Annotated in this window: 61 protein-coding genes (2 of these 61 running past the window's edge); 33 read left to right on the forward strand and 28 right to left on the reverse strand. The window is 63.9% G+C overall.

What is annotated here, in order from left to right; translation table 11 throughout:
* The 7 genes from FJ417_RS10130 to sufA all read left to right on the forward strand — a co-directional run.
* A protein-coding gene (locus tag FJ417_RS10130) for a cysteine desulfurase family protein (RefSeq protein WP_140783288.1) crosses the window boundary here: on the forward strand, window positions 1-752 show its 3' portion. The gene continues 409 nt to the left of window position 1, outside the view; the window shows 752 of its 1,161 coding nt (coding positions 410-1,161); the start codon falls outside the window, past its left edge; its stop codon occupies window positions 750-752.
* A gap of 239 nt (window positions 753-991) precedes the next feature.
* Window positions 992-2,515, forward strand: a complete 1,524-nt coding sequence (sufB, locus tag FJ417_RS10135) for a Fe-S cluster assembly protein SufB (RefSeq protein WP_140783289.1) — start codon at window positions 992-994, stop codon at window positions 2,513-2,515.
* 26 nt (window positions 2,516-2,541) lie between these two features.
* The gene (sufC, locus tag FJ417_RS10140) at window positions 2,542-3,297 is read left to right on the forward strand and encodes a Fe-S cluster assembly ATPase SufC (RefSeq protein ID WP_140783290.1); all 756 of its coding nucleotides are present in this window, start codon (window positions 2,542-2,544) and stop codon (window positions 3,295-3,297) included.
* A gap of 22 nt (window positions 3,298-3,319) precedes the next feature.
* Window positions 3,320-4,591 carry a Fe-S cluster assembly protein SufD gene (gene sufD, locus FJ417_RS10145; RefSeq protein ID WP_140783291.1) on the forward strand — a complete coding sequence of 424 codons (1,272 nt, stop codon included), beginning with the start codon at window positions 3,320-3,322 and terminating at the stop codon, window positions 4,589-4,591.
* Window positions 4,592-4,676: 85 nt separating this feature from the next.
* The gene (locus tag FJ417_RS10150; protein WP_140783292.1) at window positions 4,677-5,918 is read left to right on the forward strand and encodes a cysteine desulfurase; all 1,242 of its coding nucleotides are present in this window, start codon (window positions 4,677-4,679) and stop codon (window positions 5,916-5,918) included.
* A 5-nt stretch (window positions 5,919-5,923) separates the two neighbouring features.
* Entirely contained in the window at window positions 5,924-6,316 is a 393-nt protein-coding gene (locus FJ417_RS10155; RefSeq protein ID WP_140647788.1) for an SUF system Fe-S cluster assembly protein, read from the forward strand.
* An 88-nt stretch (window positions 6,317-6,404) separates the two neighbouring features.
* Window positions 6,405-6,785: a Fe-S cluster assembly scaffold SufA gene (sufA, locus tag FJ417_RS10160; RefSeq protein WP_140783293.1), complete on the forward strand. Its 381-nt coding sequence runs from the start codon at window positions 6,405-6,407 to the stop codon at window positions 6,783-6,785.
* A gap of 22 nt (window positions 6,786-6,807) precedes the next feature.
* Here the strand turns inward: sufA and FJ417_RS10165 are convergent, their stop codons facing one another.
* Together FJ417_RS10165 and FJ417_RS10170 are read right to left on the reverse strand one after the other, a co-directional pair.
* Complete coding sequence (locus FJ417_RS10165; protein ID WP_140647786.1) at window positions 6,808-7,266, reverse strand: RidA family protein; 459 nt, start codon at window positions 7,264-7,266, stop codon at window positions 6,808-6,810.
* A gap of 15 nt (window positions 7,267-7,281) precedes the next feature.
* The gene (locus tag FJ417_RS10170) at window positions 7,282-7,779 is read right to left on the reverse strand and encodes a GFA family protein (protein ID WP_140783294.1); all 498 of its coding nucleotides are present in this window, start codon (window positions 7,777-7,779) and stop codon (window positions 7,282-7,284) included.
* 89 nt (window positions 7,780-7,868) lie between these two features.
* Between FJ417_RS10170 and FJ417_RS10175 the strand changes: the two genes are divergently transcribed.
* On the forward strand, window positions 7,869-8,192 hold the full coding sequence (locus FJ417_RS10175; protein ID WP_140783295.1) for a TfoX/Sxy family protein: 324 nt from the start codon (window positions 7,869-7,871) through the stop codon (window positions 8,190-8,192).
* 255 nt (window positions 8,193-8,447) lie between these two features.
* On the opposite strand, the gene FJ417_RS10185 is transcribed toward FJ417_RS10175, so the two are convergent.
* Window positions 8,448-9,365, reverse strand: a complete 918-nt coding sequence (locus tag FJ417_RS10185; RefSeq protein ID WP_140783296.1) for a pseudouridine-5'-phosphate glycosidase — start codon at window positions 9,363-9,365, stop codon at window positions 8,448-8,450.
* Between the two features lie 39 nt (window positions 9,366-9,404).
* Window positions 9,405-10,343, reverse strand: coding sequence for a carbohydrate kinase family protein (locus FJ417_RS10190; protein WP_140783297.1), 939 nt, complete (start codon window positions 10,341-10,343; stop codon window positions 9,405-9,407).
* Between the two features lie 281 nt (window positions 10,344-10,624).
* On the opposite strand from FJ417_RS10190, the gene recA reads away from it, so the two are divergent.
* Window positions 10,625-11,722 (forward strand): recombinase RecA, encoded by a 1,098-nt coding sequence (recA, locus tag FJ417_RS10195; protein WP_095765184.1) that lies wholly within the window; start codon window positions 10,625-10,627, stop codon window positions 11,720-11,722.
* Between the two features lie 340 nt (window positions 11,723-12,062).
* Window positions 12,063-14,732, forward strand: coding sequence for an alanine--tRNA ligase (alaS, locus tag FJ417_RS10200; RefSeq protein ID WP_140783298.1), 2,670 nt, complete (start codon window positions 12,063-12,065; stop codon window positions 14,730-14,732).
* Window positions 14,733-14,972: 240 nt separating this feature from the next.
* Here the strand turns inward: alaS and FJ417_RS10205 are convergent, their stop codons facing one another.
* A complete protein-coding gene (locus tag FJ417_RS10205; RefSeq protein WP_140783299.1) occupies window positions 14,973-15,599 on the reverse strand; it encodes a glutathione S-transferase family protein in 627 nt (208 codons plus the stop codon).
* 80 nt (window positions 15,600-15,679) lie between these two features.
* Complete coding sequence (locus tag FJ417_RS10210; protein WP_140783300.1) at window positions 15,680-16,891, reverse strand: NADP-dependent isocitrate dehydrogenase; 1,212 nt, start codon at window positions 16,889-16,891, stop codon at window positions 15,680-15,682.
* A 208-nt stretch (window positions 16,892-17,099) separates the two neighbouring features.
* Here FJ417_RS10210 and FJ417_RS10215 point away from each other — a divergent pair, with 208 nt between their 5' ends.
* The 3 genes from FJ417_RS10215 (at window position 17,100) to murI (ending at window position 19,611) form a co-directional block, all read left to right on the forward strand.
* A complete protein-coding gene (locus tag FJ417_RS10215; protein ID WP_140783301.1) occupies window positions 17,100-17,948 on the forward strand; it encodes an RNA methyltransferase in 849 nt (282 codons plus the stop codon).
* Window positions 17,949-18,086: 138 nt separating this feature from the next.
* A complete protein-coding gene (locus FJ417_RS10220; RefSeq protein ID WP_140783302.1) occupies window positions 18,087-18,638 on the forward strand; it encodes a hypothetical protein in 552 nt (183 codons plus the stop codon).
* Between the two features lie 172 nt (window positions 18,639-18,810).
* Window positions 18,811-19,611: a glutamate racemase gene (gene murI, locus FJ417_RS10225; protein ID WP_140783303.1), complete on the forward strand. Its 801-nt coding sequence runs from the start codon at window positions 18,811-18,813 to the stop codon at window positions 19,609-19,611.
* A gap of 152 nt (window positions 19,612-19,763) precedes the next feature.
* On the opposite strand, the gene FJ417_RS10230 is transcribed toward murI, so the two are convergent.
* On the reverse strand, window positions 19,764-21,146 hold the full coding sequence (locus tag FJ417_RS10230) for an RNB domain-containing ribonuclease (RefSeq protein WP_140783304.1): 1,383 nt from the start codon (window positions 21,144-21,146) through the stop codon (window positions 19,764-19,766).
* A 178-nt stretch (window positions 21,147-21,324) separates the two neighbouring features.
* Here FJ417_RS10230 and FJ417_RS10235 point away from each other — a divergent pair, with 178 nt between their 5' ends.
* Window positions 21,325-21,507, forward strand: a complete 183-nt coding sequence (locus tag FJ417_RS10235; RefSeq protein WP_140647513.1) for a DUF3008 family protein — start codon at window positions 21,325-21,327, stop codon at window positions 21,505-21,507.
* Window positions 21,508-21,575: 68 nt separating this feature from the next.
* Here FJ417_RS10235 and FJ417_RS10240 read toward each other — a convergent pair whose 3' ends face one another.
* Window positions 21,576-21,776, reverse strand: coding sequence for a hypothetical protein (locus FJ417_RS10240; protein ID WP_140647512.1), 201 nt, complete (start codon window positions 21,774-21,776; stop codon window positions 21,576-21,578).
* 366 nt (window positions 21,777-22,142) lie between these two features.
* On the opposite strand from FJ417_RS10240, the gene rpsD reads away from it, so the two are divergent.
* The 3 genes from rpsD (at window position 22,143) to FJ417_RS10255 (ending at window position 24,573) form a co-directional block, all read left to right on the forward strand.
* On the forward strand, window positions 22,143-22,760 hold the full coding sequence (rpsD, locus tag FJ417_RS10245) for a 30S ribosomal protein S4 (RefSeq protein WP_140627561.1): 618 nt from the start codon (window positions 22,143-22,145) through the stop codon (window positions 22,758-22,760).
* A gap of 111 nt (window positions 22,761-22,871) precedes the next feature.
* Window positions 22,872-23,756, forward strand: coding sequence for a tRNA 2-thiocytidine(32) synthetase TtcA (gene ttcA / locus FJ417_RS10250; RefSeq protein ID WP_181181733.1), 885 nt, complete (start codon window positions 22,872-22,874; stop codon window positions 23,754-23,756).
* Window positions 23,746-24,573, forward strand: a complete 828-nt coding sequence (locus FJ417_RS10255; protein ID WP_140783305.1) for an inositol monophosphatase family protein — start codon at window positions 23,746-23,748, stop codon at window positions 24,571-24,573. Before ttcA ends, FJ417_RS10255 begins: the two co-directional genes overlap by 11 nt.
* Window positions 24,574-24,721: 148 nt before the next feature.
* Here FJ417_RS10255 and FJ417_RS10265 read toward each other — a convergent pair whose 3' ends face one another.
* The 6 genes from FJ417_RS10265 to FJ417_RS10290 all read right to left on the reverse strand — a co-directional run bounded on the left by FJ417_RS10265 (window position 24,722) and on the right by FJ417_RS10290 (window position 31,314).
* Window positions 24,722-25,990, reverse strand: coding sequence for a multidrug effflux MFS transporter (locus tag FJ417_RS10265; RefSeq protein WP_140650837.1), 1,269 nt, complete (start codon window positions 25,988-25,990; stop codon window positions 24,722-24,724).
* A gap of 159 nt (window positions 25,991-26,149) precedes the next feature.
* Complete coding sequence (gene grxD, locus FJ417_RS10270; protein WP_059185116.1) at window positions 26,150-26,485, reverse strand: Grx4 family monothiol glutaredoxin; 336 nt, start codon at window positions 26,483-26,485, stop codon at window positions 26,150-26,152.
* Window positions 26,486-26,636: 151 nt separating this feature from the next.
* Window positions 26,637-26,870, reverse strand: coding sequence for a BolA family transcriptional regulator (locus tag FJ417_RS10275; protein ID WP_140647507.1), 234 nt, complete (start codon window positions 26,868-26,870; stop codon window positions 26,637-26,639).
* 101 nt (window positions 26,871-26,971) lie between these two features.
* Entirely contained in the window at window positions 26,972-27,499 is a 528-nt protein-coding gene (locus FJ417_RS10280; protein ID WP_140783306.1) for a hypothetical protein, read from the reverse strand.
* Between the two features lie 24 nt (window positions 27,500-27,523).
* Window positions 27,524-29,755 (reverse strand): phosphoribosylformylglycinamidine synthase subunit PurL, encoded by a 2,232-nt coding sequence (gene purL / locus FJ417_RS10285; RefSeq protein ID WP_140783307.1) that lies wholly within the window; start codon window positions 29,753-29,755, stop codon window positions 27,524-27,526.
* A gap of 149 nt (window positions 29,756-29,904) precedes the next feature.
* Window positions 29,905-31,314 carry a PLP-dependent aminotransferase family protein gene (locus FJ417_RS10290; RefSeq protein ID WP_140783308.1) on the reverse strand — a complete coding sequence of 470 codons (1,410 nt, stop codon included), beginning with the start codon at window positions 31,312-31,314 and terminating at the stop codon, window positions 29,905-29,907.
* On the opposite strand from FJ417_RS10290, the gene FJ417_RS10295 reads away from it, so the two are divergent.
* The gene (locus FJ417_RS10295; RefSeq protein ID WP_348639926.1) at window positions 31,313-31,654 is read left to right on the forward strand and encodes a DUF1127 domain-containing protein; all 342 of its coding nucleotides are present in this window, start codon (window positions 31,313-31,315) and stop codon (window positions 31,652-31,654) included. The two genes, FJ417_RS10290 and FJ417_RS10295, sit on opposite strands and share 2 nt — an antisense overlap.
* Window positions 31,655-31,657: 3 nt before the next feature.
* On the opposite strand, the gene FJ417_RS10300 is transcribed toward FJ417_RS10295, so the two are convergent.
* From FJ417_RS10300 to purC, 5 genes are all read right to left on the reverse strand, one after another.
* Window positions 31,658-32,323: a Pr6Pr family membrane protein gene (locus FJ417_RS10300; RefSeq protein WP_140783309.1), complete on the reverse strand. Its 666-nt coding sequence runs from the start codon at window positions 32,321-32,323 to the stop codon at window positions 31,658-31,660.
* 7 nt (window positions 32,324-32,330) lie between these two features.
* Window positions 32,331-32,741, reverse strand: coding sequence for a hypothetical protein (locus tag FJ417_RS10305; protein ID WP_140783310.1), 411 nt, complete (start codon window positions 32,739-32,741; stop codon window positions 32,331-32,333).
* A gap of 40 nt (window positions 32,742-32,781) precedes the next feature.
* On the reverse strand, window positions 32,782-33,450 hold the full coding sequence (gene purQ, locus FJ417_RS10310; protein WP_140783311.1) for a phosphoribosylformylglycinamidine synthase subunit PurQ: 669 nt from the start codon (window positions 33,448-33,450) through the stop codon (window positions 32,782-32,784).
* Window position 33,451: 1 nt separating this feature from the next.
* Window positions 33,452-33,691 carry a phosphoribosylformylglycinamidine synthase subunit PurS gene (gene purS / locus FJ417_RS10315; RefSeq protein WP_140647500.1) on the reverse strand — a complete coding sequence of 80 codons (240 nt, stop codon included), beginning with the start codon at window positions 33,689-33,691 and terminating at the stop codon, window positions 33,452-33,454.
* Between the two features lie 67 nt (window positions 33,692-33,758).
* Window positions 33,759-34,553, reverse strand: coding sequence for a phosphoribosylaminoimidazolesuccinocarboxamide synthase (gene purC, locus FJ417_RS10320; RefSeq protein WP_040995384.1), 795 nt, complete (start codon window positions 34,551-34,553; stop codon window positions 33,759-33,761).
* A gap of 274 nt (window positions 34,554-34,827) precedes the next feature.
* On the opposite strand from purC, the gene FJ417_RS10325 reads away from it, so the two are divergent.
* On the forward strand, window positions 34,828-35,148 hold the full coding sequence (locus tag FJ417_RS10325; protein ID WP_140647499.1) for a DUF1476 domain-containing protein: 321 nt from the start codon (window positions 34,828-34,830) through the stop codon (window positions 35,146-35,148).
* Between the two features lie 2 nt (window positions 35,149-35,150).
* Here FJ417_RS10325 and FJ417_RS10330 read toward each other — a convergent pair whose 3' ends face one another.
* Window positions 35,151-35,378 (reverse strand): hypothetical protein, encoded by a 228-nt coding sequence (locus tag FJ417_RS10330; RefSeq protein ID WP_140783312.1) that lies wholly within the window; start codon window positions 35,376-35,378, stop codon window positions 35,151-35,153.
* Between FJ417_RS10330 and FJ417_RS10335 the strand changes: the two genes are divergently transcribed.
* Entirely contained in the window at window positions 35,368-36,141 is a 774-nt protein-coding gene (locus tag FJ417_RS10335; protein WP_140783313.1) for an HpcH/HpaI aldolase/citrate lyase family protein, read from the forward strand. The genes FJ417_RS10330 and FJ417_RS10335 overlap by 11 nt on opposite strands.
* A 7-nt stretch (window positions 36,142-36,148) precedes the next feature.
* Here the strand turns inward: FJ417_RS10335 and FJ417_RS10340 are convergent, their stop codons facing one another.
* On the reverse strand, window positions 36,149-36,706 hold the full coding sequence (locus FJ417_RS10340) for an alpha/beta hydrolase (RefSeq protein WP_140647497.1): 558 nt from the start codon (window positions 36,704-36,706) through the stop codon (window positions 36,149-36,151).
* Between the two features lie 193 nt (window positions 36,707-36,899).
* On the opposite strand from FJ417_RS10340, the gene FJ417_RS10345 reads away from it, so the two are divergent.
* Window positions 36,900-37,712 (forward strand): VOC family protein, encoded by an 813-nt coding sequence (locus FJ417_RS10345; protein ID WP_140783314.1) that lies wholly within the window; start codon window positions 36,900-36,902, stop codon window positions 37,710-37,712.
* Between the two features lie 199 nt (window positions 37,713-37,911).
* Here the strand turns inward: FJ417_RS10345 and purB are convergent, their stop codons facing one another.
* Both purB and FJ417_RS10355 read right to left on the reverse strand, forming a co-directional pair.
* Entirely contained in the window at window positions 37,912-39,219 is a 1,308-nt protein-coding gene (gene purB, locus FJ417_RS10350) for an adenylosuccinate lyase (RefSeq protein WP_140783315.1), read from the reverse strand.
* A 62-nt stretch (window positions 39,220-39,281) separates the two neighbouring features.
* Complete coding sequence (locus tag FJ417_RS10355) at window positions 39,282-39,695, reverse strand: hypothetical protein (protein WP_140783316.1); 414 nt, start codon at window positions 39,693-39,695, stop codon at window positions 39,282-39,284.
* Window positions 39,696-40,003: 308 nt separating this feature from the next.
* Here FJ417_RS10355 and FJ417_RS10360 point away from each other — a divergent pair, with 308 nt between their 5' ends.
* On the forward strand, window positions 40,004-40,261 hold the full coding sequence (locus FJ417_RS10360) for a DUF2171 domain-containing protein (RefSeq protein ID WP_140783317.1): 258 nt from the start codon (window positions 40,004-40,006) through the stop codon (window positions 40,259-40,261).
* Window positions 40,262-40,268: 7 nt separating this feature from the next.
* Here FJ417_RS10360 and FJ417_RS10365 read toward each other — a convergent pair whose 3' ends face one another.
* Entirely contained in the window at window positions 40,269-41,285 is a 1,017-nt protein-coding gene (locus tag FJ417_RS10365) for a P1 family peptidase (protein ID WP_140783318.1), read from the reverse strand.
* Window positions 41,285-42,370, reverse strand: a complete 1,086-nt coding sequence (locus FJ417_RS10370; RefSeq protein ID WP_140783319.1) for an ABC transporter substrate-binding protein — start codon at window positions 42,368-42,370, stop codon at window positions 41,285-41,287. Before FJ417_RS10370 ends, FJ417_RS10365 begins: the two co-directional genes overlap by 1 nt.
* A 192-nt stretch (window positions 42,371-42,562) precedes the next feature.
* Between FJ417_RS10370 and FJ417_RS10375 the strand changes: the two genes are divergently transcribed.
* From FJ417_RS10375 to FJ417_RS10405, 7 genes are all read left to right on the forward strand, one after another.
* Complete coding sequence (locus FJ417_RS10375; RefSeq protein WP_140659849.1) at window positions 42,563-43,057, forward strand: flavin reductase; 495 nt, start codon at window positions 42,563-42,565, stop codon at window positions 43,055-43,057.
* A 29-nt stretch (window positions 43,058-43,086) separates the two neighbouring features.
* Window positions 43,087-44,010: a MoxR family ATPase gene (locus FJ417_RS10380; protein ID WP_041008673.1), complete on the forward strand. Its 924-nt coding sequence runs from the start codon at window positions 43,087-43,089 to the stop codon at window positions 44,008-44,010.
* A gap of 5 nt (window positions 44,011-44,015) precedes the next feature.
* Window positions 44,016-45,266, forward strand: coding sequence for a VWA domain-containing protein (locus FJ417_RS10385; RefSeq protein ID WP_140783320.1), 1,251 nt, complete (start codon window positions 44,016-44,018; stop codon window positions 45,264-45,266).
* 83 nt (window positions 45,267-45,349) lie between these two features.
* Window positions 45,350-45,688 (forward strand): XdhC family protein, encoded by a 339-nt coding sequence (locus tag FJ417_RS10390; protein ID WP_140783321.1) that lies wholly within the window; start codon window positions 45,350-45,352, stop codon window positions 45,686-45,688.
* A 5-nt stretch (window positions 45,689-45,693) separates the two neighbouring features.
* Window positions 45,694-46,398 (forward strand): XdhC family protein, encoded by a 705-nt coding sequence (locus FJ417_RS10395; RefSeq protein WP_140783322.1) that lies wholly within the window; start codon window positions 45,694-45,696, stop codon window positions 46,396-46,398.
* The gene (locus FJ417_RS10400; protein WP_140783323.1) at window positions 46,395-48,011 is read left to right on the forward strand and encodes a molybdopterin-binding/glycosyltransferase family 2 protein; all 1,617 of its coding nucleotides are present in this window, start codon (window positions 46,395-46,397) and stop codon (window positions 48,009-48,011) included. Before FJ417_RS10395 ends, FJ417_RS10400 begins: the two co-directional genes overlap by 4 nt.
* 33 nt (window positions 48,012-48,044) lie before the next feature.
* Entirely contained in the window at window positions 48,045-48,932 is an 888-nt protein-coding gene (locus FJ417_RS10405; RefSeq protein ID WP_140783340.1) for an alpha/beta fold hydrolase, read from the forward strand.
* Between the two features lie 14 nt (window positions 48,933-48,946).
* On the opposite strand, the gene FJ417_RS10410 is transcribed toward FJ417_RS10405, so the two are convergent.
* Window positions 48,947-49,996, reverse strand: a complete 1,050-nt coding sequence (locus FJ417_RS10410) for a DUF1176 domain-containing protein (protein WP_140783324.1) — start codon at window positions 49,994-49,996, stop codon at window positions 48,947-48,949.
* A 141-nt stretch (window positions 49,997-50,137) separates the two neighbouring features.
* On the opposite strand from FJ417_RS10410, the gene FJ417_RS10415 reads away from it, so the two are divergent.
* On the forward strand, window positions 50,138-50,644 hold the full coding sequence (locus FJ417_RS10415; protein WP_140783325.1) for a DUF1993 family protein: 507 nt from the start codon (window positions 50,138-50,140) through the stop codon (window positions 50,642-50,644).
* A 55-nt stretch (window positions 50,645-50,699) separates the two neighbouring features.
* Here FJ417_RS10415 and FJ417_RS10420 read toward each other — a convergent pair whose 3' ends face one another.
* Window positions 50,700-50,864 (reverse strand): DUF1127 domain-containing protein, encoded by a 165-nt coding sequence (locus FJ417_RS10420; protein ID WP_140783326.1) that lies wholly within the window; start codon window positions 50,862-50,864, stop codon window positions 50,700-50,702.
* 393 nt (window positions 50,865-51,257) lie between these two features.
* Here FJ417_RS10420 and FJ417_RS10425 point away from each other — a divergent pair, with 393 nt between their 5' ends.
* From FJ417_RS10425 to FJ417_RS10435, 3 genes are all read left to right on the forward strand, one after another.
* Window positions 51,258-51,716 carry a hypothetical protein gene (locus FJ417_RS10425; protein ID WP_140647523.1) on the forward strand — a complete coding sequence of 153 codons (459 nt, stop codon included), beginning with the start codon at window positions 51,258-51,260 and terminating at the stop codon, window positions 51,714-51,716.
* A gap of 116 nt (window positions 51,717-51,832) precedes the next feature.
* Complete coding sequence (locus FJ417_RS10430; RefSeq protein WP_140783327.1) at window positions 51,833-52,900, forward strand: aldo/keto reductase; 1,068 nt, start codon at window positions 51,833-51,835, stop codon at window positions 52,898-52,900.
* Window positions 52,901-52,934: 34 nt separating this feature from the next.
* On the forward strand, window positions 52,935-54,203 hold the full coding sequence (locus FJ417_RS10435) for a cysteine desulfurase-like protein (protein ID WP_140783328.1): 1,269 nt from the start codon (window positions 52,935-52,937) through the stop codon (window positions 54,201-54,203).
* A 6-nt stretch (window positions 54,204-54,209) separates the two neighbouring features.
* Here FJ417_RS10435 and FJ417_RS10440 read toward each other — a convergent pair whose 3' ends face one another.
* Window positions 54,210-54,442, reverse strand: the final stretch of a protein-coding gene (locus FJ417_RS10440) for a histone deacetylase family protein (protein ID WP_140783329.1). 796 nt of this gene lie beyond the right edge of the window; the window shows 233 of its 1,029 coding nt (coding positions 797-1,029); its start codon lies beyond the right edge, outside the window; its stop codon occupies window positions 54,210-54,212.

A 54,442-nucleotide genomic window follows, 5' to 3' on the forward strand; every position in this document is an offset into this window, starting at 1 on the left:
CCGCGCATGACAAGGCCGCCGGGCTGCCGCTGGTGGCGATCCACGCCGCCAACAACGAGACCGGCGTCGTCCAGCCGGTCGGGCGCATCGGCGAAACCGTCAAGGCCGCCGGCGGCGTGCTGGTTATCGACGCCGTGCAGGCAGGCGGGCGGATTCCGCTCGATATGTCAGCCCCTTATGCCGACTACCTGATCCTGTCGTCGCACAAGATCGGTGGGCCCAAGGGCGTCGGCGCGATCGTTGCCGCGTCCGATTTGATGATGCCGCGGCCGCTGGTCAATGGCGGCGGCCAGGAGAAGGGCCATCGCGCCGGCACGGAAAACGTCGCCGGGATCGTCGGTTTCGGCGCAGTCGCGCGGGTTGCCCTTGCAGGCCTGGACGATGTCGATGCCGTTTCGCGGCGCCGCGATGAGATTGAAGCCATCGTGACCGAACTGGCGCCGGACGCGGAAATCTTCGGAAATGGCGCTCCCAGGCTTGCCAACACGACATTCTTCGCTATTCCCGGCGTCAAGGCCGAGACGGCGCAGATCGCTTTCGATCTTGCCGGCGTCGCGCTGTCGGCGGGTTCGGCCTGCTCGTCGGGAAAAGTCGGGCCAAGCCATGTGCTGAAGGCGATGGGCCATGGCGACAGCCTGGGCGCGTTGCGGGTCTCGATCGGTCGGGCGACCGGCGCCGAGGATATCGAGGCCTTCCGGACAGCACTGGCCGGCATCGTCGCCCGCCGCGCGGGCAAGGAAGAAGCCGCCTGAGAATGGCGGAGCATCGGAACGAGAAACGCCTTGCGGCCTCGGATTTCCGCTGCCCGAACAAGAATTCAGGCTTTAGGGCCTGGTAGAGCCGTGCGTTTTGTCCTGGCCGGGTGAATTTCCGGCCGATACGCACTATATGGAACTTACTCCGCTGCGAGTCCCTCCCTGGGACGCGATTTCGGCGGTGCCATAGTTTGAAAACTGCCGGGCCTTGACCCCGGCGTGGATGGAGAACGCTTATGCCTGCTGTGCAGGAGACGATCGATCGGGTTCGAAAGATCGACGTCGACCAGTATAAATACGGATTCCAGACAGAGATCGAGATGGACAAGGCCCCCAAGGGCCTGAGCGAAGACATCATTCGCTTCATCTCGGCCAAGAAGGACGAGCCGGACTGGATGCTCGAATGGCGTCTGGGAGCCTATCGTCGCTGGCTGACGCTGGAAGAGCCAACCTGGGCGCGCGTCCACTATCCGAAGATCAACTTCCAGGACATCCACTACTACGCCGCGCCGAAGAGCACGCCGGGACCGAAGTCGCTGAGCGAAGTCGACCCTGAACTCCTCAAGGTCTACGAGAAGCTCGGCATCCCGCTCAAGGAGCAGGAGATCCTGGCCGGCGTGCAGAAGACCGCAGCTGTCGACGCGGAAGAAGACGAGGTTGGCGACAACGTCTACAAGTCCGGCCGCGTCGCGGTCGACGCCGTGTTCGATTCCGTTTCCGTTGTCACCACCTTCAAGAAGGAGCTGGCGCAGGCCGGCGTCATCTTCTGCTCGATCTCGGAAGCGATCCGCGAGCATCCGGAACTGGTGAAGAAATATCTGGGCTCGGTCGTGCCGACCTCGGACAATTTCTACGCGACGCTGAATTCGGCCGTATTCACCGACGGCTCGTTCGTCTTCGTGCCCAAGGGCGTTCGCTGCCCGATGGAGTTGTCGACCTATTTCCGCATCAACGAGAAGAACACAGGCCAGTTCGAGCGTACGCTGATCATCGCCGAGGAGGGGGCTTACGTCTCCTATCTCGAAGGCTGCACGGCGCCGCAGCGCGACGAGAACCAGCTGCACGCGGCGGTGGTCGAGCTGATCGCGCTCGACGATGCCGAGATCAAGTATTCGACTGTGCAGAACTGGTACCCCGGCGACGCCGAGGGCAAGGGCGGCATCTACAATTTCGTCACCAAGCGCGGCGACTGCCGCGGCGATCGCTCGAAGATCTCGTGGACGCAAGTCGAGACCGGTTCGGCGATCACCTGGAAATATCCGAGCTGCATCCTGCGCGGCGACGATTCCTCCGGCGAGTTCTATTCGATCGCGGTGTCGAACGGTTATCAGCAGGTCGATAGCGGCACCAAGATGATCCATCTCGGCAAGAACACGTCGAGCCGCATCATCTCCAAGGGCATCGCCGCCGGCTTCTCGCAAAACACCTATCGCGGCCAGGTCTCGGCGCATCGCAAGGCGGCCAATGCGCGCAATTTCACCAATTGCGATTCGCTCCTGATCGGCGACCAGTGCGGCGCGCACACCGTGCCTTACATGGAAGCCAAGAATTCGACGGCGCAGTTCGAGCACGAGGCGACGACGTCGAAAATCTCCGAGGACCAGAAGTTCTATGTCATGCAGCGCGGTATCCCCGAGGAAGAGGCGATCGCACTGATCGTCAACGGCTTCGTCAAGGACGTCATCCAGCAGCTGCCGATGGAGTTTGCCGTCGAGGCGCAGAAGCTGATCGGCATCAGCCTTGAGGGTTCGGTCGGCTGACCGCAAAAGACATTCAGGAAGAAATTATGCTTGAGATCAAGAATTTGCATGCCCGCATCGTCGACGACGGCACCGAGATCATCCGCGGCCTGAATCTCTCGGTAAAAGCCGGCGAGGTCGCCGCCATCATGGGTCCGAACGGCTCGGGCAAGTCGACGCTGTCCTACATCCTCGCCGGCCGCGAGGATTATGAGGTCACCGAAGGCGACATCCTCTATAACGGCCAGTCGATCCTCGAAATGGATCCGGCCGAGCGCGCCACGGCCGGCATCTTCCTCGCCTTCCAGTATCCGATGGAGATACCGGGCGTCGCGACCATGGAATTCCTGAAGGTGGCGATGAACGAGCAGCGCAAGGCGCGCGGCGAGGAGCCGCTGAAAATCCCCGAATTTTTAAAGCGCGTAAAAGATGCCGCAGCCTCGCTCAACATGGATATGGCGATGCTGAAGCGGCCGCTCAATGTCGGCTTCTCCGGCGGCGAGAAGAAGCGCGCCGAGATCCTGCAGATGAAGCTGCTCGAGCCGAAGCTTTGCGTGCTCGACGAGACCGATTCCGGCCTCGACATCGATGCGCTGAAGATCGTCTCGGACGGCGTCAACGCGCTGCGTTCGCCGGACCGGGCCATCGTCGTCATCACCCACTACCAGCGCCTGCTCGAGCACATCGTGCCGGACTCCGTGCACGTGCTCTACAAGGGCCAGGTCATCAAGTCGGGCGACAAGTCGCTGGCGCTCGATCTCGAGGCCAACGGCTATGCCGGCGTGATCGGCGAAGCGGCGTGAGATGGCAGTCGAGGCAAGAGCCATGAACATGCATGCACAGCCCCAAAGGACATTGGCCGAGACGGCGCTGATCGATGCCTTCGGCGAGCGGCTGTCGCTGCTGCCCGGCGACGGCGCGGTGATGGTCAAGCGCGACGACGCGATCGAGGCGATCAAGCACGGCCTGCCGACGCGCCGCGTCGAATCCTGGCATTATACGGACCTGCGCCGGCTGCTCACTTCGGTGCCGGCGTTCGAGACCGACGCCGTCGTCAAGGCGCTGGCGCCGATCCTTGAAGGCTCGGCGGTGCTGCCGGTGCTGAACGGCGTCTCGCAATCGAAGCTGCAGGAGATCGAAGGCGTCGCGGTGCAGCGCCTGTCGGAGAAACTGACCGACGGCAGCGTGGCTCCGGGACTGGACCCCTACGGCAGCGACGACGCCATCGGTGCGCTCAACACCGCTTTCGTCGCCGACGGCTTATTCGTCGATATCGCCGACGGTGTGGAACTGGAGAAGCCGGTCGAATTGCAGAACCTGCAGGCCGGCGGCCAGTCGCATGTGCGGCTCTTGGCGCGTGTCGGCGCCGGCGCCAAGGCGATTGTCGTCGAGCGCCAGACGGGCGAGGGCGACGAGGCGCTCGTCTCTTCGGTCAGCCAGCTCGTGGTCGGCGACGGCGCGGAAGTGACCTGGTTGATCGTGCAGGAGCAGCCCGATACGGCCACGCATCTCGCCCAGTTCAAGGCGCATATCGGCAAGGATGCCAAGCTGACGCTGTTCGTGATGAACGCCGGCGGCAAGCTCGTTCGCCAGGAGATCGTGGTCAGGACGACGGGCGAAGGCGCGGACTTCAAATTGCGCGGCATCAACCTTCTGGCCGGCGACACCCATACCGACACCACCATGGTGCTCGACCACGCCGTGCCGCACACGACCTCGACGGAAGTGATCCGCAATGTCGTGACCGGCAAGGCGCGCGGCGTCTTCCAGGGCCGCATCAATGTGCATCAATACGCGCAGAAGACCAACGCCAAGATGGCCTGCAACACGCTGCTTCTGTCGGACGACGGCGAGTTCTCGACCAAGCCGGAGCTGGAGATCTTCGCCGACGACGTCGTCTGCGGCCATGGCGCGACGGTCACCGAGATCGACCACAACCACCTGTTCTACCTGATGGCTCGCGGCATCGACGAGAAGTCGGCGCGGGGCCTTCTGGTGAAGGCATTCGTGGCCGAAGTGATCGAGGAACTGGACGACGAGGCGCTGGTCGAAGCGCTGGAAGCGCGGCTCGACGGCTGGTTTTTGACGCACGGGTAGCGCCTACCTTCTCCCCTTGTGGGAGAAGGTGGCCGAGCGAAGCTCGGTCGGAAGGATCGCGGCTTCGGCCGACAAGGACTTCGAAATGGACCAGAAGATCGAAACCACCCCATATGACGTCGAGGCGATCCGCCGCGATTTCCCGATCCTGTCGCGCCAGGTCTACGGCAAGCCGCTGGTCTATCTCGACAATGGCGCCTCGGCGCAGAAGCCGCAGGTGGTGCTCGACACCATCCAGCACGCCTATTCCCAGGAATACGCCAACGTCCATCGCGGTCTGCATTTCCTCTCCAATGCCGCGACCGATGCCTATGAGAATGCGCGCAAGTCGGTGCAGCGGTTTCTCAATGCGCCGAGCACCGACAACATCGTCTTCACCTCCAACACCACCTCGGCGATCAACACGGTCGCCTATGGCTGGGGCATGCCCCGGATTGGCGAGGGTGACGAGATCGTGCTTTCGATCATGGAGCACCACTCCAACATCGTGCCGTGGCATTTCATCCGCGAGCGGCAGGGCGCCAAGCTGATCTGGGTGCCGGTCGACGATCTCGGCGCCTTCCATATCGAGGAATTCGAAAGACGGCTGACCGACCGTACCAAGCTCGTCGCCATCACCCAGATGTCGAATGCGCTGGGCACGGTGACGCCGATCAAGGAGATCGTGCGCGTCGCGCATGCGCGTGGAATTCCGGTCCTCGTCGACGGCAGCCAGAGCGCCGTCCACATGCCGATCGACGTGCAGGATCTCGACTGCGATTTCTTCGTCTTCACCGGACACAAGGTCTACGGCCCTTCCGGAATCGGCGTGCTCTACGGCAAGAAGGACAGGCTGGAAGAGATGCGCCCCTTCATGGGCGGCGGCGAGATGATCGAGGAAGTGACGGAGGACATCGTCACCTATAACGAGCCGCCGCATCGCTTCGAGGCCGGCACCCCACCGATCGTGCAGGCGATCGGTCTGGGCGCGGCGCTCGATTACATGGAGAAGGTTGGCCGCGAGCGCATCGCCGCGCACGAGGCGGACCTCAAGACTTACGCGCATGAGCGGCTGCGCGCGATCAACTCGCTGCGCATCTTCGGCGACGCGCCTGGCAAAGGCGCCATCATCTCGTTCGAATTGCAGGGCATCCATGCGCATGACGTGTCGATGGTGATCGACCGGCAAGGCGTCGCCGTCCGTGCCGGCACGCATTGCGCCCAGCCGCTGTTGAAACGCTTCGGCGTAACCTCCACATGCAGGGCATCGTTCGGCATGTATAATACCAGGGCCGAAGTGGACGCCTTGGCCGAGGCGCTGGAAAAGGCGCGAAAGTTCTTCGGGTGACGATGATGGACGACGTGAGCACCACCGCAGAAAAAGCGCCGGAAACGGCCGCGAACGGCATCGTTTCGGCCTCGGCGATCCCCGCCGATGAGCTGGCGCGGCTGACCGACGACATCGTCTCGGCGCTGAAGACGGTCTACGACCCAGAAATCCCGGCCGACATCTATGAGCTCGGCCTGGTCTACAAGATCGACATCGAGGACGATCGTTCGGTCAAGATCGACATGACACTGACCGCTCCGGGCTGCCCGGTGGCCGGCGAGATGCCTGGCTGGGTCGAGAACGCCGTCGGCGCCGTCGAAGGCGTCTCCGGCGTCGAGGTCAACATGACGTTCGACCCGCCATGGACGCCCGACCGCATGTCGGAAGAGGCGCAGGTCGCGGTCGGGTGGTATTGAGCTTGACTTGCACGCTAGGTGAAACTTCACCATCTTAAGGGCAGACTCATTCCGCGGGCCTTGAACCCGCGCGAACGTGGAGAATGATATGGGACGCTTCGCCGTCATCACGATGACCGAAAAGGCCGCCGACCGGGTGCGCGAGATCGCCGCCACGCGCGAAGGTGCGCATGGCATCCGGCTCGGCATCAAGAAGGGCGGCTGCGCCGGCATGGAATACACGGTCGACCTGGTCACCGAGCCGAACCCCAAGGACGACCATATCGAACGCGACGGCGCGCATGTCTATGTCGCGCCGGAAGCGGCGTTGTTCCTGTTTGGCACCGAGATGGATTTCGAGCTGACGACGCTGCGCACCGGCTTCACCTTCAGGAATCCGAACCAGAGCTCGGCCTGCGGCTGCGGCGAATCCGTCGAGCTGAAGCCTGCCGACCTCAAGGCGCTTGCCGAGGCACGCGCCTCGGCCTGACCAAGCCCGTCGGCGGTTCCGCTCAGTCCGGCAGCGCCGCAATGACGACGAGCTCGACAACAAGATCCGGCTGCGCCAGGGCGGCGACGCCGATCACTTCCGATGGCGGCGGGTTGTTGTAGCTGCAGTGCTTCGGGCAATGTTCGGCGAAGAATTCGTCCAGCACGTCCAGACGAAAGTTGGGTGAGCTGAGAACGCCGCCGGACGGGAAAGGTCCTTTGACGTAGAACGTCACCTTGACCAGATGGTCGAGCGAGCTGCCAAGCTCCTCCAGATCCGACTTGATGTTCGCGAGGATCTCGCGCCATTGCGTTGCCGCGTCGCCAACGGCGCCCCCCTGGTGTTTCGACGGATCGTAATCGTCGATGGTGGCGGTGTTGCCGGACAGAAAAACATATCCCTTCGCGTCCGAGACGACCGTGCCCTTGCCCCAAGGCATCAAACGATCGCCTTTGAATTTCTTGTGCGTCGTGAGGTTCATTTCGGCCTCCTGTCGCTAATCCACCCACATCCCCGTCCGTTTGTGCCAGTCGGCGATCGATTCCTCGGGATAGACGTCGAACACCTTGTCATTTTTCCCGATCACCGGCTCGACCCAGTTCGCCTTGTATTTCAGCATCAGATGCACCTTTTCCGGCGGCGTCGGCAGGTCGCTGTCGATCGCCGAGGCGAAGGGATGCACGAGGTCCGGCCAGGTCGGGTCGTAAAGCCACAGCGCCGCGCCGCATTTCTTGCAGAAATTGCGTTCGCCGGTCGAGACCTCGCAATGCGGATGCTCGTCGTCCTCGATCTCGGCGCGGTAGACACCGAGATTGCGCTTGCCCCTGATATCAAGCGTCTCGCAGTCGGCGCCGAGATTGATGGCGAAACCGCCGCCGCCCTGCTGCTTGCGGCAGATCGAGCAGTAGCAGAGCATGAACGGCACCGGCGTGTGGCTTTCCACCTCGAAGCGGACGGCGCCGCAGCGGCAGGAGCCTTTGAGCAGGACGGGCATGGCGGGATCTCCGTTTTCCGATCTCAACCTGTCAGCATGCTTTTGGTTGCGGCGATGACAAGGCCCATGCCGGATGAGATGATCGCGGCATGGACAACGCGCGCCTTGAAGAATTGTTCGAAAGCCTGGGACCGATCAGCATCAGAAAACTGTTCGGGGGCAAGGGCATCTATTGCGACGGCGTCATCGTCGCGGTCGTCGTGCGCGGCGAATTGCTGCTCAAGGCCGACGAGGAGAGCATCCCCGACTTCGAAGCCGCTGGCTGCAAGCAATGGACCTATACAGGCTCGCGGCACGGCAAGGAGGTGGCGATGCCATACTGGAGCATTCCCGACGAGGCTTTCGACGACCCCGACGAAATGGCGGTATGGGCGCGGCGCGCTTACGAGGCGGGACGAAGGGCGGGGAGATAATTTTCGAGGGCGTTGTGGCGGCCTTTTGGAGATGCCGAGGGACAGCAACCCTCTCTGTCCTGCCGGACATCTCCCCCGCAAGGGGCGAGATTGACCCTCGCCACGACTTTCGCCAATCGCCGACGTTGCAAGAAGAATGCCGGCGGCCAAGCTGCTAATCTCGCCCCTTGCGGGGGAGATGGCAGGCCAGAGGGGGTGTGACGGAACGCGGCGTTCGCATTTGGCTATCGCTGCCGGTAGTTGAGCGTTCCGCGCCTACAACGCCTTGGCAATCTCCGCCGCCAGCCGCGCGTTGTTCTCGACCAGCGCGATGTTGGTCTTCAGGCTGCGGCCGCCGGTGAGCTCCAGGATCTTCGACAAAAGGAACGGCGTCACCGCCTTGCCGGTGACGTTCTGGGCTTCGGCGGCCTTCTGCGCGGCTTCGATATAGCCAGCCATTTCGTCGGCGGGGATCTCGTCGTTCCGCGGCACCGGATTGGCGATGAGGATGCCGCCGCCGAGGCCCAGCGCCTGCCGCGTGCGATAGAAATGCGCAATGTCCTGCGGCGCATTGAGCGTCAGCGGCGCGCGGAAGGGCGACTGCCTCGACCAGAAGGCGGGCATCGTCTCGCAGCCATGGCCGATCACCGGCACGCCGCGCGTCTCCAGCACTTCCAGCGTCTTTTCGATGTCGAGGATCGCCTTGGCGCCGGCAGAGACAACGACAACCGGCGTGCGCGCCAGCTCGTCGAGATCGGCCGAGATATCGAAGCTCTTTTCCGCGCCTTTGTGGACGCCGCCAATGCCGCCGGTGGCGAAGACCTTTATGCCGGCCATATGCGCGGCGATCATAGTGGCCGCAACGGTGGTGCCGCCGGTGCGCTTTTGAGCGACGGCGAAGCCGATATCGGCGCGCGACAGCTTCATGGCGTCACCGGTCATGGCAAGCGATTCGCGCTCGCCGTCGGACAGGCCGATCTTGATGCGGCCGTCGACCACGGCGATCGTCGCCGGCAGCGCGCCGCCATCGATGATGATCTGTTCGACCTTGGCGGCCATCGCGCCATTGTCGGGGTAGGGCATGCCGTGGGTGATGATGGTGCTTTCCAGCGCCACCACCGGCCGGCCGGCGGCAAGCGCCTCCGCCACGGGCGGGTGGATGTCGACGAAGGGGTGGGCGGTGTCGGGTGTCACGGCTGTCTCCGATCAGGAGGAAGTGGGTGTCTGGTGGCCCTATGCCACCTCCCGCGCCTCCGGCACAAGGCCAAGCACCTGCGTGAAGTTGCCCGCCGTGAAAGACGGCACGGCCTCCGGGCTCTCGATGGCAAGCATCGCCGCGGCAAGGCCTTCGCGCAGCGCGGCACGCAGCGGCAGGCCGCGCAGCAAGGCGGCGACCGTTGCGCCGGTCAAGGCGTCGCCGGCTCCGGTCACGTCGGCAACCTTGCGCGGCGCGGGTGGATCGATCTCGAAGATGCCGGTGTCGTCGAAGCCCAGAACCGGGGCGCTGCCGGACGTGACCACGCCGGCATTCAGGCCGGCCCGCCTGAGCGCGTCGACAAGGGTTTCGCCGGATAGCTCGGCGCCGGCCAGCGCGGCGGCTTCGCGGCGGTTCATGAAAAGCAGCGACAGGTCGTCGAGCAGCGGCGCCAGGCGGACGACCTTGGCCGGCGAGACGGCGATGGCGAAGACCGGCCGGCCACCGGCAAGCGCTACCAAGCGCTCCAGCGCCGCCGTCGGCAGGTTGGCGTCGCACAGGATGGCGTCGGCCGCGGCGATCGCCTCGCGCACCTTGGAACGCCTCATCTGCTTGGGGAAGGCAAGATCGTAGAGCGTCATGTCGGCCAGCCCGACGATCAGCTCACCTTCGGCGTCGATCAACGCCGTGTAGCTCGGCGTCGTGCGGTCGAGGAACACCACCGAGAGGTCCGCTATTCCGGCGTTGTCGATCGCCAAGGCGACGGTGTCGGCCGCAGCGTCGCCGCCGCGCACCGATATCAGCGAGGCCGACACGCCGCGCTTCACCACGCTGCGCAGCGCGTTGAAAACCACGCCGCCGACGTCCTCGCGCATGATGCCGGGATTCGAAGCGGCGGGCACATAGGCGCCCGAGACCTGGCCGCGCCGGTCGATATGGGCTCCGCCCAGCGCCAGGATTGTTGGGGATGTCGGCATGCGGATATGGTAACCTTGGTTGATAGTTGGCTGCGCACACTAAGTTTCTGCGCGTCACACCGCAATCGGCGCCGCGATTCGGGACATGCGGATATCAAATCTCTTCTGGACCAGTGGTTCTGTTTCGCTCCAGCCCTGGTGGGACAAAGAAAGAACATATCCAGATATTGATTGTTTTTCAGCTGCTTGCCGCCCCTTGCCAAATGAGAACAAAAAAGGTACAAAACAAGCAGGGATCACGGATTGTCCGGCCTTCATTGACGACCAAGGGGTGATGTATCATGGCTCAGAATTCTTTGCGGCTTGTAGAGGATAAGGCAGTGGACAAATCAAAGGCTCTGGACGCGGCGCTGTCGCAAATCGAGCGCGCTTTCGGCAAGGGCTCGATCATGCGGCTCGGCGCCAACGAGCAGGTGGTCGAGATCGAAACCGTGCCGACCGGCTCGCTCGGCCTCGACATCGCGCTCGGCGTCGGCGGCCTGCCGCGCGGCCGCATCATCGAGATTTACGGGCCGGAAAGCTCGGGCAAGACGACGCTGGCGCTGCACACGGTGGCGGAAGCCCAGAAGAAGGGCGGTATCTGCGCCTTCGTCGATGCCGAGCACGCGCTCGATCCGGTTTATGCCCGCAAGCTTGGCGTCGACCTCGAGAACCTTTTGATCTCGCAGCCCGACACCGGCGAGCAGGCGCTGGAAATCTGCGACACGCTGGTGCGTTCGGGCGCCATCGACGTGCTGGTCGTCGACTCGGTGGCGGCACTGACGCCGCGCGCTGAAATCGAAGGCGAGATGGGCGATTCGCTGCCCGGTCTTCAGGCTCGCCTGATGAGCCAGGCGCTGCGCAAGCTGACCGCCTCGATCTCGCGCTCCAACACAATGGTCATCTTCATCAACCAGATCCGCATGAAGATCGGCGTCATGTTCGGCTCGCCCGAGACGACCACCGGCGGCAACGCGCTGAAATTCTACGCCTCGGTGCGCCTCGACATCCGCCGCATCGGCTCGGTCAAGGACCGCGACGAGGTCGTCGGCAACCAGACCCGCGTCAAGGTGGTGAAGAACAAGCTGGCCCCGCCCTTCAAGGTGGTCGAGTTCGACATCATGTATGGCGAGGGCGTGTCGAAGACCGGCGAGCTGATCGATCTCGGCGTCAAGGCTGGCGTCATCGAGAAGTCAGGCGCCTGGTTCTCCTACAATTCGCAGCGCCTCGGCCAAGGTCGCGAGAACGCAAAACTGTTCCTGCGCGACAATCCCGATACGGCGCGTGAGGTCGAACTTGCATTGCGCCAGAATGCCGGGCTGATCGCCGAGAAATTTCTCGAGAATGGCGGCTCCGAAGGCGGCGACGACGGTTTCGAGGACGAAGCCGGCGCCTTGTAGGGCCGGTTCGTTCCAGGAAGATCGCGCAGCAGTTTCCTGTTCGGGATTGGGCGGAAGCTATTCGTCGGCTTAGCCGGAGTTCGGCCACAATCCTTGTTTATCGTCTTATGCTTATGTAATCGAGTTCTTGAGTATTGCGTACCCGAACCGCCGGCCTTCGCGCCGGCGGTTTTGCATTTTGCGGGCGGCGCCGGGCCGTCGCTCGCCGGCGGATTGACCTAACTCCGTGTTTCTGGACAGGCTCAAGAGCTACGGCTAAAAGGCCCATCTATCTTCTGGAAACACCAAAGCCCATCAGCCGCCGGCGACGCCGGCGGTTCTCGCGAAAAGGCAGTACGCAATGAGTGGCGTGAACGATATCCGGTCGACATTTCTCGACTACTTCCGCAAGGAGGGCCACGAGATCGTCGCCTCCAGCCCGTTGGTGCCGCGCAACGATCCGACGCTGATGTTCACAAACGCAGGCATGGTGCAGTTCAAGAACGTCTTCACCGGCCTGGAGAAACGTCCCTATTCGCGAGCGTCCACCGCGCAGAAGAGCGTGCGTGCAGGCGGCAAGCACAACGACCTCGACAATGTCGGCTATACCGCGCGCCATCTCACCTTCTTCGAGATGCTCGGCAATTTCTCGTTCGGCGACTATTTCAAGGAGCGCGCGATCGAGCTTGCCTGGAACCTGATCACCAAGGGTTTCGGCCTGAAGAAGGACAAGCTGCTCGTCACGGTCTATCACACCGACGACGAGGCGGCTGGTTACTGGAAGAAGATCGCCGGCTTCTCCGACGACCGCATAATCCGCATCCCGACCTCGGACAATTTCTGGGCGATGGGCGACACCGGCCCGTGCGGTCCGTGCTCGGAAATCTTCATCGATCGCGGCGAGCATATCTGGGGCGGCCCGCCCGGCAGCCCGGAAGAGGACGGCGACCGGTTCCTGGAATTCTGGAACCTGGTGTTCATGCAGTATGAGCAGGTGACGAAGGAAGAGCGCATCGACCTGCCGCGTCCCTCGATCGACACCGGCATGGGCCTGGAGCGCATGGCCTCCATCCTGCAGGGCGTCGAAAGTGTCTTCGAGACCGACCTGTTCAGGCATTTGATCGACGCGGCGTCCTCGGCGCTAGGCCAGGGGCCGAACCAGGAGAACGTCGGGTCGTATCGCGTCATCGCGGATCATCTGCGCTCGTCCTCGTTCCTGGTGGCAGATGGTGTGCTGCCGTCGAATGAGGGGCGCGGCTATGTGCTGCGCCGCATCATGCGCCGTGCCATGCGCCATGCGCAGCTGCTTGGCGCGAAGGAGCCGCTGATGTGGCAGCTGGTGCCGGCGCTGGTGCGCGAGATGGGCCAGGCCTATCCCGAGCTCGTGCGCGGAGAGGCGCTGATCACCGAAACGCTGAAGCTCGAGGAAACACGCTTCCGCAAGACGCTGGTGCGCGGCCTCGGCCTGCTTTCGGACGCTACGGAGACGCTGCATGCCGGCGACATGCTGGATGGCGAGACGGCCTTCAAGCTCTACGACACCTATGGCTTCCCGCTCGATCTGACGCAGGATGCGCTGCGCCAGCGCAGCATCTCGGTCGATATCGCCGGCTTCACCGATGCGATGGAGCGGCAGAAGGCCGAGGCGCGCGCGCATTGGACGGGCTCGGGCGAGGCCGCGACCGAGACGGTCTGGTTCTCGGTGCGCGAAAAGACCGGCGCCACCGAATTCCTCGGCTATGAGACCGAGCAGGCGGAAGGCATCGTCCAGGCCCTGGTCAGGGACGGCAAGACCATCGACAGCGCGAGCCAGGGCGATGCGGTCGCCTTGGTCGTCAACCAGACGCCGTTCTACGGCGAATCCGGCGGCCAGATGGGCGACACCGGCGTGATTTCCGGCGAGGGTTTTTCAATCGAGGTCTCGGACACGCAGAAGAAGGCCGATGGTTTGTTCGTGCATCTCGGCAAGGTGGCCAAAGGCACGGTCAAGACGGGTGATGCCGTCGAGTTGAAGGTCGATCATGCCCGCCGCTCGAGGCTGCGCGCCAACCATTCCGCAACGCATCTCATCCATGAGGCGCTGCGCGAGGTGCTGGGCACCCATGTCGCGCAGAAGGGCTCGCTGGTGGCGCCCGACCGGCTGCGCTTCGACATCTCGCACAACAAGCCGATCTCGGCCGATGAGCTCGAGGAGGTCGAGCGCATGGCCAACGAGATCGTCGTGCAGAACAGTCCGGTGACGACGCGTCTGATGTCGGTCGACGACGCGATTGCCGAAGGCGCCATGGCGCTGTTCGGCGAGAAATACGGCGATGAGGTGCGCGTCGTGTCGATGGGCACCGGCCTGCATGGCGCCAAGGCAAACCGGCCTTATTCGGTCGAGCTTTGCGGCGGCACGCATGTGAGGTCGACCGGCGATATCGGCCTGGTGCGCATACTGTCGGACAGCGCGGTGGCGGCCGGCGTGCGCCGCATCGAAGCGCTGACCGGCGAGGCGGCGCGCAGACATCTGGACGAACAGGACAGGCGGCTGAAAGCCGCGGCGGCGACCTTGAAGATCTCGCCGGCCGACGTGCCGTTGCGCGTCGAGGCGCTGCTCGAAGAACGCAAAAAGCTCGAAAAGGAGCTTACCGAGGCGCGCAAGAAACTGGCGCTGGGCGGCGGCTCGGCCGTTGCCGATGCTCCGGCCGCGAACGAGACCGTCGCAGGTGTCGGATTCCTCGGCAAGGCGGTCACCGGCGTGGCGCCGAAGGACCTGAAGCCGCTGGCGGATGCCGGCAAGAAGACGCTCGGCTCCGGCATAGTCGTCTTTGTCGGCGCGGGCGAGGACAACAAGGCAAGCGTGGTCGTCGGCGTCACCGACGACCTGACCGCTCGCTTCAGCGCCGTCGATCTCGTGCGCGTCGCGTCCGCCGCGCTTGGCGGTCAAGGCGGCGGCGGCCGTCCCGACATGGCGCAGGCCGGCGGCCCCGATGCGTCGAAGGCCAATGATGCCATTGCGGCGGTGAAGGCGGCGCTGGAAGCGGCGTGACGGTCGGGGCGATCGGCTGTAGCTCAGGCCGGCTCCCAACTCTCCGAGGGCTGCGCTGCCCCTCATCTGGCTGCCGCCATCTTCTCCCCGTTGAACGGGGAGAAGAGCGCTGTTATCGCGGCTTTCGCCAATAGTCTGCGTTGCAGAAAAGGCGCCGGCGTTGCAATCGCTTCTTTCTCCCCGTTTTACGGGGAGAAATGCCCGGCAGGGCAATGAGGGGCGGCGCCGAGGCTGAGCGAGTTACGCGACCTTTTCCGTCCGCGTAAAGCTCGGCCGTCCGGCTATTCGGGAATACCAATCCGGTATATCCGCAAAGCGCGCGAGCAGATCGCGTCCTTCCGCGACCTTGAGGAAATAGGCGACGATCGGGGCCGCATGCAGGTCCACCAACGTCAACTGGTCCCCGAGCAACCACGGGCCCTTAGCCTTCAGCGAGGTCAGAACTTTGAGCACCGTCTCAGCCTGGCTCAGCCCGCTGGCAATCAGCGCCTCATCCGGCGCTGCCTTCTCCAGCCGCTCGACGGCGACGTCCCAGACCATCGCGCGATAACCATAGGCGTCGAGCAGGCCGATGATCTGGCCCATCCTGGCGCGGCCGCGCACGTCGGCCGGCTGCAGCGCGGGACCATCGAAGGCTTCATCGACATAGCGCGCGATTGCGCCGGTCTCGAATAGGTGAAAACCGTCATGCTCGAAGGCCGGGATGCGGCCGAAGGGATGATGCTCCAGATACCAGGCCGGAATGCCCTCGGCGGCGAAGATGTCGAGTGGCACCAGCTCGTAGCCGATGCCTTTCTCCTCCAGCGCCATCCGCGCGATGCGCACATAGACGCTGTAGTCGGCGCCGTAGAGAGTTGGCTTGGCCATTGATCAGCTCTCAATTTGCCCGTCGCAGTGTCCAAAAAAGAAGGCTCCTAGCGGAGCCTTCTGTGTGCCGTAAGGTTGGGCTACCCCATCGCCTTCTGCAAATTCTCGTCGATCTTGTCGAGGAAGCCGGTGGTCGAGAGCCAAGGCTGGTCGGGGCCGATCAGCAGCGACAGGTCCTTGGTCATGAAGCCAGACTCGACGGTCTGGATGCAGACCTTTTCCAGCGTCTCGGCGAAGCGCTTCAGCGCGGTGTTGTCGTCGAGCTTGGCGCGGTGCGCCAGGCCGCGCGTCCAGGCGAAGATCGAGGCGATCGAATTGGTCGAGGTTTCCTCGCCCTTCTGGTGCTGGCGGTAGTGGCGCGTCACGGTGCCGTGCGCGGCTTCCGCTTCCACCGTCTTGCCGTCCGGCGTCATCAGCACGGAGGTCATCAGGCCGAGCGAGCCGAAGCCTTGCGCCACGGTGTCGGATTGCACGTCGCCGTCATAGTTCTTGCAGGCCCAGACATAGCCGCCCGACCATTTCAGGCTGGAGGCGACCATGTCGTCAATCAGGCGGTGCTCGTACCAGAGTTTCCGCGCCTTGAATTCGGCCTCGAACTCCTTCTCGTAGACTTCCTGGAAGATGTCCTTGAAGCGGCCGTCATAGGCCTTGAGGATGGTGTTCTTGGTCGACAGATACACCGGGAAGTTGCGCAGCAGGCCATAGTTCAGCGAGGCGCGGGCGAACTCGCGGATCGACTCGTCGAGATTGTACATGGCCATGGCCACGCCGGCGCCCGGCGCGTCATAGACGTCATGCTCGATCACCTGACCGTCTTCGCCGACGAACTTGATCGTCAGCTTGCCCTTGTCGGGGAAGCGGAAGTCGGTGGCGCGGTACTGGTCGCCGAAGGCATGACGGCCGACGACGATCGGCTTGGTCCAGCCCGGCACCAGGCGCGGCACGTTCTTCATGATGATCGGCTCGCGGAAGATGGTGCCGCCGAGGATGTTGCGGATGGTGCCGTTGGGCGACTTCCACATCTTCTTCAGCTTGAATTCCTCGACGCGCGCTTCGTCGGGAGTGATCGTCGCGCATTTCACGCCGACGCCGTATTTCTTGATGGCGTTGGCCGAGTCGATCGTCACCTGGTCGTTGGTGGCGTCGCGGTTTTCGATGCCGAGGTCGTAATATTCAAGCTTCAGGTCGAGATAGGGGTGGATCAGCTTGTCCTTGATGAACTGCCAGATGATGCGGGTCATCTCGTCGCCGTCGAGTTCGACGACCGGGTTCGCCACCTTGATCTTCGCCATGGAAAGAATGCCTCGTTGCTGGGGGATCTGAACGGCCTTGCCCGCATGGTTTCGGCCGGGGATGCGGAGCGTATATCAAAGGCTTTTTCAGCGCGCAAACCGCGATCCGTGCCGGAGCGGACGGGTGCCGCTGTTGTGAATGCTTCATTTTCCGGTCTGGATGTGGCAGGGGACGCCGAAACGCCGCAAACCCCGGTTACCCACAGCCATGCCAGCCATCGAAAATACAGCCAAGACCGCTTCCGCCGGACCGGCCATCATCCTGGTCGAGCCGCAGCTCGGCGAGAATATCGGCATGGTCGCCCGCGCAATGGCGAATTTCGGCCTATCCGAGCTCAGGCTGGTCAACCCGCGTGACGGCTGGCCGAGCGAGAAGGCGCGCGCGGCCGCCAGCCGGGCCGACCACGTCATCGACGCCACCAGGGTTTTCGACGATCTGGCCTCGGCGGTCGCCGACCTGAACTTCGTCTTCGCCACGACGGCGCGCGAGCGCGACGGCTTCAAGCCGGTGCGCGGTCCCGTGGAAGCGGGCAGGGCGCTGAGAGCACGTGTCGAGGTGGGCGAGCGTACCGGCATCCTGTTCGGCCGCGAGCGCTTCGGCCTCTATAATGACGAGGTCGGGCTCGCCGACGAGATCGTCACCTTCCCGGTCGATCCCGGCTTTTCCTCGCTCAACATCGCCCAGGCGGTGCTGCTGATGTCCTATGAATGGATGAAGTCCGGCCTCGCCGACGAGACCCGGACCAACTTCTCCGGACCGGAGCTTGTGCCGGCGACCAAGGAGCAATTGCACAGCCTGTTCGCCTATCTGGAAAACGCGCTGGAAGCGCGAGGCTACTTCCGCCCGGAAGAAAAGAAACCGAAGATGGTCGACAATCTGCGCGCCGTATTGACCCGCGCGGGCTTTGCCGAGCCGGAACTGAAGGTGCTGCGCGGCATCATCTCGTCGCTCGACCGGTTCTCGCCGGCCATGCCGCGCGGCGACGGCTCGCCCGGGGACGATCCGAGACGATTGCCGGTCGGTGCGTGCAGTCGCGCCAAAGACGAAGAAAGTTAAAATCGGTAAGCTGTGAGCATTTGAAGTAACCGAATTTTATTCGGTTATACGCCATCCTGGCCGCAATAGTGGGGGTGGCACATGTTTTCGTCCAATATTGGTCGACTGCGCTTTTTCCTTTACTCTCTCGGCCTCGCCGTGGCCGAGACCGTGGTGATCCTTATCTGCATTGTCAGTACGATAGGCTTCGAAGGGCTGATCAATTCGGGGCCTGGTCCGGCGCGGCAGGGCATGGCGGGCGCCGTCCTCATCGCCTCTCTCGTCTTTGTCGCGCTGCGCGGCAACATCGCCTCGCGCCGCACCCGCGATGCCAACGGGCGCCGATGGATCCTGTGGGCCTACATCGCCCTTTCCGCCGTCTACGCTCTTTTACAGGCAGGCGTGCTGCTGGTCGTCAAATTCGGCGATCCCGCGAGCATTCCAGGCGGGCTGAACCTGCTTGGACTTTCGGTGTTCGGCCTCTGGTGCACGATCCTGTGGGCGAAGCCGGTCGCGGGCAGCAATATCGATGAATTGACCGATGTTTTCGATTTCGACGGTCCGCTGCCGGCACCGGCGCGTGCCGGACGCACCGTAACAGCCAGCGTGCCGGCCGCCCCACGTGCCGCCGCCTCCGCCGCGCGCGTCCCGCCGGCACCGCAGCCTTTCGGCAGGCCGCGCCCCGCCGGCTTCGGCAAGCGCGGGATTTGAGTAAGTCTTAGAAATAGAGCATGGTGCCGAAAACCGCTTCACACTTTTCGGCACCATGCCCTGGCGCCTGCGCAAAAGCTGCTCGCATTCGCCTCTTCAAGACCACGATCATTCGCGATAGAAGCGCCGTCGGTCCAATCATGGGCCTGACGCTTCTCATGGCCGGATGACAATGAGCGATCGATCAAGCCAACGCCCGATCCTGATGTTCGATTCCGGCGTTGGCGGGCTGACCGTGCTGCGCGAGGCGCGCGTGCTGATGCCCGATCGCCGATTCGTCTATGTCGCCGACGACGCGGCTTTTCCCTACGGCGCCTGGGAGGAACCGGCGCTCAAGGATCACATACTTACGCTGTTCGGCAAGTTGCTCGATCGGCTTCAGCCGGCGATTTCGGTCATTGCCTGCAACACCGCCTCGACCCTGGTGATCGATGCGCTGCGCGACAAATTCCCCGGCCATCCTTTCGTGGGCACCGTTCCGGCAATCAAGCCGGCCGCCGAACGCACCCGCTCCGGCCTGGTATCGGTGCTGGCGACGCCCGGCACGGTGAAGCGCCAATACACGCGCGATCTGATCAGCAAATGGGCGCAGAAATGCCATGTGCGCCTGGTCGGCAGCGACCGGCTGGCCGGGCTCGCCGAGATTTACATGCGCCAAGGTTTCGTCGACGAGGAGGCCGTGCGCGCCGAAATCGCGCCCTGCTTCATCGAGCGCGACGGCAACCGCACCGACATCGTCGTGCTCGCCTGCACGCATTATCCGTTTCTCGTCAACCGCATGCGCAAGACCGCGCCCTGGCCGGTCGACTGGATCGATCCGGCCGAGGCGATCGCGCGGCGCGCCATGTCGCTCATCGAACCGGTCGGAGAGACATCGGGCGAGAGCGAGCCCGATCTCGCCGTCTTCACTTCCGGCAAGGTGGATTTTGCCACCAGGCGACTCATCCAGGGCTTTGGACTGACCGCGCGCTAAGGCGTGTCGATATTCAGGTGAGGCCGGCCCGCAAATGCCAGGTTCCTGCGCTTCCGGTGCTCACGTACCTTAAGTACGCTCCGCTCCGGTTCTCGGAACCCGCCATTTTCGACTCGGCCTGACCTGAATCTCAACGCGCCTTCACCCAGCCGCTAAACAGGCTCGAAGACGATGCTGCGCTGATCCGGGTCGGCCGAAACCAGCTTTAGCGTCAGGCCGTCGCCCTGCCTGAGCCCGGAGGCCTTCACGTTGGCGACGACGGGCATGTCGGCAAGCTGCGCGCGCACGCCATGATCGACGAAGTCGGTGACGACGGCCTTGAACGTCTCGCCCTCGCGTCCCTTGAGCATGACCGCCTCGGCAAGGTCGATGGCGGCATGGTTGATCCGCGAAGCGCGGGCATCCGCACGCCCCATCACCTTCGGCAATCTGGCGAACGCGTCGGTGACGGCCTGCGGCACGGGCTGGCCGTTGGCGATCGCCAGCGTGCAGCGCACGACATAGCGGTCGGCCAGCCGCCTGAGCGGCGCGGTGGCATGCGCATAGGTCGCGGCCATCGCCTCATGCCAGGGGACGACACCCTCGTGATAGGGTTGGTAGGACGCACCGTTGCCTGCGCGGCGGATTTCCAGCATCAGCGCGGCCTGTTTCGGATCGGCCGGATCGAGCGTGCGCTGATAGTCGCGCAGGCTGGTGGAGGCGGGCCAGGAAAGCCCAAGCGCCTGTGCCGCGTTGCGCAGTCTTTGCACCTTGGAGGCGTCCGGCCCCGACATCACCCGGAACAACCCGGTCTTGTGCGCCAGCATGGCGTCGGCAATCGCCATATTGGCGGCCAGCGAAAGTGCTGCATTGTCCTGCTCGGATTGCAGCAGCGGCCTGAAAGAAAGCCGGAACGTGCCGTCGGCAAGCTTTTCCACCTCCTGCTCGGGCGGATCGACGCGCGAGGCGCCGCGCCGCTCTTCGTTTGCCGCCATGCGCCGTGCCAGTTCCGCGAAGCCGGCTGGAACGTCCGAGGCCCGCACGCTGTCATAGGCGAGCTTCGCGCGGCTTTGGATAATGGCCCGTTCCGCGCCGTCCAATTTCACCGCGCCGTCGCCGGCGACCCGGACCGTGAAGATGACCGAAGGGCGCGGTCCATCGGGCAGCAGGCTCGCCGCAGCCTCGGCGAGCACCGGCGGGTACAGCCCGGCCTTGCCGTCCGGCAAATAGAGCGTTTCGCCCCGGTTCCAGGCTTCGATATCAATCGCGTCGCCGTCCTCGACGAACCAGGCGACGTCGGCAATGGCATAATGCAAGAGAAGATCGCCGCCGCTGGCCTCGATCGAGAACGCCTGGTCGAGATCGGTGGAACTTGCCGGATCGAGTGTTACGAAGGGCATTGCCGTCCGGTCGGCATGCTGCCCGGGCACACGCTTTGCCGCTGCCTTCGCCGCGGCAACCACAGCAGGCGGAAATCCATCCTGCACATGGAATTCGGTGCGGATTTTGGCGAGGCCGGTGGAGAGCGCTTGTGAGGGATCGGTCAGCGATTTCATGCAGCCGTCCTACACTGGCGTTCCCGACACGGGAAGGCTTGCCAGCGAAACCGCCAAGGCCGCCCGCCCGCCCGACGGCCGACCCCAAGCAGACCGACGGGCCGAGCCGCTGCCGCTGGAACTGCCGCTTCAGCGCGGCGTTTCTTCTCACAGCAAAGGAGAAACCGGAGAAATCGCCATGCCTGCCACATCACAAGCACAGCAAAAGGCCGCCGGGGCAGCACTTTCCGCCAAGCGCGGCGAGATCAAGAAAAGCGAGCTCAGGGGCGCTTCGCGCGAAATGTATGAATCGATGAGCGAGAAGCAACTCGAAGAGTTCGCCGAGACCAAACGCAAGGATCTGCCCGGCAAAAAGTCATAGATCGCAGCATCACATGAAGAAGCCCGCGGTATCGCTCGCGGGCTTGTTCAGGTTGACTCAGCTGCCCGCTATCGCCACCAGCAGCGCTTCGTCTTGTAACGGACAACGTGGCGATGGCCGTGGCGCCAGACCACTCTTTTCGTCACCACGACGCGGCATACCTGCCTGTGGCCACTCCAATGCCTGGCCATGGCGGGTTCCGGCGTCATGACCGCCATGGACCCCGCCAGCACAGCGGCCCCGGTCAGGGTAAGGAAGAACTTTTTCATGGGAATTCGGGCTCCTCTGCTCCAGTCCCTTCATTAAGATGGCAGAGCAGCGCGTCTCCTTGAAAGCTACGCCGCTCTGCTGCCGGCGGCCTTCGCCACAACCGGCACCGCACGCAACGCGGGAAATGTTATCGGCTTGCGACCCGCGCGGCCAGCCGTAAGCTTGACAGCGGTTAAATCTGTGTTTAACAGCCCCACCAACACCGGGTGGCGACGCCCGGTGGTTTCTTTTGACGTGTCCCGTGGGTTTTCCGTCGCTTTGCGTGGAAAACCCTGTCAGGTCTCGAAAACGGAGGCCAGAGGAGGGCGCGTTTCCTTCACCCGGAGCCATGGGGTTCCGGGTATATTGTTTTGAAAGGGAATGCGATGAGCAAGCGCGAATCCGCGAAATACAAGATCGACCGCCGTCTCGGCGAAAACATCTGGGGCCGCCCGAAGTCCCCGGTCAACAAGCGTGAATACGGCCCCGGCCAGCACGGCCAGCGCCGCAAGGGCAAGCTTTCCGACTTCGGCCTGCAGCTGCGCGCCAAGCAGAAGCTGAAGGGTCACTATGGCGACGTTTCGGAAAAGCAGTTCCGCAAGGTCTATGAAGAGGCCAACCGCCGCAAGGGCGACACCTCCGAGAACCTGATCGGCCTGCTCGAGTCGCGTCTCGACGCGGTCGTCTACCGCGCCAAGTTCGTGCCGACCATTTTCGCCGCCCGTCAGTTCGTCAACCACGGCCATGTCAACGTCAACGGCAAGCGCACCAACATCGGTTCGTATCGCTGCAAGCCGGGCGACGTCATCGAGGTGCGCGAGAAGTCGAAGCAGCTCGTGATCGTGCTGGAATCGGTTGGTCTCGCCGAGCGCGACGTGCCGGACTACATCGAAGCCGACCACAACAAGATGACCGCGACCTTTGCTCGCGTTCCCGGCCTTTCGGACGTTCCGTTCGCCGTGCAGATGGAACCGAACCTGGTCGTCGAATTCTACTCGCGCTGATCGACATCAATCAGCCGCAGCATCCAAGGCCGCCTCTCGAGGCGGCCTTTTCTTTGTCCGCTATGTCCGCTAAGCCGGGCGCCAACAGAACGCAGGGCCGGCGCCATGAATATGCTGCCAGATGTCAAAACGCTCGAGCCGATCGGCGACGAGACCGACGGCGGCTTCCATCCGCTGTTTGCCGACGTGCCGTCCTCGGTCGAATTCAACAAGCTGCGCAAGCGGCTGTTGAGGCTGACGCGCCAGGCGATCGAGGATTTCGCCATGGTGAAGCCCGGCGAGCGCTGGCTGGTGGCGCTCTCCGGCGGCAAGGATTCCTATGGCCTGCTCGCGCTGCTGCTCGATCTCAAATGGCGCGGCCTGCTGCCGGTCGAACTGCTCGCCTGCAATCTCGACCAGGGCCAGCCGAATTTCCCGAAGCATATCCTGCCCGATTATCTCAATGCCAACGGCATCGCGCACCGCATCGAATACCAGGACACCTATTCGGTGGTGACCGACAAGCTGCCGGAAGGCAGCACCTATTGCTCGCTCTGCTCGCGGCTGCGGCGCGGCCATCTCTACCGGATCGCGCGCGAGGAGGGATGCTCGGCGCTGGTGCTTGGCCACCACCGCGAGGACATACTCGAAACCTTCTTCATGAACCTGTTCCATGGCGGGCGTCTCGCCGCCATGCCGCCCAAGCTCCTCAATGACGAAGGTGACGTCTTGGTGCTGCGGCCGCTCGCCTATAGTGCTGAGGCCGACCTCGAGAAATTCGCCAACGCGATGAAATTCCCGATCATTCCGTGCGACCTCTGCGGCAGCCAGGAAGGGCTGCAGCGCAACGCCATGAAGGCGATGCTCGACGACATCGAGAAGCGCATGCCGGGCCGCAAGGACACGATGATCCGCGCCATGACCAATGTAAGGCTCTCGCATCTCCTGGACAGGAAGCTATTCGACTTCGCGGGGCTCGATGCGAATCCAGGACGAGACATTTCCGATGAAATTTGACGACCGTTCGATCGACTGGCTGGCCGAGCTTCTTGCCGACGCCGCCAGGACTGAAATCATGCCGCGCTTCCGCCGGCTGGGCGAGGGCGACGTGCGCCAGAAGACGTCCGCCGCCGACCTCGTGACCGAGGCGGACGTCAATGCCGAGAGGCTGATCACCGCCCGGCTGCTCGAACGCTATCCCCAGGCCATGGTGGTCGGTGAAGAGGCCTGTTCCGACAACCCGGCGCTGCTATCTGGCCTTGGCGATGCCGCGCTGGCCTTCGTCATCGATCCGGTCGACGGCACCTTCAACTTCGCTTCCGGCGTGCCGCTGTTCGGCGTCATGGCCGGCGTCGTCGTCAACGGCGAGACTGTCGCCGGCATCATCCACGATCCGGTCGGCAAGGACTGGCTGATCGGCGCCAAGGGCGCGGGCAGCCATATCCGCCACGCGCATGGCGCGCTGGAGAAGGTCCGCGTCGCGGCACCGGTGCCCATGTCGCAGATGACGGGCGCCGTTTCCTGGCAGTTTCTCGAAGAGCCTGAACGCTCGCGGCTTGCCCGCAACCAGACCAAGACGCTGTCGCAATTCGCCTATCGCTGCGCGGCGCATGAATATCGGCTGCTTGCCAGCGGTCACGCCCATTTCGTGCTCTACAACAAGCTGATGCCCTGGGATCATCTCGCCGGTGCGCTGATCCATCAGGAAGCCGGCGGCCATGTCGCGCGCGTCGACGGCACCGCCTACCTGCCGTCGCATGTCGACGGCGGCCTGCTGGTCGCGCCGGACAAGCAAAGCTGGGACGAGTTGCGCCGCGAGCTCTGGGCCGAGTAGGGTAATCCTGCGCTCGGCCGGCGATCTGCCGGCCGGATAGCAATTAAAGCGCGTCGCGCTGAAGCGGATTCAGGCGACGCGCTTTAAAACCTTTGTTTTCATGCATGTCGTTATCGCAAAACCGCTGCGCACTTTTGCGCGACATGCATTAGTGCAGATCGGTGACGTGCCCCGAAACAGGGGGATTGTGGGGCTGGAACATCCTGCCCCGCTCGGCGATCAGGATCATCAGCAAAGCCGCGACCGAGACGCTGCAGAAGCCGGCGGCCAGAGGCGTGACCGTGCCGTTATAGGCTTGGCCGATCGCCGCGCCGATGAGGGCACCGAGGAAGGTCTGCATGAAGCCCAGGATGGATGCCGCCGTGCCGGCGAGCTCGCCGAGCGGCTCCATGGCCAAAGCGTTGAAATTCGCGCCCAGTCCGCCGAATGGCAGCATCGCGCCGGCAAAGAAGGTGACGAAGAGCCAGAGCGGCATCTGTATCTCCAGCGAGACCACCAGCCAGGCAAGGCTGATGCACAGGAAGATGAGCAGCGCGCCTTGCGACAGGCGGCGCATGCCAATCTGTCCGACCAACCGAGAATTGAGATAGTTGGAAAAGGCAAGCACGCCGGCGACGCCGGCAAAGATCAGCGGGAACAATTCGCCGACATGAAAGATGTCGATGTAGATCTGCTGCGCCGAACTGATGAAGCCGAACATGGCGGCGAAAATGAACGTGCTGGCGAAAGCGTAGCAAAGCGTGAGCCGGTTGGTGAGCACGATGCGGAAGCCGCTGACGACGGAGCTTACCGTGAGCGGCCGGCGATATTCCGGATGCAGCGTCTCCGGCAGGCGCAGCAGAGCCCAGGTCGAAACGATCAACGCGCCGATAGCCATGGTCACGAAAATCCAGTGCCAACTGGCGAACAGCATGACGAACTGGCCGATGCCGGGCGCGATGACCGGGATGGCCATGAACACCATGAAGATCAGCGACATCACCTCGGCCATGCGCCGGCCTTCGAACGTGTCGCGCACGATCGAGACGGCGATGACGCGGGTCGCGGCCGCGCCGATGCCCTGTATGAGACGCCAGGTCAGCAACAGGGTGAAACTGGGAGCTATGGCGGCGGCGGCCGCAGCCACGACATAGACGACCAGGCCAAGGACCAGTGGCGCTCGGCGCCCGAAGCGATCCGAAATAGGTCCGAACAAAAGCTGCCCGCCGCCGAAGCCGAGCATATAGGCGGTGATGACATATTGGCGGTGGTTCTCGCTCTCGACGCCGAGCGAGGCGCCGATCTGCTGCAGCGCCGGCAACATGATGTCGATGGCCAAGGAGTTGAGCGCCATGAGCGCCGCGCAGAGCGCGATGAATTCCCAGCGCGGAATGGGCAAGCTGCTTGCCCGTTGCGACGCTTCTACCTGCTTGTCCACGGCAAAGTCCGATCTTTCAAACGAACAGGCGCCGGCTGGCCGGCGCGCTGGTTCGTCTCATCCCCGAGACCCCGGGGGTTATGTTGCCGAGGTGGGGGCGGCCCCGAGCGATGCTTGCCGGCCGGAGGGTTAGCCTCCGCGCCGGCGAGCAAAATTGAATTAGGCGGCGCCTTTGACGCTGACGCCCTTTTCGACCAGGAAGTCCTGCAACTCGCCGGCCTGGAACATTTCGCGCACGATGTCGCAACCGCCGACGAATTCGCCCTTCACATAGAGCTGCGGGATGGTCGGCCAGTTGGAATAATCCTTGATGCCCTGGCGCAGTTCGGCCGAGTCGAGCACGTTGACGCCTTTGTAGTCGGCCCCGATGTAATCGAGGATCTGCACCACCTGGCCGGAGAAGCCGCATTGCGGGAAGCCGGGCGTGCCCTTCATGAAGAGCACGACGTCGTTGCTCTTCACTTCATTGTCGATGTAGTCGTTGATGCCGGTCATGGACGGTCCTTTCACGCCTGTGGGAGCCAGGCTCGAAACATGTCCTTCAAATAAACCCATAGGTTGGCTGAAACAAGACGTTAGCCGCGACGCCGGCCCAATGGCGCAAGGGATAACGCGATTTTGGGCTAAGCCTGAGCGGCGCCGGCGCTCAGTCGGGAATGCTGGTCTGCAGCGCCAGCGCGTGCAGCAAGCCGCCCATATTGCCTTTCAGCGCGTTGTAGACCATCTGATGCTGCTGCACACGGCTTTTGCCCCGGAAGCTCTCGGCCACGACCTCGGCCGCGTAATGATCGCCGTCGCCGGCCAGGTCGCGGATCGTCACCTTGGCGTCCGGAATGCCTTCCTTGATCAATTTTTCGATGTCGTGAGCATCCATTGCCATGGCAAAATCCTGTTTCAAGCGGGCAGGCTGTGTATATGACTCGGGGTGAGCCTAAAGCCTTTCCAGCCCGGATTGAAGCCGTTCCGTCGGGTGATGAGGCCCTATGGGTTATCCTGGCTCGAATGAACCACGCCGTCTTCGGTGATGTCATCGCGCGTCGAATAGGCGCGGCCGAGGCTGAAGACCAGCACGTAGAGCGGGAGGTTGATCAACAGGCTGACGATCGGAAGATAGCTCGTAATCCGCCATGCGGTTGAAAAGAAGGGCCGACCATAGCCGTCGCAGGTCAAGGACGAGCCATAGTCCCAAATGGCCCCGATCAACGCGGCGACGGCGAAGAGCTTGATGCAGGTCGCGACGTGCCTTGCCCGCGCCGGCTCCGGAGAAAGCCTGTTCCAGAGCACCAGGCAGACGACTGGAACGGCGTAGATCAGGGTCTGCAATACCAGCATCGGCAGCGTGCCGTTGGCCGCGGCAAGGAACTCGGCGCGGGTTTCCAGCCGCGGGCAGACCTCACTCGAGGTCGTCGACAACAGGAACAGGACGAACGGCCCGAGAAACCAGAAGAAGAACAGGGACGGCCAGAAGACGACTGCAATCAGCGCCCTGGCGGTTAAATCATGTCGCATAAAAAAGGATTGCTACTAGCCTGATCAACTGACCTGATCCATGAAGCGCGGGAACCAGCCTTCATGGGCGGCGGTCAGCTCGCTGACCGGGATCGGCCGGGTCTCGCCGAGCTTCAATTCACGTCCGCCGGTGGTTCCGATCCAGGGGGCGAAGATGCCGAGCATGCCCTGCTCTTCGCGGACCCTGTCCCATTCGCCGCTTTGCGGGTCGATCGACAGTGTCAGCAGGTAGCGCCCCTGGTCCTCGCCGAACCAGACCGGGATCGGATCGGTGCCGGTAAGCCCCGGAACGATGGCGCCAATGCCGGAGGCCATCGCCATTTCGGCGAGCGCTATCGCCAGGCCGCCGTCGGAGAGGTCGTGCGCCGATGTCACGATGCCGGACGCGATCAGCGCGCGCACATGGTCGCCAACCCGCTTCTCATGATCGAGGTCGACCGGCGGCGGCGGGCCGTCGCCTCGACCGTGGATGTCACGCATATAGACGGACTGGCCGAGATGGCTGCCCCAGGTGGCGGGCGCGCCGACCAGCACGATCATCTGCCCTTCGGCGGCAAAGCCGATACGCGCCATCCTCGACCAGTCGGCAATCAGCCCGACGCCGCCGATGGTCGGTGTCGGCAGGATGCCGCGGCCGTTCGTCTCGTTGTAGAGCGAGACATTGCCGGAGACGATCGGGAAACCGAGAGCGCGGCAGGCATCGCCGATGCCCTTAACCGCGCCGACGAACTGGCCCATGATCTCGGGCCGCTCCGGATTGCCGAAATTGAGGTTGTCGGTGGCCGCAAGCGGCAGGGCGCCGGTGGCGGTCAGGTTGCGCCAGCATTCGGCCACGGCCTGCTTGCCGCCTTCGTACGGGTCGGCCTCGCAGTAGCGCGGCGTGACGTCTGAGGAGAAGGCCAGCGCCTTGGTCGGATGACCCTCGACGCGCACGACGCCGGCGTCGCCGCCCGGAAGCTGCAGCGAATTGCCCTGGATCAGCGTGTCGTACTGCTCCCACACCCAGCGGCGTGAAGAGAGATCCGGCCCGCCCAGCATTTTCAGCAGCGCGTCGGCGACATCGGCCTTCGGCGCATCGTTCGCGGCGAGCGTCGCCGGCTTCTTCGGCTCGACCCAGGGGCGGTCATATTCCGGCGCTTGGTCGCCCAACTCCTTGATCGGCAGGTTGGCGACCTCGTCGCCCTGATGGATGACGCGGAAACGCAAATCGTCGGTGGTCTTGCCGACAATGGCGAAGTCGAGGCCCCATTTGCGGAAGATGGCCTCGGCTTCTTCTTCCTTTTCCGGGCGCAGCACCATCAGCATGCGCTCCTGGCTTTCCGACAGCATCATCTCATAGGCGCTCATGCGCTCCTCGCGCACCGGCACCTTGTCGAGGTCGAGCTCGATGCCGAGGTCGCCCTTGGCGCCCATCTCGACGGCCGAGCAGGTGAGGCCGGCCGCGCCCATGTCCTGAATGGCGATGACGGCGCCCGACGCCATCAGCTCGAGGCAGGCTTCCAGCAGGCATTTTTCGGTGAAGGGATCGCCGACCTGCACGGTCGGACGCTTCTCCTCGATCTTGTCGTCGAATTCGGCCGAGGCCATGGTGGCGCCGCCGACGCCATCGCGCCCGGTCTTGGCGCCGAGATAGACGACCGGGAGGCCGACGCCCTTGGCCTGCGACAGGAAGATGGCGTTGGTCTTGGCGAGGCCTGCCGCGAAGGCGTTGACCAGGATGTTGCCGTTGTAGCGGGCGTCGAAATTGACCTCGCCGCCGACTGTCGGCACGCCGAAGGAATTGCCGTAGCCGCCGACGCCCGAAACCACGCCGGCAACGAGATGCCGGGTCTTGGGATGATCCGGCGCGCCGAAGCGCAGCGCGTTCATGGCCGCCACCGGCCTGGCGCCCATGGTGAAGACGTCGCGCAATATGCCGCCGACGCCGGTCGCGGCGCCCTGATAGGGCTCGATGTAGGACGGGTGGTTGTGGCTCTCCATCTTGAAGACCACGCAGTCGCCGTCGCCGATGTCGACCACGCCGGCATTCTCGCCCGGACCCTGGATGACCCGCGGGCCGCTGGTCGGCAGCGTGCGCAGCCATTTCTTCGAGGATTTGTAGGAGCAGTGCTCGTTCCACATCGCAGAGAAGATGCCGAGCTCGGTGAAGCTTGGTTCGCGGCCGACCAGATCGAGGATGCGCTGGTATTCGTCCGGCTTCAGCCCATGCGCGGCGACGAGCTCGGGAGTGATCGGCACGGAATTGGAAATGGTCATGAGCGGCGATTTTTGTCCGTGGAAGAGGGGAGTTTCCTTGAGTCTCCTCTTATCGCAAGCTTTCGCGCGATACACCCCATCGGATGACGAAAAAAGCCGGAAAACTGCCCCTGCCGGCGGAGGTCAGGGCCTAGAGCTCGCCAGCTTGATCAGGAAAAACTGTCGTAGCCGGCGCGGCCTTCGTCGAGCAGGCGGCGGATGACGGCGACGCCGCCGGCGACATCCTCGCGCCGCCTCGGCTGCGAAATACCGAAGCGCACGCCGTGGAAGACCTGCTCGGAACGGCCGGCCTTGAATTCGTCCTCGTCGTCGATGAGCAGGCCATGTTCGAGACAGGCTTTCTTGAAGGTGCCGGACAGCCATGGGTCGGGCAAGGTGAGCCAGACGAAGGGCACTTTGTCGTGCGACCTGAAGGCGAAGCCGGCCAAGGTCTCGCGCACGATCGCGATGCGAGCGCCGAATTCGGCGATGCTGCGCCGGCGGATGTCGCCAGCCTGGCCGGACAGCACCAGCCGCGCATTCACCTCGGCCAGCAGGAAGGGCATGCCGCCGGTCATCATCTTGTGGGCGACGCGGATGCGATGGCGATAGGCAGGCGGGCACGACAGCCAGCCGCCGCGAAGGCCGGCAGCCACGGATTTCGACAGGCCGCCGGCGACGATGGTGCGCTCAGGCGCGTATTCGGCCATCAGCGGCGTCGGGTCTCCGGTTAAGCCGCCGTAAAGATCGTCTTCTATGAGGACGACATTGTACTCACGCGCGATCCGCGCGATCGCCTCGCGGCGCGACGCCGGCAAGATGGCCAGCGTCGGGTTCTGCGCCGTCGGCATCAGAAAGATCATTTTCGGGTGCTTTTGCGCGCAGACCCGCTCGAAATCCTCGGGATCGATGCCTTCGTCATCCGATGCCACCAGCGCCGTGCGGCGCCCGATCAGGCCGGCGCTGCGGGAAATCTGCGAATAGGTGAGGTGCTCGAAGACGACATAGTCGCCGGGCATGGTCAGCGCCGCGATCGCCGCCATGACCGCGGCGTGGGTGCCCAGCGTCGGCACGATCGAATCGGGCGAGGGGCGGAAGGCATTGCGCGCCAGCCAGCGGCTGCCCGCCTCATACCAGCGTTCGGGAAAATCCCGCGTATAGCTCGAAATATCGTGCGGGTGTTCCTGCGCCGTGCGCGCCAGCATGTCGGCAATCACCGCACCCTGGCCGACATCGGGCGCGGCGGTGCTGTCGAAGCGCAGCTTGCCGCTTGGCGCATCGATGGGGCGCGTGCCCTGGATGGCAGGTTCCAAATCCGGCTTCGGGTCTGCGGCGCGCTGGCCTAGCACATAGGTGCCGCGGCCGACCTCGCCGCTCACAAGGCCCCGCTCGCGCAGCAACTGATAGGCTCTGCCGATGGTGCCGACGGTCGTGCCGATGTCATAGGCGAGGTCGCGCTGCGGCGGCAGTTTTGCACCGGCGTCGATAACGCCCTTGTCGATATCTGACTCAATGCTGTCAGCAAGACGCTGATACAGCGGACCGGAGCCAGAGGAGAGGTCAGGGAGCCAATTTGTCATGGTGACAATTTTCTATATTGCACCGCGCGATGAGTCAATTCATATCGATCTCGCGATTGGGAAGGTACAATCGGAACAAGGCAGAATGACAATGGATACAATCGAGACAATTCGCTATGCTCGCCCGGCTTCTGGCGCGCAGGTCGATCCCTTGGCCCATCGTGGCTTCGTCGGCCGAATGGCGGTTGTGCTCCGTTCCATCGTAAGGCAGATCGACCGCATGCTGGAGCGCAGGCGCGGCCGCCTCGCGCTCATGGAGATGACGGACGAGCAGCTCAAGGATATCGGCGTCTCGCGCTGCGATGCCCATCGCGAAGGCATCAGAGCGTTCTGGGAGTGATGCCTACCAGCGGCGGCTCGATTGGACGCGGGTTGCGGGCTTTCTTCGCAACCGGCCGATGCCGTGATCGACAAGCACGGCGAGTACGCTCAGCCCGACGAAAAGGGCGGTGACGGCCAGCGCTGAAACCGCGACGCTGGCCGCGCCGTTCTTGGCGACGTCGAGGAACGGGTAAGGTATTTCGCCGGCGAAGGGCGCGCGTATCAGCGCGTAGGCGAGATAGGCAACTGGGTAGATCATCCACCAGGCGATGTCGCTCCACTGCCGCCTGCCATCGGCGCCCGCCACCAGCCACCACAGCACGAACATCGCCGGCGTCACATAGTGCAAAAGGACGTCGCAGAGCAGGAACAAACCCTGCGGCTGCCAGAGCCTCGCCAGAACCGTGGCGTAGACGATGAAAACCAGAGTTATGGCCACCGCCACGCCGGCCCGCATCCGCTGCCCGGCAAAGGCCGGAAACCAGGCATAGCCGGCGGGTGACAGCAGCGAAGCGTGCACCATCACCGCCGCGATGTTGGTCAGGATGGTGAAGAAGCTGAAATAGAAGACGATCGAGCCGAGCAAGCCACGTCCTGCGGCCATGGATGCCGGCATGGTGATGGCGAATTGCAGGACAAGCGCAATCAGCCCGACAACCAGCCCCGCGATCTGCAGGAACCGGCCCATCGCAACCTCACACGGCAGCCGCGCAGGACGGATTGCCGGCCTGCCAGCGGGCGACGTCAGAGCCGATGCGCGCGCCGAGCGGCTCATTCATCAGCGGCCCGAACACATCGACGCGGTTGGAATTGCCTTGCGCCTGCACGACCAGCAGCGGCTTGCCGCCATAGTGCTTGGCGGGCACCAGCAGGAAGCGCGGCGTGCCGCTGTAGGAATTGAGCTCGTTGGCCATCTGGTAGGCCTTGAAGGCCGGATCCTTGCTGGCGATCCAGCATTTGTGCGCGGCGATCGCGACCTGCTCCATGGCAAGCAGAGACGCGCTCTTGCCTGAGGGAACCGGCGTTGTCTTGGGGCTGGACTGGCAGGAAGCCAAGGCGAGCCCGGCGGCGGCCAGGAGAGCAAGGCGAGCAATCGTCAGTCTCATGGTCAGTCCGCCCCCCGCGTTCCGATAGGATGTTAAAGGATCAAGCCGCGATGCCGAGCGCGCTCTCGAACAGCGCTCGCCCGTCATTGCCGCCATGCGCCGCCTCGATCAGGTTTTCGGGATGCGGCATCAGGCCGAGCACGTTGCCGTTGTCGTTGACGATACCGGCAATGTCGTTGATCGAGCCGTTGGGATTGGTGCCTTCGGCATAGCGGAACACCACTTGGCCTTCGCCTTCGAGGCGGGCGAGCGTCTCGGCGTCGGCGAAGTAATTGCCGTCATGATGCGCCACCGGCGAGCGGATGACCTGTCCGGGCTGATAGCCGCGCGTGAACATGGTATTGGCGTTGGCGATCTCAAGCTTCACCTGGCGGCAAACGAACTTCAGCGAGGCGTTGCGCATCAGCGCTCCGGGCAGCAGTCCCGCCTCGACCAGGATCTGGAAGCCGTTACAGACCCCGACGACGGTCACGCCCTTGGCGGCCTTTTCGGCGACCGCCCGCATCACCGGCATGCGCGCCGCGATCGCGCCGCAGCGCAGATAGTCGCCGAAGGAGAAGCCGCCGGGGATGGCGATCAGGTCGACGTCCGGAATTTCGGTGTCCGTCTGCCAGACGGTGGCCGGCGCCTGGCCGGAAATCTTGGTCAGCGCCGCGATCATGTCGCGGTCGCGGTTGAGGCCAGGCAGGAGGACGACGGCTGATTTCATTTCAGGCAATCTCTACCGCGTAATTCTCGATCACCGTGTTCGCCAGAAGCTTGTCGCACATGGCCTTGAGGTCGGCTTCGGCCTTGGCTTTGTCGGCTCCGGTCAGCTCGATGTCGAACACCTTGCCCTGGCGCACCTGGCCGACGCCGTCGAAGCCCAGCCCGGAGAGCGCGTGCTCGATCGCCTTGCCCTGCGGGTCGAGGACGCCGTTCTTGAGGGTCACGGTGATACGGGCTTTCATCGATGCTCCTGGGCAGATCGTCGTTTGGCAAAAAAGGCCTGCCATTGTCTGGCAGGCCCGTCAGTACTTAGTGCTTCAGGCCCTTGGGCGCCTCGGAGGAAGCGACGAGCACGGGACCCGTCGGGCGCGGCGGCTCGTTCTCGTTGATGATGCCGAGACGGCGGGCAACTTCCTGATACGCCTCGACCAGGCCGCCCATGTCGCGGCGGAAACGGTCCTTGTCGAGCTTGTCCTGTGTGGCGACGTCCCACAGCCGGCAGGAATCCGGCGAGATCTCGTCGGCGACGACGATGCGCATCATGTCGCCCTCGAACAGTCGGCCGCATTCGATCTTGAAGTCGACGAGTTGGATGCCGACGCCGAGGAACAGGCCGGATAGGAAGTCGTTGACGCGGATGGCCAAGGCCATGATGTCGTCGATTTCCTGCGGGCTTGCCCAGCCGAAGGCGGTGATGTGCTCTTCCGACACCATCGGGTCGTCGAGCGCGTCGGCCTTGTAGTAGAATTCGATGATCGAGCGCGGCAGCACCGTGCCTTCCTCGATGCCGAGGCGCTTGGACAGCGAGCCGGCGGCGACGTTGCGCACCACGACCTCGAGCGGAATGATCTCGACTTCCTTGATCAACTGCTCGCGCATGTTGAGCCGGCGGATGAAATGGGTCGGGATGCCCATCCGGTTCAAGTGGTTGAAGATGTGCTCGGAAATGCGGTTGTTGAGCACGCCCTTGCCATCGACCACCTCATGCTTCTTCTTGTTGAAGGCGGTGGCATCGTCCTTGAAAAACTGGATCAGCGTCCCCGGCTCAGGTCCCTCATAGAGGATCTTGGCCTTGCCTTCGTAGATGCGGCGGCGATTTTTCATCTGATTTTTTCTCTGGATCTGCGGGCAGGCGGCAAGTGACCAGTTCCTGTCCGTTTGCCTAAGTTAGTATGGCGAAGGCGGCGTTCAATGCCGGTGTTATCGCAATCGTCCTGTTTGCTCAATCGGCAAATCCCGCGAATCAACCGCTTTCGGAACCGAAATGCCGCAGCGCAGCATGCCACGAAGCATATTGACCGGCCCGCGGCCTTTTGGTTTGTGCTTGCCCATCACACATATTCATCGCCAAGCGAATCGGATTGATCGGAGGGACGTTATGAGCAGCATGAAAGACCGCGAAGAGGGTTTTGAGCGCAAATTCGCCTTCGACGAGGAGCTTCGCTTCAAGGCAGCGGCGCGCCGCAACAAGGCGCTTGGGCTGTGGGCCGCCGAGAAACTCGGCAAATCCGGCGCCGATGCCGAAGCCTATGCCAAGGAAGTGGTGGTCTCCGATATCGAGGAAGCGGGCGATCATGATGTCTTCCGCAAGATCCGCAAGGATTTCGATGCCGCCGGCGTCGCTCAGTCCGACCACCAGATCCGCCGCACCATGGACGAGCTGATGGCGCAGGCGATCGAGCAGATCAAGAACAGCTGAGGCTATGTGTGCATGATGTCGCCGGAAAACCGCTTCACGCCTTTCGCCATCATGCCTATCTCTTTGCTTTTACGCAATTCCGGACGGAAAACCGTTACACACCTTTCCTGGAATTTGCTCTGACTGGACCAATCGACCGCCCGGCCAAACCGGGCGGTTTTTCTTTGCCTTAGCGTCGTTTCCAGCCGAAACTGCGGATTGTTAACAAGGAAAGTTCCGATGTCGCTCAAGTCCCGCCTGGCCGCCGACGAAACGCTGTTCACCGCATGGTCGGGCGTGCCGGATGCGCTGACGGTGGAGATCATCGCCAAGCAGGGTTTCGATGCGGTCACCCTCGACATGCAGCATGGCGGCCATCACGAGGATAGTGTGCTGCGCGGCCTGGTGCCGGTGCTGGCAGCCAACAAGCCGGCGCTGGTGCGCATTCCGGTCGGGCGCTTCGACATGGCGAGCCGCGCGCTCGATTTCGGGGCCGAGGCGGTGATCGCGCCGATGGTGAACTCCGTGGCCGATGCAAGGCAGTTCGCCGCCGCGATGAAATACCCGCCGCTGGGCGAGCGTTCCTGGGGGCCGACCTATGCCTTCCCGCGCCACGGCAAGGGCGACCATGCCGAATGGCTGCGCGATACGAACCAGCGCACCATGGCTTTCGCGATGGTCGAAACGCGGGCGGCCCTCGAGGCGCTGGACGGTATTCTGGATACGCCGGGCATCGACGGCATCTTCGTCGGCCCGTCGGATTTCTCGATCGCCTGGTCGAACGGCGCCACGGTCAGTTCGACGCTGGAAAGCATGATGGAGACGGTCGCGTCGATCGCCGAGCGGACACGCAAGGCCGGCAAGCATGCCGCGATCTATGTCATCGAACCGGTGATCGCCGGGCGCGTCGTTTCGATGGGCTTCCGGCTGCTCGCCATGGGCTCGGACCACACGCTGATTTCACTCGGCGCGAAGACGCTGCTGAAGAGCATGCGGGATTCGATCGGCTCCTAGACGCCGATCAGGGTTCTTTCAGTTCCGTCAGAAACTTGGCGAAAGTCATCGAACCCTCGGGCCAGGGGCCGAAGCCCGCGTCGTGGTTGAGATGGCCGGCCTCACCGGCGTCGATGAAGAGCGATCCCCAGGCGGCGGCAATGTCCTCGGCGACCTCGAAAGCGCAAAACGGATCGTTGCGGCTGGCGATCACGATGGACGGAAAGGGCAGCGGATCGCGCGAATAAGGGCCAAAGGTCATCAGATGTTTCGGCCTGATTTCCGGATTGGAGACATCCGGCGGCGCGACGAAGAAGGCGCCCGCGACCGGCTTCTTGAATTGCGAGATGGCCTGCACCGCGGCCGCGACGCCAAGCGAGTGCGCTACGAGAACCACCGGCCGCTCGGCCTCGTTGACGGCGTTCGCTACGCTCGCCGTCCAGTCCTCGCGCACGGGCTTGGTCCATTCCGCCTGCTCGACACGGCGCGCCGTCGACAGTTTCGACTGCCAGCGGGTCTGCCAATGCTCGGGACCGGAATTGGTGTAGCCCGGCACGATCAGAATATCTGCGTCTTTGACTTTCATGGCGCCGATGTAGCGAGCGGTCTTCTCGGCTGCAACCCTGTCGCCTATATCGGCGTGATCACAATTGTGAACAACTTGTTCGACTCTTGCCCTCTTGTGTGAACGATCGCAATCGACGATTTGGAGGGGGAAGAAGAGGTCGCGGCCTGCAAATCCCATTTCGGGAAGAGGCGACGCCCGAACGGAGAGTTTGATGAGCGAACTGCCTTTTGCCGCGACCACCCCGGTCAGCGTTTCGCGTGTCGGGCTGAAGGCGCAGGACGCCGAGAGCCTTGCCTCCTATTATCGCGCGGTCGTCGGCCTGCAGGAACTGAGCCGCGCCGATGGCGCGATCACGCTCGGCGCCGCCAACCGGCCGCTGCTGGTGCTTGAACAGGATTCTTCGGCCAAGCCGGACGATCCGCGCAGCGCCGGGCTTTTCCACACCGCTTTCCTTTTGCCATCGCGCGCCGATCTTGGCCGCTGGATCAGCCACGCCGCCGCCAGCCGCATCGGTATCGAGGGCGCTTCCGACCATTTGGTCAGCGAGGCGCTTTACCTGACCGACCCGGAGGGCAATGGCATCGAGATCTATGCGGATCGCCGCCCGCAAGACTGGAAGTGGAACGACGACAAGATCGCCATGGCGACCGAGCGGCTGAACCTGCCGGCGGTGGTGGCCAGCGTGCCGGCGGGCGATGCCGGCTGGCAGGGCGCGCCGGAAAACACCATTGTCGGCCACGTTCACCTGCGCGTCGGCCGGCCGGAAGATGCGGAGGCCTGGTGGCATGACCAGTTCGGCTTCGACACCGTCGCCAAATATGGCGGCCAGGCGGTGTTCCTGTCGTCCGGCCATTACCACCATCATATCGGCGCCAATGCCTGGCAGAGCGCCGGCGCCGGCCGCCGCGACCCCTCCCGCTCCGGCCTCGCCTGGGTAGAGATGCGCTCGGACAATGTGAAGGAAGAGACGAGCCGAGAGGACCCGTGGGGCACGGTGATCAGGGCTGTGCCAGGGAAGGCTTGATCAGGCGTTGGTGACAGCGTCTTTCTCCCCGTCACTATACGGGGAGAAATGCCCGGCAGGGCAATGAGGGGCGGCGCCAAGTCTTGAGATTGTCTTTTCAGCCACAAAGCCTACGGGTGCGGGGATCGCCGAAGTCGGCGCCGCCCCTCATCCGCCCTTCGGGCACCTTCTCCCCGTATAGAGACGGGGAGAAGAAAGATCAAGCCTCCCCGAACACCCGCCTGAAGATCGTGTCGACATGCTTGGTGTGATAGCCGAGATCGAATTTTTCGCGCAGATCGGCTTCAGATAGCGCGGCCGTCACGTCCTTGTCGGCCAGCAGTTCCTCAAGGAAATCGGCGCCGTGTTCCCAGACCTTCATGGCGTTGCGCTGCACCAGGCGGTAGGAGTCCTCGCGCGACAGGCCGGCCTGGGTCAGCGCCAGCAGCACACGCTGGGAGTGCACAAGCCCGCGGAACTTGTTGAGGTTCTTCTCCATGTTCTCGGGGTAGACGAGCAGCTTGTCGACGACGCCGGTAAGGCGCGCCAGCGCGAAGTCCAGCGTCACCGTCGCGTCCGGCCCGATCATACGCTCGACCGAGGAATGCGAAATGTCGCGCTCGTGCCAGAGCGCCACGTCTTCCATGGCCGGCAGCGCCATCGAACGCACCATGCGGGCAAGGCCGGTTAGGTTCTCGGTCAGCACCGGGTTGCGCTTGTGCGGCATCGCCGACGAGCCCTTCTGCCCCGGCGAGAAATACTCTTCCGCTTCCAGCACCTCGGTGCGCTGCAGATGGCGGATCTCGACGGCGAGGCGTTCGACCGAGGAGGCGATGACGCCGAGCGTTGCAAAGAACATGGCGTGGCGGTCGCGCGGGATGACCTGCGTCGATACCGGCTCCGGCTTCAGCCCAAGCTTTGCCGCCACATGCTCTTCGACATAAGGCTCGATGTTGGCGAAAGTGCCGACCGCGCCGGAAATGGCGCAGGTGGCGATGTCCTCCCGCGCATGCACCAGCCGCTCGCGGCAGCGCGAGAATTCGGCATAGGCCTGCGCCAGCTTGACGCCGAAGGTGGTCGGCTCGGCATGGATGCCGTGGCTGCGGCCGATGGTGACGGTGTCCTTGTGCTCGAAAGCACGGCGCTTCAGCGCCGCGAGCAGGGCGTCGATGTCGGCAAGCAGGATGTCGCTGGCCCGCGTCAACTGCACGGCAAGACAGGTGTCGAGCACGTCCGACGACGTCATGCCCTGGTGAATGAAGCGGGCATCCGGTCCGACGAATTCGGCAAGATGGGTCAGGAAAGCGATGACGTCATGCTTGGTGACGCGCTCGATCTCATCGATCTTGGCGACGTCGAATTTGGCCGCGCCGCCTTTCTCCCAGATGGTCCTTGCCGCTTCCTTCGGAATGACGCCTAACTCGGCCAGCGCATCGCAGGCATGCGCCTCGATCTCGAACCAGATGCGGAAGCGGGTTTCGGGCGACCAGATGGCGACCATTTCCGGCCGGGAATAGCGAGTGATCATCCGTTTTTTGAGTCCTGATGGGAAAAGCGTTGGCCGCGTCCTAACAGAGGCGGGCCCGATGCTCAACGCCGCTGCCGCGCAAACCAGATACTTGCCGCGACAAGCGCTGCAAAACCCAGCGGAAAATAGAGCCGCACGCCAAGCACGACGAACTGATAGAGCGCGGTCAGCATGGTGAAGGCGAATTCGAACGCCCAGGTCAGCGTGAACGCCGACGCGTGCCATTCTGCATAGTAGGAGCGATATTGCAGCGCGAACAGGCCGCCGGTGAAGGCGAGCGTTGCCGTCAGAAGCGACACGAATGCCGCGGCGAAGGCTGTTTCCCAAAGACGGCCGCGGGAAACCAGTCTGGCCAGCATCAATCCAACCGGGAAGGCAAGCACGCCGCCTAAACCATAAAGCAGCGCCACGAAACGGATCCTGTCGGGCGTCTCCCAGGCGGCCAGCAGAAGATTTGCCAGCGCACTCGCACCCATGGCGGCGCCCCAGAGCAAAGTTCCAACAACAGCCTCGCTTGCCGACGGAGTGGCGGCGCGCAACCGATCCGTGAGACCGTGGCGCAAGGGAACTTGCTGCAGCGGCATCATGGGCGGCAAGCCGTATCGCGCGTCGGGTGGCCGGGCAGGCTGGGCGTCATCTGCATGACATCTGTCTCATCAGCGTCATGCGTATCACGCCATGGTGAACGAGACGTGCCGTGCGATGCATCCAATCCGGCGTTCATTTGTTATTGTCGGCCGTCTCGCATCCGAAAGGGCAAATCGCCATCCAGCGGAGGACCAGCATGAGCACCGACATCAGCAAGATACGCGGACGTATGGAAGTGATCGGCGCCGATGGCGTCCATATCGGCACCGTCGACAAGGTCGAGGGTGATCGGATCAAGCTGACCAAGGCTGACAGCGGCATGGGCTCGCACAAGGGCCATCACCACTACATTTCGCTTGCCTTGGTTGCGGAGATCGACGGGCAGAAGGTATGGCTCTCCGCGAATTCCGATGTCGCGGTCACCTTCGAGGAAGAGAAATCCGATCCGACCTGATTAGCCGTCAACGCGAAGACCAGACGGGAAACAAGTCGCCGTCGGCGGGCGTCGCGGCGTGGACGCCGCGGCTGATCGCGCGTGCCATGGTCGCGCCGGCCGCCGCGAACAGGTCGATCGCGGCATCGGCGCCGAGTTCGATGCCGCTCGTGCCGGTCGCCAGCGCAAACACCAGATCGCCGTCGGCCGGCGTATGCGTCGGCCAGATGGCGCGGGCGAAGCCGTCATGCGCCGAAATCGCCAGCCGCTTGGCCGAGGCCTTGGTCAGGACCGCGTCGGTGGCGATGACGGCGATGGTGGTGCTGCCGGCTTCCCCATGCCCGCCGACGCGCCTGTCGCGGTATTTCAGCAGGATCTTCCTGGCGTCGTCAGGCATGGGTTCTGGATAACCCAGGCCGCCGAACTCGTCGCCGATCTCGAAAGGTGCTGCCCAAAAATGGCGGCTGCGGCCGACCGTCACCGAGCCGGTCGGGTTGACGGCGGCGAGGGCGCCAATGGTGACGCCGCTGTCGAGCACAGTCGAGGCGGAGCCCAGCCCGCCTTTCAGCCCCGAGGTCAGCGCGCCGGTGCCAGCGCCAGCCGTGCCGATTTCGAAATCCACTGTCGCCGCCTGGACAGCCTCATAGCCGAGGTCGCGATAGGGCGGATAACGGCCCCAATCCTTGTCGCCGCCATTGCGCAGGTCGAACAGGATCGCGGCCGGCACGATCGGCACGCGGAAGCCGCCCACCTCGACACCGATGTTTTTCTCGCGCAGCGCCGCCTGCACGCCGGAGGCGGCGTCGAGGCCGAAGGCCGAGCCGCCGGACAGGACGACGGCATGGACCGTCACGATCGAATTCTGCGGCTCGAGCAGATCGGTCTCGCGCGTGCCCGGCGCGCCGCCCAGCACCTGGAAGCCGGCCACGGCGGGTTCATCGCACAGCACCACCGTGACGCCGGATTTCAACTTGCTATCGGCTGTATTGCCGACACGAAGGCCGGCAACGTCGGTGATGAGGTTGCGCGGTCCGGTGCGGAACATCACTTGTCCTCCAGCGGTACGAAATGCGTGCCATCGAAGCGGAAGACGCGGAACGGGTTCTGGCTGAGGTCGCCCTTGTCGTCGAAGCGAATGGTGCCGATCGCGGTGGTGAAATCATGGCCGGTCAGCGCATCGGCGAGTGGCTGGCCGGAGCTTTCCGCGCCAGCCAGCGCGGCCTTGGCGACCTCGACCGCCGCATAGGCCGGCAGCGTGTAGCCGTCGGGCACGATGTTCTTCGCGGCGAAAGCCTGCACCACGTTGGGATCGGCGACCTCCGACCATTCCGGTGGGGCGATCATCAGTGTGCCGACGGTGTAGGGCACATCGCCCTGCGGCGTACGCAGGTTCTCGCCGCCGGCAAAGGTGATGCCGGCATCGAGCTGGGCGGCGTCGCGGCCCATGATGGCGATGTCGTCGCCGTCGCCGCCGGCGAACACCTTTGTCGCGCCGGCCTTCTTCAGCCGGCCGACCAGCCCGATCTGGTTGTCGAGCTGCGGCCGGAACGTGTCGACGAAGACAGGTTTCAGCGCCGCCTGCTCGGCCGCGGCGCGAAAGGTCTCGGCCATCTCGCGGCCATAGATGGTGCCGTCGTCGACGATGGCGAACAGGTCGTCGCGCCAGAGTTGGGTGAGCTTGGCGGCGACCGCGTTGCGCTCATCGTCGCCGCGCGGGCCGAGCCGGTAGACCGGCCAGCCGGTCTTGGCGCGCCGGTCGGTCAGGCTTTCGGTGCGCACGCCGACGGTGATCACCGGTATGTTGGCGTCCTTCAGGATCGGCAGCGCGGCTTCGATCGCCTCTGTGCAGAGGAAGCCGACCACGACATTGGCCTTGGCGTCGACGAATTCCCTTGCCGCCGCGGCGCCGCCCTCGGCGGTGCAGGCATCGTCGACGGCCTTGAACGCGATGCCGTTTGCCTCGGCTGCCAGGCCGGCGCCAGCCTCGACCTGCTTGCCGAGGATCGCCGATGTGCCGGAAAGCGGCGCGGCAACGCCGACCAGCGTCTCGGCGTCAGCGTTCGCTGCCAGCCAAAACAACGCGGCTATCGCCGTCGTCAGCGCGGCTATTGTCGTCGTCAGAAGGCGCATTCGGGCGAAGAGGTCCTCCGTGCCGGGCGTATGGTTCCGACACTATTCCAGGAAAGACCTAAAGGCTGGCTAAGCGCCGCGCAACACGCGAATTTGCGGATTGCAGTCAAGCACTTCGCCCGTGCTATGCAACTTGTGGCGTGCAATATGCCGCCATATATAACGAACTGGTTCCGACAGGTGGATTATCGGGTGCTGAAGATCAATGATATCGGGCCGCAGCACTATCGCGATGCGATGGCGCATTTTGCCGGCCATGTGCATGTGGTGACGACGGACGGGCCCGGCGGCAAAAGGGGCGCGACGGTGATCGCCGCCTGTTCGGTTTCGGACACGCCGCCGACGGTGCTGGTTTGCCTCAACCGCGAGAACGCCAAGAACGAAGCTTTCGTCAAGAACGGCAAGTTCGCGCTCAACACGCTCGCATCGGACCAGGAAGCCGTCTCGGTCGGCTTTTCGGGCGTCACCGGCCTGCCGGCGGAGGAGCGCTTTGCGCTTGCCGAGTGGGATGTGATCTCGACCGGCGCGCCGACGCTGAAAGGCGCCCTTGCCGTGTTCGACTGCGAGATCATCGACAGCAAGGATTTAGCCACTCACCGTGTGCTTTTTGGCAAGGTGACAGGCCTGCGCATCGGCGATAATTTGCGGCCGCTGATCTACCACAACCGCGGCTACCATTTTCTTTGAAACGGGCAAGCGGGATCCACGGAGACAAGATGACCGCGCCGCGCCCCGCGCCGAAATCGATCGACGAAACGCTCGATCTTTTGACCGGCGCGGATTATGTCGCGGATCGTTCGCTGGCGACCGTGCTGTTTTTATCGCTGCGCATGAAGCGCCCCTTGTTCCTGGAAGGCGAGGCGGGTGTCGGCAAGACCGAGATCGCCAAGGTGCTGGCCGACGCGCTCGGCCGGCGGCTGATCCGCCTGCAATGCTATGAAGGGCTCGACGTCTCCTCGGCCGTCTATGAATGGAATTATGCCGCCCAGATGATCGAGATCCGCATGGAGGAGGCGGCCGGCAAGGTCGTGCGCTCCGACATGGAGCGGAACGTCTTTTCCGAGAAATACCTGATCCGCCGACCGGTGCTCGATGCGCTGACCGGCAAGGCGGGTGCGGCGCCGGTGTTCCTCATCGACGAACTGGACCGCACGGACGAAGCGTTCGAGGCGTTCCTGCTCGAAATCCTGTCGGACTTCCAGGTGACTGTCCCGGAGCTCGGCACGATCAAGGCGGAAGAGCCGCCGATCGTCATCATCACAACCAACCGCACGCGCGAGATCCACGACGCGCTGAAGCGTCGCTGCCTCTATCATTGGGTCGATTACCCGAATGCCGAGCGCGAACTGGAGATCGTGCGCCGCAAGGTGCCGCAGGCGAACCGCCGGCTCTCGGCGGAGGTCGTGTCTTTCATCCAGAAGCTGCGCCAGGTCGAGCTGTTCAAGGCGCCCGGCGTCGCCGAAACCATCGATTGGGCCGGCGCGCTGACAGAACTCGACAAGGTGGCGCTGGACCCGGAGACCGTGTCGGACACGATCGGCGTGCTCTTGAAGTACCAGGACGACATCGCCCGTATCGGCGAGGGCGAGGGCCGGCGCATCCTCAATGAGGTGAAGGCCGAGCTTTCGGCGGCGGAGTAGGCGCGATGCCGTCGCCGCGTCCGGAACCAAGAGAAGCGACGGCTGACGGGCGTATCGCCGACAACATCGTCTATTTCGCGCGGGCGCTGCGCAAGGCCGGCATGCGCGTTGGCCCGGCCTCGGTGAAAGACGCCATCGAGGCGGTGCTCGCCGCCGGCATCGGCTCGCGCGACGATTTCTACTGGACGCTGCATGCGGTGCTCGTCTCGCGGCACGAGGATCATCCTGTCTTCGACGAGGCCTTCCGCCTGTTCTGGAAATCGCGTGAGTTGATCGAGAAGCTGCTGGCGATGTTTTCGCCGGTCGCGCCGGACGACCGCGAAAAGCAGAAGCCGCGCACGGCCGAGAACCGGATCAGCCAGGCGATGTTCGAAGGCCATCGGAAGAACCAGCCCGTACGCGAAGTGCCGGAGATCGAAGTCGATGCGCGCCTCACCTTTTCCGGCAACGAGGTGCTGCGGGGCAAGGATTTTGCGCAGATGGATGCAGCGGAAATGGCCGGTGCCAAAAAGGCGATCGCGGCCTTGCGCCTACCCTTCGATCTGATCCGCACGCGGCGCTTCAAGGCCGCCGCGCAAGGGCGCCGCATCGATCCGCGCGCCATGATGCGCTCGGCCGCCCGCACCGGCGGTGAGCTTATCCTGCCAAAATTCCGGTCGCCGCGCGAAGTGCATCCGCCAATGGTGGTGCTGGCCGACATTTCCGGCTCGATGAGCCAGTACACGCGCATCTTCCTGCATTTCCTGCACGCATTGACGGAAAAACGCCGGCGCGTGCATGCCTTCGTCTTCGGCACGCGGCTGACCAACCTGACCCGCCAGATGCGCCATCGCGATCCGGACGAGGCGCTGGCCGATTGCTCGGCGGCGGTGAAGGACTGGTCGGGCGGCACCCGCATCGGCGACACGCTCGCCGAGTTCAACCGGTTGTGGTCGCGGCGCGTGCTCGGGCAGGGCGCGGTTGTGCTCCTCATCACCGACGGGCTGGAGCGCGACGACGTCACCGGCCTTTCGCAGGAGATGGAGCGGCTGCATAAATCCTGCCGGCGGCTGATCTGGCTCAATCCGCTGTTGCGCTTCGACGGGTTTGAGGCGCGCGCCCGCGGCGTCAAGGCGATGCTGCCGCATGTCGACGAGTTCCGGACGGTGCACAATCTCGATGCGCTGGCCGATCTTTGCGCCTCGCTCGACCAGCGGCCGGCGGCTTCGGTCGATCCGCGCCGCTGGCTGCGAACTGGCGGGAGGCAGGCCGCATAGCCATATGTTTCCTTGGGGACCTAACGTTTCCCTTAGGGAAAACTAAAGTTTCCCTTGAAAAACAGACTATGTGAGAAGCGACGATGGATGAGAGCATTTATCTCGATGAAGCCCGCGATCCCCTGATCATCGCGGAAGGCTGGATGAAGGACGGCAAGGATGTCGCCATCGCGACCGTGGTCGAGACCTGGGGTTCGGCGCCGCGTCCGGTCGGCAGCCATCTGGTCATCGACGCCGATGGGAATTTCCATGGCTCGGTCTCCGGCGGTTGCGTCGAGGGCGCCGTGGTGACCGAGGCGATCGACGTCATCGACAGTGGCCAGGCCAGGATGCTGGAGTTCGGTGTTGCCGACGAGACCGCCTGGCAGGTAGGTCTTTCCTGCGGCGGCCGCATCAAGGTCTATGTCGAGCGGCTGGGCTGACCATCGTGGATCCGTATGTCCTGAAGACACTCAACGAAGAACGCCGCGCCCGCCGCGCCGCGGTGCTGGTTACCGACCTTGGCGACGGCCGCGACCGCATCGTGCGCGAGGGCGACCATGTTGCGGGCGATCTCGGGGCGGCAATCGCCAATGCGTTCCGCACCGGTAATTCAAGGTCGGTGGAGGCGGAAGGGCGGACCTTCTTTCTCAACGCGCATCTGCCGCGCCCGCGCCTCGTGGTGGTCGGCGCCGTGCATATCAGCCAGGCGCTGGCGCCGATGGCGAGGATCGCCGGCTATCCCGTCGAGATCATCGATCCGCGCACCGCCTTCGCCACCCCGGAACGGTTTCCCGACGTCGCGCTGCATGCCGAATGGCCGCAGGATGTGCTGGAGCGCGCGCCGCTCGACAGCTATACCGCGCTCGCCGCCGTGACCCACGATCCGAAGATCGACGATTTCGCGCTGAAGGCGGCGCTCGACGCCCGGTGCTTCTATGTCGGGGCGCTCGGCAGCCGCAAGACTCACGCCAAGCGTGTCGAACGCCTGCTGGCGCTCGGCGCCGGCGCCGACCAGATCGCCCGCATCCACGCGCCGATCGGCCTCGATATCGGTGCTGCCAGTCCGGCCGAAATCGCCGTCGCCGTCCTGGCGCAGACCATCCACGCCTTCCGCTCGCGCGGTCTCGAAGCAAAAGGCGCCGTGGCGTGAAATTCGGACCAGTTCCGATCGATGAGGCGGAAGGGGCGGTGCTGGCGCATGCGACCACCGCCGGTGAAAAACGGTTCCGCAAGGCGCACCGGCTGAGCCGTGAGGACATCGCGGCGCTCAAAGCCGCGGGCGTCGGCGAAGTCGTCGCCGCGGTTCTTGCCACGGACGACCTCGGCGAGGATGCCGCCGCCGCGACGATCGCGGCCGCCATGAGCCACCGTAACATCGAGGTCAAGCCGGCCGCGACCGGGCGGGTGAATTTGCATGCGGGAGCCGCAGGCGTCCTTACCGTCGACGCCGATATGATCGACGCCATCAATGCCATCGACCCGGCCATCACCATCGCGACGCTGGCGCAGCATGCGCCGGTCGAGAAGGGCCAAATGGTGGCGACTGTGAAGATCATCCCCTTTGCCGTCGCCGCAAGCCTGGTGGACAACGTGGCGAGGATCTGCGCCGGCCGCGAGATCTTTGCCGTCAACGCCTATCGCCCCATCACCGTCGGCGTCATCCAGACGGTGCTTCCCGGCGTCAAGCCGAGCGTGCTCGACAAGACGCTGCGCGTCACCGAGGCGCGGCTGGCGCGTTCCGGCGGCCGGCTGACGGCCGAACGGCGCACGCCGCACGAGATTGCGCCCGTCGCGGCGGCCGCAACCCAGCTGGCGCGCGACAACGACATGGTGGTGATTTTCGGGGCATCGGCGATGAGCGACTTCGCCGATGTCGTGCCGGCTGCGATCGAGCGCGCAGGCGGTACAGTCGTCCGCGCGGGCATGCCGGTCGACCCCGGCAATCTGCTTGTATTGGGAACGCTCGACGGCAAGCGTGTCGTCGGCGCGCCGGGATGCGCGCGCAGCCCGAAGGAGAATGGCTTCGACTGGGTGCTCGATCGCCTGATTGCCGGGCTAGAGGTGACGGCGGGCGACATTGCCGGCATGGGCGTCGGCGGACTTCTGATGGAAATCCCGACAAGGCCGCAGCCGCGCGAGCCCGCGCCGCAGCCGGCAAGGGCGGCGCTGAAGGTCGATATCGTGCTTCTGGCCGCCGGCCGCTCGAGCCGGATGGGCGGGCCGAACAAGCTTCTGGCCCTGTTCGACGGCGAGCCGTTGGTGCGCCGCACCGCCCGGCGGGCACTGGGCTCGAAGGCCGCGGCCACCATCGTCGTCACCGGGCACCAGCGCGAGCGTGTGTGTTCCGCTCTTTCCGGCCTCGGTGTGAGCCTCGCAGACAATCCGGACTTCGCCGATGGTCTGGCATCGTCGCTGAAGGCGGGCATCGTGAGGGTCGCGCCCGATGCGGCGGGCGCCATGATCGTGCTCGGCGACATGCCCGGCGTTTCGTCGACGGACCTTGATAGCCTGATCGATGCGTTTCGCCGCGCCGGCGGTCACGCCGTGGTCCGCGCCTCGCACCAGGGCAAGCGCGGCAATCCGGTGCTTTTGCCGCGATCGCTTTTCGCGGCCGTCGCGCAACTCGAGGGCGATACCGGGGCGCGGCATCTGGTCGAAGCCGAGGGTCTCGACGTCATCGATGTCGAGATCGGGCAGGGCGCCTCGATCGATGTCGACACGCGCGAGGCGCTGGAAGGGGCGGGCGGCGTTCTGCAGGATTGACAAAGCGGAGCCGAATTTCGCATGGCTCTCGGCATGGCTTTCCGTTTCCGACTTTTCTTCGCCCTGATCGCCGCGACAGCGCTTTCCCTTTCGGCCGCCGAGGGGCAAACGCTTTCGCTAAAATCGTTCAAGGACGATCTGTTCGCTTATCCGGCGACGCTGTCGACGAGCGATAACGGCGCCTACACCGTCCTCGACTATCGCGAAATGCGCGACATCAACCAGCGCGACGAGGTGCCGGAAAGGCGCGTGCATGCGCAATACACCGACCCCGGGGTGCGCAAGGTGCAGCAGGACCTGATGCTGAAGACCGACGCCGGCGACATCAGGCATGTCGCGGTCGGCAGGACGCAAGGCGCTTCCATCATCGTGCTCTACCTGCACGGACAGGGCGGCAGCCGCAAGCAAGGCGTTGACGACTTCACCTTCGGCGGCAATTTCAACCGCATCAAGAACCTGATGGCCGCCAACAACGGTCTCTATCTTTCGCCCGATTTCCCCGATTTCGGCGACAAGGGCGCGGCGCAGGTCGCGGCGTTGATCGATCGCTATGCGGAGCAATCGCCGGGCGCGAAAATCTTCGTCGCCTGCGGCTCGATGGGCGGCATGATCTGCTGGAAGCTCGCCGCGCGCAAGGATACGGGCAGCCGCGTCAACGGCCTGCTGCTGCTCGGTTCACTATGGGACGACAGTTTCCTCACCAGCCCCGCCTTCAAGCGCCGCGTGCCGGTGTTCTTCGGCCAGGGCAGCCATGACGTGGTCTTCCCGGTGGAGAAGCAGGAAGCCTTCTTCCGCTCAATCCTCGCCAGGAAGTCTTATCCGACCCGCTTCGTGCGCTTCGAGACCGGCACGCACGGCACGCCGATCCGCATGGTCGACTGGCGCGGCACGCTCAACTGGATGCTGACGAAGGCGCCCTGACTCTTCCGCGAGGCTCAAGGCGCCGTGTTGTAATCGATGACGGTCTGCGGATTTTGCTCGCCGTCATAGGATGCATCGACGTCATACTGGACGAGCGAGAAATCGCCATTGCGAAACAGGTAGGTTCCCGATGACGAGGCATCCCCCACACCACGCCATTTGTCGGATGTGGTGATGGTTTTTGTGTTGTCGTCATAGTCCGAGTTGGTCGCCCAGCCGCTGGTCTTGAACCCGATGATGTGGATCGATTCGACCTTGCCTTCGCTGTTGTTGTTCTCGTAGCGGATGTCGAGCTCCGGCTCGGTGAACTGCAACTGTGAGACGCCGTTGACGTCGTCGGCGACGTAGTAGACCGCCGTCTCGTTGTAGGCGGCCATCGAGCAGAAGAAGCGGAACAGCCGCGTCTCGCGCTCGGGGTCGTTGGGCTGGGCGTCCTTGTCCTTGTAATGGATCGAATGAGCTTCGGGCTCGCCGATCGGCTTGCCGTCCGGATCTTGCTTGTCGCACTGGTCGCCATAGGTGGCGAGGAAGGCCTTCTTGGCCTGCTCCAGCGCTGCGTCCTTCTTCGGCGGCGGCGGACCGTCGCCGCAGCTTGCCGGCACGGCGCTGTCGAAATCCTCGGTCGAGGGTTTCAGGGCGCCCTTGTCGATGAAGATCGGCTGAAAGGGCGGTTCCTGGATCTGCGCGTTGACCTGGCGGACCGTGTAGCAGCCGGCGAAAACCTTGGCGTCGCCCTTCTTGTCGGTCGCCTGGATGGCGACCGGGACGCTGTAATAGATGCTTCCGGCAGCGCCGTCCTCCGAGACGGCGCCAGTCTTGACTTCGACGCTGCCGGTGCCGTCGTAACCCTTGACGAAGGCGTTGAAGTCCTTTGCCGGCTTCGTATCGCCGAAATAACCCCAGGCGCGGGCGAATTCGTGGCGATTGATGGCGCTATAAAGCGAGCGGACGACCGCATCGGCGCTTGATCGGTCGTCGATATAGGGCGCATCCGCCGCAGGCGCGGAATGCGTGAAGCCGGCCAGTGAGAAAAAGACAATCGCTGCGAAAGTGGCTCTTTTCATCGAATCCTCCGCTCGGTAACGAAAATACTACCACGGCGATTGCGGCGGCGCGGTGACGCCATGGGCAGGGCCGCTTGAAGAATCGTGGCGGGAGGCGCTAGTTCACGGCCCGCGGCGCTGGGGCCGCGTGGGAGATACCCCGTGACCATTTCCATGTACGACATATCGGTGGGCGTGTTTTCGGCCAGGCTGAAAGCGCTGGCCAGCGTCTTGACGGCGGCGGAGCAGAATGCCGGCGAGCGCAAGATCGATCCGCAAGTGTTCCTCACCGCGCGGCTGGCGCCCGACATGTTCGCGCTGACCAGGCAGGTCCAGATCGCCACCGACCATGCCAAGGGCGCGCCGTCGCGGCTGGCCGGCCGCGAGGTGCCGAAATACGAGGACAATGAAGCGAGCTTTGCCGAGCTGCAGGCCCGGATCACCAAGACGCTCGATCATCTGGCGACATTCGCGGCGGCCGATCTGGAAGGATCGGAAGACAGGACGGTCGAACTAAGGCTCGGCGGGCGCGAAGCTACGTTGCCCGGCCTGCAGTACCTGCTGCATGTGGCGACGCCGAATTTCTATTTTCACGTCACAACCGCCTACGACATCCTGCGCCACAATGGCGTGCCGCTCGGCAAGCAAACTTTCCTCGGAAATCGCTGACCTTTGAATGGCTTGGAGGTTTCCCAGGCGTCCTGGGAAACCTCTTTGGTTCAGCTCAGCGGATCGACATCTCGCGCGCGATGCGCGGAAAATCCGCCGGCTTGATGCCGATATCGGCGCGATCCGCATTGCTCATCGCGTTCAGAAGCGCGAGCGCCGAGCGGTAATGCTGGTGTTCCTGCGGCCGTGGCCGTGCGAACATTTCAGTGAAGAACCCCATGACTCAGTTGCCCCTGTTGGTCCTCCCGACATCACGATATAGGTGATTTGTTAAAATTGTGCAGTGCAGCAATTGCATGGCTGCCATGCCGCACGGAATTTTTTCCGCCACAATCGATTTTCCGTGAAACTTTTCGGTGGGCTCGACCGTACGCACTCGTGCCGGCACATGGCTGGCTTTTCCTCGCCACTCCTGGCGATCTTGCCGGACTGCACGAAGAGCAGTCCGGCTTTTTTATTTTCCGATGTCGTCTTGCCGGGCGGAAAAGCGGCAATTGTTAGCATCGCCAGCATTCATTTTTAACGAGAGGCTCCTATGTTTGGCGGCATCAATGCACGCCGTCACGACAGGGAGGTTGAGATCGGCACCGGGAACAAGCTCGATTTCGCTTCGTTGCTCGACGACCTGATCGTCGCCTCGGAGAAAGGCGAGGACGAGGGCGCCCGGCCCTCTATCCCGTTCGACTATCTGTCCGTGGCCGATGAACTGCATTCCGGCCGCATCAAGGTCGCCGGCGAGAGCGTCGCCGCCGAATATCGCGAGCAAGGCGCCGACCTTGCGGCCGAGTTCGCGGCACTTCTCGACCAGGCGAAACTGGCTCTTGCCGGCGAAGAGCACCGGCCGGAGGAAAAGCTGCCGCCGATCGATCCCGAAGCGATTGCCGGCGAGCTCGGCCTCGACCGTCCCGCCAAGAACGCCGATCTCGGCCGCATCCGCCGTAACTTCGCCTTCGCCAACCATCCGGACCGGGTCGCGCCGCATCTGCGCCAGCGCGCCATGATCCGCATGCAGGTGGCCAATATGCTGATCGACGAGGCCAAGCGGCGGGCGCTGGCCGGAGCGCGCCGCTAGCCACGCAATTCACTCAAAAGTCGAAGACAGCGGGCTTGGAGAAACTCCGGCCTTTGCTTTATGCTTGAACTTCCTCCCCGCGCAGCTCGCGCAAAAACTCCCGCCGGAGACATTCCATGCATGAACGCCGCCTCGGTCGGACCGATCTCCTTGTTTCGCAAATCTGTCTCGGTTCGATGACGTGGGGCCAGCAGAACAGCGAGGCCGAAGGCCATGCGCAGATGGATCTGGCGTTCTCGCGAGGGGTGAATTTCATCGACACGGCCGAGCTTTACCCGATCCCGCCCAAGGCGGAGACGCAAGGGCGAACCGAGAAGATCATCGGCAGCTGGATGAAGGCCAACGGCAACCGCGACAAGGTCATCCTCGCCTCAAAGGTCGTCGGCCGCACCGCCAACGCGTGGTTCCGGGGCGATCGTCCGTCGAAGCTGGTGCGCGCCGACATTTTCGACGCGGTCGAGAAATCGCTGGCCAAGCTCGGCACCGACTATATCGACCTCTATCAGATCCACTGGCCGGACCGGGACATTCCGTGGGGCTCGAATCCGACGCGCGTTGGAGCAGTGGCGCGGCGCGCGGATGCGGCAGGCGCCCCGGGAGACGAGACGCCGATTGCCGAAACGCTCTCCGTCTTCGAGGAACTGGTGAAGGCGGGCAAGATACGCCATCTTGGCCTCTCGAACGAAAGCTCCTGGGGCGTCATGCGCTTCGTCTTCGAAGCCGAAAAGGGGACCGGTCCGCGCGTCGCCTCGCTGCAGAACGCTTACAGCCTCGTCAACCGCACCTTCGAGGTGAACCTTGCCGAGGTCTGCGAGCGCGAGGAGATCGCGTTTCTTCCCTATTCGCCGCTTGCACAGGGCTATCTCACCGGCAAATACAATCATGGCGCGCGACCGCAGGGCTCGCGCTCGCAGCTCTTCAATCGCGGCCAGCGCTACGAGACGCCGAATGCGGCGGAAGTGCTGCTGGAATACACCGAGCTGGCGCGCTCCTTCAGCATGGAGCCAGCACTTTTCGCCAACGCCTATGTGGCGAGCCGGCCCTTCGTGACCGCGAACATCGTCGGCGCGACCACGATCGCGCAGCTCGATATGGCGCTGTCCTCGGCCGACGTCAGCTGGACGGAAGAGATGCAGACGGCGGTCGACGCCATCCATCAGCGTGTCGGCAATCCGTGCCCGTGATCGGGAATCGTTAAAAAACAAGGGGATGGACACGATGGCAGAGTTTCCGATCGAGGCCGTGCGCGGCAGATTTCCGGCGCTTTCGCTGGCCGATGACGGGCGCCGGCGCATCTATCTCGACAATCCTGCCGGCACGCAGGTGCCGCTGGCGGTGGCGGAGGCGGTGTTGCGCTGCCTGCTGTCGACCAATGCCAATCTCGGCGGTTTCTTCGAGACCACGGTCGCGGCCCAAAAAGTGGTCGACGACGCCCATGCGGCGATGGCCGATTTCCTCAATGCCGCGAGCGTGGAGGAGATTGTAATCGGCGCCAACATGACGACGCTGACCTACCACATGTCGCGCACGCTCGGCCGCACGATGAAGGCCGGCGACGAGATCGTCGTCACGCGCATGGACCACGAGGGCAATGTTTCGCCATGGCTGCAACTTGCCGAGGATCTCGGCCTGGTCGTGCGCTTCCTGCCGTTCGACGAGCGGAGCTGGCAGGTGGAGGAGGCGGCGCTCAAGTCGCTGCTTTCGGAGAAAACGCGCCTTGTCGCGTTGAACTATGCCTCGAACCTCACCGGCTCGATCAATCGCGTGAAAGCGCTGACGGCGATTGCCAGGCAGGCCGGCGCGCTGGTCTATGTCGATGCCGTGCAATTCGCTCCGCACGGGCTGATCGACGTGCAGGAACTCGGCTGCGATTTCCTGATCTGCTCGGCCTATAAATTCTTCGGGCCGCATATGGGGATATTGTGGGGCCGCCGCGACGTCCTCGACGGTCTCGAGCCCTACAAATGCCGATGCTCTTCGAACGTCCTGCCCGAGCGGTTCGAGCTTGGCACGCCGCAGATCGAGCTGATGGCCGGGCTGACGGCGGCAATCGACTATTTTGCAGATCTCGGCGCTGCCGCCGGCGAGGACGGCTCGCGGCGGCAGCGGATCGCCAAGGCGTTCGAGGTGTCGATCGCCTACGAGAACACGCTGGCCCGGCAACTGATCGAAGGCCTGTCCGATATCGAAGGCCTGATCACCCATGGCATCACCGATCCGGAACGGCTTACCGAGCGGGTGCCGACCATTTCCTTCACCGTCGAAGGCATCGAGCCGGAAACGATCGTGCGGCAGATGAACGCCGAAAACATCTTCCTGTGGCCAGGCCACAACTATGCGTGGGAGGTCGTCCACCAGCTCGGCATACCCGCCGAGCAGGGCGTCGTGCGCATTGGCATCGCGCATTACAACACGGCGGCCGAGATCGAAGAGACGCTGGAAAGCGTGCACCGCGTGATCGCGATGCTGCGGCAGCAGCATTCCTAAGGCTATCTAACCCTGCTTGCCGCCGAAGCCGGTCAGGAAAGCGGTGAGGTTGTCGCCGAGCGCATCGCAGAGATAGCCGCCTTCCTGGACGATGACCGTCGGCAGGCCAAGTCCGGCTATCGCTTCGCCGATGCGCGAGAAGCCGGGCGTCGTCACCGACAGGCCGCCGAACGGATCGCCCTCGAATGCGTCGAGGCCGAGCGCCACGACCAGCGCTTCCGGCGCGAAGGCGCGGATGC

The sequence above is a fragment of the Mesorhizobium sp. B3-1-7 genome, from assembly GCF_006439385.1.
Classification (GTDB): domain Bacteria; phylum Pseudomonadota; class Alphaproteobacteria; order Rhizobiales; family Rhizobiaceae; genus Mesorhizobium.

Bases quoted from the DNA above. Each gene is read 5' to 3' on its own strand.
- FJ417_RS10175 (WP_140783295.1), top strand. From the start codon at position 7,869: ATGGACAACGCGCGCCTTGAAGAATTGTTCGAAAGCCTGGGACCGATC.
- FJ417_RS10190 (WP_140783297.1), bottom strand. From the start codon at position 10,343: ATGCCGACATCCCCAACAATCCTGGCGCTGGGCGGAGCCCATATCGAC.
- FJ417_RS10405 (WP_140783340.1), top strand. From the start codon at position 48,045: ATGGCTTTCCGTTTCCGACTTTTCTTCGCCCTGATCGCCGCGACAGCG.
- recA (WP_095765184.1), top strand. From the start codon at position 10,625: ATGGCTCAGAATTCTTTGCGGCTTGTAGAGGATAAGGCAGTGGACAAA.
- FJ417_RS10325 (WP_140647499.1), top strand. From the start codon at position 34,828: ATGAGCAGCATGAAAGACCGCGAAGAGGGTTTTGAGCGCAAATTCGCC.
- sufA (WP_140783293.1), top strand. From the start codon at position 6,405: ATGGGACGCTTCGCCGTCATCACGATGACCGAAAAGGCCGCCGACCGG.
- FJ417_RS10255 (WP_140783305.1), top strand. From the start codon at position 23,746: ATGAAATTTGACGACCGTTCGATCGACTGGCTGGCCGAGCTTCTTGCC.
- FJ417_RS10280 (WP_140783306.1), bottom strand. From the start codon at position 27,499: ATGCGACATGATTTAACCGCCAGGGCGCTGATTGCAGTCGTCTTCTGG.
- sufB (WP_140783289.1), top strand. From the start codon at position 992: ATGCCTGCTGTGCAGGAGACGATCGATCGGGTTCGAAAGATCGACGTC.
- FJ417_RS10340 (WP_140647497.1), bottom strand. From the start codon at position 36,706: ATGAAAGTCAAAGACGCAGATATTCTGATCGTGCCGGGCTACACCAAT.
- purQ (WP_140783311.1), bottom strand. From the start codon at position 33,450: ATGAAATCAGCCGTCGTCCTCCTGCCTGGCCTCAACCGCGACCGCGAC.
- FJ417_RS10305 (WP_140783310.1), bottom strand. From the start codon at position 32,741: ATGAGACTGACGATTGCTCGCCTTGCTCTCCTGGCCGCCGCCGGGCTC.
- FJ417_RS10295 (WP_348639926.1), top strand. From the start codon at position 31,313: ATGGTGACAATTTTCTATATTGCACCGCGCGATGAGTCAATTCATATC.
- grxD (WP_059185116.1), bottom strand. From the start codon at position 26,485: ATGACCGGCATCAACGACTACATCGACAATGAAGTGAAGAGCAACGAC.
- FJ417_RS10205 (WP_140783299.1), bottom strand. From the start codon at position 15,599: ATGGCCAAGCCAACTCTCTACGGCGCCGACTACAGCGTCTATGTGCGC.
- purC (WP_040995384.1), bottom strand. From the start codon at position 34,553: ATGAAAAATCGCCGCCGCATCTACGAAGGCAAGGCCAAGATCCTCTAT.
- FJ417_RS10385 (WP_140783320.1), top strand. From the start codon at position 44,016: ATGCCGTCGCCGCGTCCGGAACCAAGAGAAGCGACGGCTGACGGGCGT.
- rpsD (WP_140627561.1), top strand. From the start codon at position 22,143: ATGAGCAAGCGCGAATCCGCGAAATACAAGATCGACCGCCGTCTCGGC.
- FJ417_RS10155 (WP_140647788.1), top strand. From the start codon at position 5,924: ATGGACGACGTGAGCACCACCGCAGAAAAAGCGCCGGAAACGGCCGCG.
- FJ417_RS10370 (WP_140783319.1), bottom strand. From the start codon at position 42,370: ATGCGCCTTCTGACGACGACAATAGCCGCGCTGACGACGGCGATAGCC.
- FJ417_RS10355 (WP_140783316.1), bottom strand. From the start codon at position 39,695: ATGGGTGCGAGTGCGCTGGCAAATCTTCTGCTGGCCGCCTGGGAGACG.
- purL (WP_140783307.1), bottom strand. From the start codon at position 29,755: ATGACCATTTCCAATTCCGTGCCGATCACTCCCGAGCTCGTCGCCGCG.
- FJ417_RS10410 (WP_140783324.1), bottom strand. From the start codon at position 49,996: ATGAAAAGAGCCACTTTCGCAGCGATTGTCTTTTTCTCACTGGCCGGC.
- FJ417_RS10215 (WP_140783301.1), top strand. From the start codon at position 17,100: ATGCCAGCCATCGAAAATACAGCCAAGACCGCTTCCGCCGGACCGGCC.
- FJ417_RS10360 (WP_140783317.1), top strand. From the start codon at position 40,004: ATGAGCACCGACATCAGCAAGATACGCGGACGTATGGAAGTGATCGGC.
- FJ417_RS10365 (WP_140783318.1), bottom strand. From the start codon at position 41,285: ATGTTCCGCACCGGACCGCGCAACCTCATCACCGACGTTGCCGGCCTT.
- FJ417_RS10210 (WP_140783300.1), bottom strand. From the start codon at position 16,891: ATGGCGAAGATCAAGGTGGCGAACCCGGTCGTCGAACTCGACGGCGAC.
- FJ417_RS10230 (WP_140783304.1), bottom strand. From the start codon at position 21,146: ATGAAATCGCTGACCGATCCCTCACAAGCGCTCTCCACCGGCCTCGCC.
- FJ417_RS10435 (WP_140783328.1), top strand. From the start codon at position 52,935: ATGGCAGAGTTTCCGATCGAGGCCGTGCGCGGCAGATTTCCGGCGCTT.
- FJ417_RS10235 (WP_140647513.1), top strand. From the start codon at position 21,325: ATGCCTGCCACATCACAAGCACAGCAAAAGGCCGCCGGGGCAGCACTT.
- ttcA (WP_181181733.1), top strand. From the start codon at position 22,872: ATGCTGCCAGATGTCAAAACGCTCGAGCCGATCGGCGACGAGACCGAC.
- FJ417_RS10380 (WP_041008673.1), top strand. From the start codon at position 43,087: ATGACCGCGCCGCGCCCCGCGCCGAAATCGATCGACGAAACGCTCGAT.
- FJ417_RS10150 (WP_140783292.1), top strand. From the start codon at position 4,677: ATGGACCAGAAGATCGAAACCACCCCATATGACGTCGAGGCGATCCGC.
- FJ417_RS10420 (WP_140783326.1), bottom strand. From the start codon at position 50,864: ATGGGGTTCTTCACTGAAATGTTCGCACGGCCACGGCCGCAGGAACAC.
- purS (WP_140647500.1), bottom strand. From the start codon at position 33,691: ATGAAAGCCCGTATCACCGTGACCCTCAAGAACGGCGTCCTCGACCCG.
- FJ417_RS10390 (WP_140783321.1), top strand. From the start codon at position 45,350: ATGGATGAGAGCATTTATCTCGATGAAGCCCGCGATCCCCTGATCATC.
- sufD (WP_140783291.1), top strand. From the start codon at position 3,320: ATGAACATGCATGCACAGCCCCAAAGGACATTGGCCGAGACGGCGCTG.
- FJ417_RS10345 (WP_140783314.1), top strand. From the start codon at position 36,900: ATGAGCGAACTGCCTTTTGCCGCGACCACCCCGGTCAGCGTTTCGCGT.
- FJ417_RS10165 (WP_140647786.1), bottom strand. From the start codon at position 7,266: ATGAACCTCACGACGCACAAGAAATTCAAAGGCGATCGTTTGATGCCT.
- sufC (WP_140783290.1), top strand. From the start codon at position 2,542: ATGCTTGAGATCAAGAATTTGCATGCCCGCATCGTCGACGACGGCACC.
- murI (WP_140783303.1), top strand. From the start codon at position 18,811: ATGAGCGATCGATCAAGCCAACGCCCGATCCTGATGTTCGATTCCGGC.
- FJ417_RS10170 (WP_140783294.1), bottom strand. From the start codon at position 7,779: ATGCCCGTCCTGCTCAAAGGCTCCTGCCGCTGCGGCGCCGTCCGCTTC.
- alaS (WP_140783298.1), top strand. From the start codon at position 12,063: ATGAGTGGCGTGAACGATATCCGGTCGACATTTCTCGACTACTTCCGC.
- FJ417_RS10240 (WP_140647512.1), bottom strand. From the start codon at position 21,776: ATGAAAAAGTTCTTCCTTACCCTGACCGGGGCCGCTGTGCTGGCGGGG.
- FJ417_RS10290 (WP_140783308.1), bottom strand. From the start codon at position 31,314: ATGACAAATTGGCTCCCTGACCTCTCCTCTGGCTCCGGTCCGCTGTAT.
- FJ417_RS10300 (WP_140783309.1), bottom strand. From the start codon at position 32,323: ATGGGCCGGTTCCTGCAGATCGCGGGGCTGGTTGTCGGGCTGATTGCG.
- purB (WP_140783315.1), bottom strand. From the start codon at position 39,219: ATGATCACTCGCTATTCCCGGCCGGAAATGGTCGCCATCTGGTCGCCC.
- FJ417_RS10430 (WP_140783327.1), top strand. From the start codon at position 51,833: ATGCATGAACGCCGCCTCGGTCGGACCGATCTCCTTGTTTCGCAAATC.
- FJ417_RS10335 (WP_140783313.1), top strand. From the start codon at position 35,368: ATGTCGCTCAAGTCCCGCCTGGCCGCCGACGAAACGCTGTTCACCGCA.
- FJ417_RS10275 (WP_140647507.1), bottom strand. From the start codon at position 26,870: ATGGCAATGGATGCTCACGACATCGAAAAATTGATCAAGGAAGGCATT.